The following is a 57671-nucleotide window of genomic DNA, read 5'->3' as shown; positions in this document are numbered from 1 at the left end:
GAAAGCAAACGAAAGTAATGTTTGAAGATTCGCTAGGGTTTTCATCAATAACGAAGATAGATGATTTAAAACGCCTGATTAAATTTCACCCTTATTCGTACTATTATTTAGATGGTTTAAGAAAACAAGTTTCTAGGTTTTCTAATAGCCAGATGATTGCACTTTTAAATCAATTTGACGCTGATGTTAAGAAAAGCACTACATGGCTTACTTTAAGCGAATATGTTGAAAATAGGAATACCAAAAAGTTGGATTTTAATACAGTTATGGAAACAAGAGATGGTAGTGAAGCCAATGTGTTGACCGAAAATGCTTCTTTAAACATGGTGATTCTGTGGGCATCATGGTGTGGCCCTTGCCGAATGGAAATTCCCCAATTGAAAAAAATTAGCAACCAGTTTTCTAATAACCCTCGTTTTAGTATGGTTTCGATATCCCTAGATGAAAACAGACAAAATTGGCTCAAAGCGCTTGGCAAAGAACAGATGCCGTGGAAACAATTATTGATAACAAAAGAGACTAGAACTTACTCCAAAGAGCTGTTTGAATTTGATGGAAGTATTCCAACCACGCTGTTTGTGGATAAGGAAGGAAAGATTGTTAAGAAGTTTGTGGGTTATGATGAAAGTAGTTTACGTGAATTTGAAAAACTAATCAACAATCACTTCAAAACTCAGAAAAATGATTTGTAAAAGTAGGTCAAGCAACTTTTCGCTCGACCTACTTTCTATCTTTTTACAAAGCCAATTTCAGCGTTTCGCGGTCGTAGAGCGCCTCGTCGAGCTTGTTAGAATAGCTGTTGAGGAGAATCGCAATACTGATTTTTTGTTCGGGGAAATAATAAGTGATTCCGTTGAAACAATACACATTCCCACCGTGGCCAATCCCTTTTTTTCCATCAAGGTCAAGTAAGAAAAGCCCCAACCCATAGTCTTTGATGTAAGAGAGGTTTTCAGGAATATCTTTAATCACAATGTTGGTTTTGGACTCCATCAACGCCACCGACGCGGCCGACAGGATTTTACCTGTTTTGAGGGCTTCTACAAACAAGGCCAAGTCGTACGAATTGGAAATCATCCCTCCGTCGAGCATACTTTGTCCACCCACGGCAAAAGTGTCAAATTGGGTCATGTCACGCATCATGCCGTTGTTAAAAGAGTCGTAGTAGCCCCTCGACAAACTTGCGGGAAGGGTAGTAGAAGCATACGTATTTTGGAGATTAAGCGGCCTAATGACCTTCTCGGTGACTACATCGTAGGCATTTTTTTTGGTCACATTTTCAATGATTAGTGCCAACAGCAGGTAGTTGGAGTTGGAATAACTCCAGTTGGTGCCGACTTCAAACAGCGCTTTCTTGTCAAAAATCGTTTTTAGATTCTCCGCTGCTGACTGTTTTTGGGCAGATTCGTTATAGATATTAAGCACCCCTTCAATCTCCAAATAATCACGAATCCCAGACGTGTGTTGAAGCAAGTTTTTAATGGTTGCTTTATCAAGATTTTTGATGTTTTTAGTATATTCTTGGGAAAGGTACTTGCTTGCCAAATCGTTGATGTTGAGTTTGCCTTCCTCCTGAAGTTTCAGGACAGTGACCGCCGTAAAGGTCTTCGAGATACTCCCGATGCGGAGGGTGTGGCAGGGCGTAAGGCTGATTTGGTTAGGAATGTCGGCTTTACCAGCGGCGGCGCTCCACGTTCCTTCGGGCGTACGCACCGTGATGCTCACACCCACGGCGCCCGCCGCCATAAACTTGTCGATGATTTTTTGGTAATTAACAGCTCTAGGATGGGTAGTATTACCGAGTGAGCAGTTGGGGACTAGCTGGGCAGAGCCAATGTCGTTTTGGCAAGCACCAAGCGTTAGTAGCGTGACAACGAGCAGAAATGAGATAGCTTTCATGGATTGTGAGGTGATTATGGTTTTAGATGGATGTTGAGGCCTACGCCCAAAAATGTGTTTGCCGAAAACGGAAGGAGACGGTCACCGAAAGGAGCGACGGCCATGGCTTTGTAGTCGGCGGTGATGGAATAGCGTTTCGACAATGGATATTCCAAGCCTAAGCCCACTTTTAGGTTGGTTTGAGCCTTGCCAAAGTGGGAAGTAGGCTGGTACTCTCCGTCTTTTAAACTGTACTTTTTGCCTACCAGAATGGCGTGTTTGTACCCAAGAGCCGTGTGGAAATTGGCCTGTAATCCGAAGTTGAACCGATACCCGAGCCGATAGGCGACATCGAGCATAAGCGCGTGCTCAAACGAACGTTGGTAATAGTAGTACAGATCAAGCCCCAAGGCTTTTTGCCAGTGTTTGCCCGACCGTACTCGAAAGTCGGTGCCGAGGCTAACGGTAGGGTGAATGGGTAATTTGGTTATTGGCCCCCACGGCACGCCAAAGGCTTCGTTATAGACAGCTACCCGAAGGGTTTTGGGCGAAAATTGGGAGACAGACTCGGTCGCAATGAGCGCTACTGCCAGCAAGAGCGCATAGCGAAGGCGGCGTGTGTTGAAATGAAACATGAGCGAAAAATTTTGATTTCGCAGCAAAAATCCCCCTCAGCGCCGCGCCAAGCGCCCTTGCTTGTAAGGTGAGTCCCTTTTTTGGGGTTATGTTGTAGCCAATTGCCCGTGTCGTTGACGAGCTCTGTTTACTCCATACGCAATCGCTAAGTTGACGAGCCAACTCAACCAAGCCGCGAAGTTGTAAACAAGGTCATACTCGTAGGGTAGGAGTATGGATAAGGGCATGTAGATGCGTAAAGTCACTGCTCCTAGACAAGCCGCATAACTGTACGTCATCATTTCTTGGTGGCGCACAAGTTTTTTTTCACGAATGAGCAGGTAACCTTTTAGGGTAGTGTAAAAGTAAACACAACCTCCGCAGATAAAGCCTGCCATAGCGATGGGGCCGCCGTTGGCATAAAATCCGATGAAAATACCTGCGCCAGAGCAAAACAGCGCCGTAACGATGTAGGTTTTGCCGATGGCGCGATGCCAGCGCGTTTTTCGGACGAGAAGTTTACGGCTGAATTGTAGCCAGCCAATCCCAATGGCAACGGCTCCTGCGGCGATGTGCGTGACAAACCCTATCTGCCACACTATATTCTTTAGGGTTTCGGGGGCTTTCATTTCTAAGTAGCCCTGTTTGGCATCGGTAAGGTACGTAAGTGGAATTAGCCCTACGAGTAGCGCTAATAAAACAATGATACTCCAAGCAAGTTTTTTCATAAAGGCATATTGTTTTGATGACGCTGCGAAATTCTGCGCCTCATTTATGCCTTTCGCCCTTGCTTACAAGCTAGCACCAACAGCTCGATGTTGTTTTACGTAATCAGAAGGAGAGAATCCCGTCATTTTTTTGAAGTAGCGATTAAAGGCTGATTTGGAGTTGAATCCGCAATCGTATGCAATCGCAAGGAGAGTAAATCGTTGGTTATGAGGGAGAACAATTTGGCGTTTAAACTCTTCAACTCGATGGTGATTGATGTAGTCATAAAAATTCACCCCTGCGACTTCGTTGATTACTTGAGACAAATAATTGGGGTGAATCTCTAGGCGATTGGCCAAGTCGGTGAGGGTAAGTTCGGGCTCGGTAAACAGTTTTTCATCGTGCATCAATTCTTCCAAACGCTGATGAAGGTCTTGGGCGCGGTCTTCATTAAGCCCCGATTTGGCGTATTTTTTTCTATGGACTTCTATCTCTTCGGGTTCTTCGGCTGCTAATTGAAATGGTGGGGTAGCGTTGGGGAGGGTAGGAGAGGTATTCGTAAAAATGCCAACCTGCTTGATGCCATAATACCCAATAAGCACCACAAAAACGCTACTGGCTGAAAAAATAAGCGGGTCGTTTTTGAGAAAAATGATAAAAAACCAAATCAGCCCCATGGCGTAAAAAAGAAATCGGAGCCAGTTGAGGTTGATTTTTTCTTGGTAAGAAAATTGATTCAGAATCCGTTTGCGGTGTTTTTGTAGTAAATAGTTTGTTGCTACTACGTAGAAAACCCCCGAAATGGTTAGCAGCGCATTACTCACTAGAAGGGTGAACTCATAACCCGCGCCTTCCCTTTTGAAAACCTCAATTTTTTGCGTTCCCGAAAGCATCCAAAAAGGAGAGTAAAGGGCAATAATGAAAAAAGGTATCGCGCCGTGAAGCAGCCATTTTTTGGAGCGAAATTGTTCGGGGCGGGTGAGGGCAAGGGTGTATAAATAAAGCAGTGGCCCGTGTAAAAAAGGCAATGGAAAATTAATTCCAAGAAAAGCGGGGTAGTGATAAATGAGCTGGGTAAGGTAGCTGTAGTACGAAAAAACGTGCATACTCACTACAATCATCCAAATTCCCAAAATTAGGTCGGCGGTAGTTCTGCCTTTTTTGGTAAGAATAATGACAGCGAGAAAGAGGGCAATAAAGGTTCCGACGAGGTAAATCATAGTCTGTAGCGCGGTTCTTTCCTATGACAACTCAACAAAGTTTTACCCTATACGAAGCGGCGATTGTACTTTATTTTTCTCCATTCCCGTGTCTTCGGTTACTTATAACCGAAGAGTGAGGTTTCTCAAAACCTAATGACCACAAAATAGCGAACGGCGAATAAGCAAACCAAAATGCCGAAAGTTTTGTTGCAATAGGAACAATCATTTCAGGATTGTCTATTTATTTTGATGTATCAAACAACGAGTCATACTTTTTCTATGCAACCCGTATTTATTTATACCGAAGCAAGCCCCAATCCAAACTCGATGAAGTTTGTCTTCAACTTCGAACTTGTTCCCCAAGGATTGTCGTTCGATTATCCTGATGTAGCTTCTACGCAAGCCGAAGGAAAGTCGTCACCGTTGGCAGGAGATTTGTTCCAATTTCCATTTGTTCAACGCATATTTTTGGCGTCCAATTTCGTGACTGTCACCAAAGATGACACAACAGACTGGGGTGAGGTGATTTTGGATACCAAGCAGTTTTTGAAGATTTATTTCGAAGAAAACCACCCTGTTTTTGAGCAAAAAACGGTAGAACGCAATACGACGATTGTGGATACTGATAGCCCCACAATCCGCCAAATCAAAACTGTGTTAGACGATTACGTGCGTCCAGCGGTAGAGTCAGACGGGGGCGCTATTTCGTTTCATTCGTTTGAAGAAGAAACAGGTACCGTAAAAGTACTTTTACAAGGCTCATGCAGCGGTTGCCCATCTTCGACGCTGACCCTCAAGGCAGGTATCCAAAACCTATTGACGCAGATGGTTCCGACCGTCAAAGAGGTGGTTGCGGAAGGAGTATAGACGCTTCCGTGTGCGATTTCCCGTATTTTTGAGTTTCTTTGTGAAAAATATCCTCCAAAACCTTCTAAGTTTGTCAATTAGACAAAAATTTAGAAGGTTTTGGAGCGTTTATTTATGGTCAAGTACCTCTCTTATTATTCACAATAAGCCATAAACTTAAAGAACCACTCATGTTGAACATGTTCAAAATAGGATTACTACTTGGTTGGATCACTTTTTGTAGTTTTACTTTCAAATCAGACTCCGATGGGAGTATTGATGTTATCGTGTTGGATGCGGGGCATGGAGGAAAAGATACGGGAGCTAAAGGAAAAATATCAAAAGAAAAAGACATTGTTTTGGACATAACAATGCGGCTGGCGCGGAAAATAAAGCTTGAAATGCCAGAGGTAAAGATAATTCTGACGCGAGCTTCGGATAAGTTTGTAGAACTAAATGAGCGTTCCAACATTGCCAATCGCCGCAAAGCCGATTTGTTTATTTCGATTCATTGTAACTCTTTGCCCAAAAACAAAAAGAGCCCAGCTGGAACGGAGACCTTTGTGATGGGGCTGCACAAATCGGATGAAAACTTGGAAGTAGCAAAACGCGAAAACTCCAGTATCTTGTTGGAGCAAAACTACGAAGAGCGCTACAAGGGCTTCAACCCCAATTCTCCGTTGGCGTACATTATGCTGGCCAACCGCCAAAATGCTTACATCGCAAGTAGCTTGAGTTTTGCGGGTAAAATCGAGCGCCAATTTCAAAAATATGCCGATCGCAACAGCCGTGGCGTAAAACAGGCGGGGTTTATGGTACTTTGGCAAACAGCCATGCCGAGTGTGTTGGTAGAAGCAGGGTTTATTAGCCACGCCCAAGAAGAAAAATACCTTAATTCAGACGATGGCCAAGACGAAATAGCAGAGGCTATTTTTCGGGCCTTTAAGCAATACAAGCAAGAAGTAGAAGATCGGTAGTCATAAAAACAATCAACGATTCACATTCATGAAAATTTCTAAGGAAGCAAAAGTAGGGTTGATGGCAATCGTTGCGTTGTCGATGCTCTATTTTGGGTTTAATTTTTTAAAAGGAGCAGATTTCTTTTCGAGCAAATACAAGTATTTTGTGGTGTACGACAACGTGGGCTCACTCCAGCCGTCGAATCCCATTAAACTTAATGGGGTACAAGTAGGGCAGGTAAAAAGTACGGAACTACTGACCGATCGTGGAAATAAGGTATTGGTAACGCTGGAAATTCAGAAGAATGTGATGTTGACCCAAGGAAGCAAAGTAATGTTGACGTCAGAGCTATTAGGGGGGAGCGCCTTGATGTTACAGGTGGCAACGGGAGGCAAACAACTTCAGCAAGGCGATACGCTCATGGCTGATTCAGAAAAGGGGATCCAAGCATTGCTCCAAGAACAAGCCTTGCCCGTGGTAAAAAATGCCGATTCGCTCATTATCAATTTGAACCGTATCGTAAAACAGTTTGACCAAACGGGGTACGTATTGAATAAGTTACTTACTACAACCGACCAAACCGCTTCGGGTATCAACGCAACTGTTGCTCAAAATCGTCAAGCCATTGCGGCGACTTTGGCCAATGTCAATGCGCTTTCGGCTTCTTTGATTGAAACAGAAAAGAGTTTTAAGCCGATTTTGGGAAATCTAAAAACCGCTACTGATTCGTTGAAAGCGCTTCGCTTGGGCGAAACATTGGCACAGGCCAATTCGGCAGTAGCAACGCTTCAAAAGTCACTTACAGCCCTCGAACAAGGCCAAGGAACGGCAGGAAAGTTGTTGAAAGACCAAACTTTGTACGATAATATCAACCGTACGATTGTGAGTGTCAACAAACTGATGACTAATTTCCGTCAATATCCTAAACGCTACGTCAACGTGTCGGTCTTTGGCAAAAAAGACAAAGGCCCCGCCGACAGCCCCGCCGATACGACGTTGAAGTATTAGTGGAGCCTTTGGGGGTATAAAAGACGTATTGATAGGCACTAGCGAAGCGCCAATTTGATGAGTTGTTCGACGGTGATTTGGTCGCCTTCGCGTTTTAGAATGGTATCGACACTCTTCTCGGCGGTAGGCTTTGGAATTCCCAACATGACCAACGCCGCCAGCGCTTCGCTGCGCACTTGGCTATTGGCTGCCATAAAGACATTGGGCTGAGGAGCGATTAAGCCCTCTTTCTTGATTTTATCCTTTAAATCAATGATGACGCGCTGGGCGGTTTTTCCACCAATTCCTTTGATGGTTTGAATCAATTTCACGTCTTCGTTGACAATCGCCTGCTTGATTTCGGGCGCCGACAGAGAAGAAAGCATGATAAGCGCCGTAGCCGACCCTACTCCCGAGACACTTACCAAGTCCAAAAATAAAGTTTTTTCGGTCGGTTCTGCAAAGCCGTACAGCGTGTGGGCGTCTTCGCGGATTTGCTGGTAGGTGTAAATTTTGCAGGCATCTCCTACATTGGGCAGCGCCCCGAAGGTTTGTAAAGATACTTTTACTTCATAACCAACGCCGCCTACGTCGATGATTACGTAGGCGGGGTCTTTATGAGCAAGTTTACCGTGTAAGTAAGCTATCATGGTTTATTTTTGAGTCCAATAATCAACCACCAATACTTTGTCGAGGTAAGGCCCTAAGACTTTTCCAAACGCTTTGTGGTCGGGGTGAGGCAAATAGACCGCACGGTTGGCTTCCGACGCAAACGTCAAGAAGAAGCAATGGGTAAAACCTTGGTCGTGGCCTTCAGGGCTATTGTTAGTTCCCCACTCAAACCCTTTGATTTCTTTGATTTGGGTAGGAAGTTTACGAAAAGCATCTTCTACTTTCTTTACTTGTTCGGCAGTGGTGCCATCTTTAAATTTAAACAAAACGACGTGACGAAGTACCTTGTCGGAAGAAGATTGTGCCATAGCGCCAAAGGTAAATAATGCCAAGAAAAGGGCTAAAAATGTTTTTTTCATCTGTAAATGTCTGTTTATAGTAGTGAAGTGACAAAACCGCTAAATCTACCCAGAGCAGTTGATACACTCACCTGTATTGTCGAAGACACTACGTTCAAAATCGCCAAGTTGTTCTTTTAACTCCAAAATCTCGTCTTCAATCTCACAACGGTCAAACAGCGATAATTCGCCCGAAGCAACTTGATTTTCAAGGTTTTTGAGCTTGAGTCTCATTTCTGAAACTTCCATTAGGGTTAATGTTGCCATGGTAATAGTAGGAGTATAAATGGATAATGTGGTTAAATGTCAATCCGAATAAGGCGGAAAAAGTTCGATAACTTTATTGAATTGTGGGGGTGTCATGCCACCATTCGTCGTTTTCCCAGTAATTGTCCCAGCCCAAATGGCGGTATTTTTTATTTATTTCGACGTCACGTTCACCAATAGAAAAATCGGTTAAAATATCATTGGCAAAAATGAACAAGTCTTTTGCCCACACCACGGGTTTTGTTTGGTTTGTTTTATAGTTGCGCCAATTTCCCTCAAATTTAAAGCCACTTCCCTGCGCAGGTGCGTTTTGGGAATAATACCAAAGGTCAATTGTTCCATCTTTGCGTTCGTAAAAATCGAGGAACATTTGCCCAGAAAACACGCCAGAACCCTTAAATACGGCATTTTCTTTGAAGTCAAACGTAGCTTGGGCAGCATACGATTCTTTCACTGCAAACTCATCGTTATCGTAGTGTTCTTGGTTATGATTGGGGTCTTTGAAGGTGGCAAGTTTATCGAATGTGATTGTACCTTCAAAAGGCGTAATGTTCTTTTTATAGCGATTTTTCCCTTTTACATAATAGACCGTTGGATTCAATGAATCGCGTCGAACTTCCGAAAAATAAAACTCAATTCGGTAGTGGTCGGCTCCATAAAAACCATCAAAACGGTTGGCATAGCCACCTTCTGCATCAGCCATAAAAAGCAATGGCGCAATGTCGTGTTGTCCAAAAAAAGCCGATAATTGTTTTTCGGAAAGTGGGGTAACAAGCAAGGCTTTCAAGGGCGCTGTGGTATCTTTCCGCAGCGAATCTACGGCTTCTTTGTGCGTCACGAGTTTAACGGGTACGGCCGTAGGTTTTGAGTTCTCGTTGGTATTGCGAGCACATCCATACCAAGTAAGAGCCGCGAAGCCCAGAAAAAAAGCTTTGTTTAAAAAGAAGCGCATCAACGAATTTTATGGATTAGGTAGTTACCAAGGTTGTTATAAATCAAAACTTCTGCAATTATCAAATTGACGACCCACGATGCCCAAGTGACCGTTAGATAGGTTTCGATGGGCTTAGTACTTAAAAAATATACCATTACGTAGCTTCCCACCCTCAAACTCATCGCGGCCAGCGTCACGGCATAGCTTCGCATCATCCATTCTACGTGCCTTTGCCACTGATTTTTACGAATTTCGTACCAAGCAACGAGGGTAGTTAGCCACCATACAAGGCATTGCAACGAAAATCCTACTTTGGCTGGCAAGCCGCCGTTGGCATACAACGCCAGAACAAAACCCGACGGAGCGGCTAAAAACAGTATCGAAAATACGTAAACTTTTCCAAGGGTTTGATGCGTACGGCGATATTTTTTTACAAAACTTGGAATGAACTGAAACAGGCCAATTCCCATCACCCACCAGCTACTTAGAATATGGACGTAGAACCCCACTTGGAAGTCTTTTTTTGCCAAAACTCGGTCGGTTTTGGTTGTCAAGAAGTCTATTTCTGATTCAAAACTTAGGTAAGGGATTACCTTTGTGAGCATCAGGATGGTGAATGCCGCAACGGAGAGGAAGAAAAGGGTTGGTATGATTAATTTTCTTGACACAATAAACTCATGCTAGTTTCTGTCGGCACATTTCAAAAGCCGTAAAATATTGCTCGTTAGCTTTTTGTTCTTCTTCCCAGCTACTAATTTCAAACTCAATTTTTGGAAAAATTTTGGTCAAATGACTTTTACGGAGCTTCACTACCCACGAAAGGTTAATTCCTAAAATCTCAATCATGTCATTGATTCGCACTTGAATAGACTCTTCTAAGGTAGTATTTGCGATAAACAAGTGCAACTGTGTATCATATTCTAACAAAGTAAACGGGTCATACGAAGGCAAGTCTGGTTTCAAAATATCATCAACGGGCTTGTTTCGTTTGTGTTTATCATTGATGTCTTTGTCTGCTACAAAAAAGTTGTCCCAAAGCCACCCTAACGTTGCTTTTTTAAGTGGATCAAAGTGGTCTAGTGCTCCACTAAATTCAGGTTTTGCTTGCTGATACTTCCCTTCTAACCAGTTTTCTGCCCCATACATCTGTTCATCGCAAAGCAACCTTTCAGTATAAGCACAGACACCCCGTTGACACCATAATAGGTTCATCACAACATCGTAGTAATAGGGAGAATTGGAAGAGTTATAAAGGTGATGATTGGTTCCCATATCCTCTTCCCAACGCTTATACTTCGTAGAAAGGATGGCAGATTTATCAATTTTTTGCATCGTACTCCCAATCTAGCAGCTCGGCTAATTTCTCAAATTGCGCATACAATTTTTGCTTTTCTTCGGTAGAGATTTTGCCGTTTGATTTCTCTAATTTACTCCGCAAACTTGCCAATTCCATTAGCTTTCGCGTACGGGCTTCGTTGCTGTCTTTATCTAAATCAAATAATCTGGTCAGGATAGAATCCCAACGAAGGTAGCGCGGGTCAATGGTATAATTATCTACGTGGTTGCCTCTCTCAGCATCATAATACAACTCACGATAGACTGTGCCATCGGGCTTAAATTTCAATTCCACAATTTCCCAAGGCTCAAAACAAGAAGCAATTAAGGGAGAGTGCGTTGCGAAGAAGAATTGACAGTCAGTAGTAAGGTTAAGGTAAAAATCGACAATTAAAGTTTGAATATCAGGATACAGCGAGCGCTCGGGCTCATCAAATAAAATGATTTTTCCTTGAGGCTTCTGAGCATATAAGGGAAGTGTGGTTAAAATAACTTGTTTTGTTCCTGTACTTAACAAATTATTAGGTACTTCTTTACCCTCAAGTGTTTCAATTTTAATTGTTTCGATGTCTTCTGTCCTCTTAAAATCAAGGCTTTGTCTTACTCGTAAATTAAACTTGTATAAGATTTTATCAAGAAAATTATCTGCCAGATCTTTGAGCGGATTAGGCATATTTTTTTGCCATTCATTAAAGTTAGCCAACTCCTCTTGAAGTCGTTCTTGGTTAGTCGTAATGAGTTCGGCAATCTCTAACTTTTTTTGAATTTCTTGCTCACGAAAAATGATTATATCTTTTGTAATATCATTCCAGTACTCTAAGTTTCTCCCCAAATCTTTACTTCCAGCATTAGCTTCAATCATAATTGGAGACTGATACCAAGATTTCAAAAGCTCCTCTCCATTCTTGTATATTATAAAGCCATCTTCATATAACTTAGCTGAAACACCTAAATTGGTATCTTCAAAAGCTATACAGTCCATTTCCGAATGGGTCTGAAGAAAAGAGGAAATATCAAAATCATGATTACACATGTGGTCTGACTTGGTGATGGGTTCAGAAAAACAGGCTCTTACAGGTTCAGTAGCCAGTTTATTCAACAAACTCGTCTTCCCTGTTCCACTTTGACCAATAATACAAACTTTATCCAGCGGTAACCCTGCTTTCGCATGGCCCGCTGGATAAGTTAGGTCTAATTCAAAATCTTTGAATTGGTTAAAGTCTTTTATGAAAAGGCTTTTGACTTTCATTTTTTATAAATACTTCATATACGTAGCCAAATCTTTGTCGCCACGCCCTGAGAGGTTGATTACTACTGTTTCGTTAGCAGCCGCTTTTAGGTAAGGAAGTACCGCCAGTGCGTGTGAGCTTTCGAGGGCAGGGATGATGCCTTCCAATTTGGCGAGTTCCATCGCTGACACAATTGATTCGTCGTCGGTGATGGCGTAGAACTGCGCCCGCTTGCTATCGTGCAAATGCGCGTGCAACGGCCCAATGCCTGGGTAGTCTAGTCCCGCCGAGATAGAGTGGGGTTCTACTACTTGACCATCTTCGGTTTGCATCAAAATGCTTTTACTGCCGTGCAGCACGCCAATTTTACCCAAAAACGTGGTCGCCGCCGATAATCCCGAATGAATTCCGTGGCCGCCCGCTTCGGCTGCTACCAATTTCACAGGCGCATCATCTAAGAAATGATAAAATGCCCCTGCGGCGTTGGAACCTCCACCTACGCAAGCAATGACGTAATCAGGGAGTTCGCTACCCGTTTTTTCTAGCAACTGTTTTTTAATTTCTTCCGAAATCACTGATTGAAAACGCGCCACCATGTCAGGGTATGGGTGTGGCCCCACGACCGAACCGATGATGTAGTGCGTATCGGTTGGATTGTTGATCCAGTGGCGCATGGCTTCGTTGGTGGCGTCTTTGAGGGTTTTAGATCCACTCGTTGCAGGGCGTACTTCGGCGCCGAGCATTTTCATCCGAGCCACGTTTGGCGCTTGTCGTTGAATGTCAATCTCTCCCATGTAAACAATGCACTCCATGCCCATCAAGGCACAGACGGTAGCCGTAGCCACGCCGTGCTGTCCTGCACCCGTTTCGGCCACAATTTTTTGCTTCCCTAAGCGACGTGCCAGCAGAATTTGTCCGATGGTATTATTGACTTTGTGTGCTCCCGTATGGCACAGGTCTTCGCGTTTAAGGTAAATAGTCGTATTGTATTTTTCAGAAAGGCGCTGTGCCAAATAGAGCGGAGTAGGACGTCCTACGTAGTCGCGGAGAAGTGCCTGAAATTCTTCCTGGAAATCGGGCTGAGCGATGATGTGGAGGTAGTTTTCACGAAGCTCTTCCACGTTAGGGTAAAGCATTTCGGGAATATATGCCCCTCCAAACTGGCCATAATAACCGCGTTCGTTGACTTGGAAGGGTGAATTTACTGACGTTATTGCCATTGTGATGTTATTAAAGTTCGATTTCTTCTTCGGCAGGTCGAACCAAGTCGAAGAGTTGTCTTAGTTTTTCAATGTCTTTAAACGCAGGTTCAGTTTCAAATTTACTGTTGACATCCAATCCAAAAATTTTGATATCCAGTTCTGCGACCTGCTCTATATTTTCTAATGATAAACCACCGCTTAGAAAGAATGGTTTATCGTTTTGATAGCGTTTTAATGTGTTCCAATCAAACGTTACTCCGTTTCCGCCTGGTTGTGAACCTTTTGCGTCAAATAAGAAATACTCGCAATGCGGGGTGTAATTATTAAGGCTGTTGAAGTTAAACGCTTCGTCGATTGAAAAAGCTTTAATGATATTGACACCTCTGCTTTTGAGGGTTCGGCAAGCGTCGGGCGTTTCGTTTCCGTGGAGCTGTACAAATTGTAAATCGTAGCGTTTTACTTGCCTAAGGATAAAGTCAGGGTTGGCGTTGACAAAAACTCCTACCTTTTTACTGGTCTTGGGAATATTTTTGATAAATTCCTCATCGAGGCTTTCCCCTACGAAGCGAGGCGACTTGTCGTAAAAAATAAATCCGATAAAATCAGGTTTCAACTCCAGCAATTCGGCCAAATTAGCCGTGTCACGCATTCCACAAACTTTAATTTTCATCATAAGGCAAAAAGTGCACAGGCACCATTAAAAGGTTAACTATTACGTCGGCTATTAAGCAAATTGTGTTTTTGACGTAATCTCATCGACCAAACCGCGCAAGGCAGCGGCGGGGTCTTCGGTTTTCATAAACGTTTCTCCAATGAGAAAACCCTGATAACCAGCTGCTCGCAATTGCAAAATTGTATCAGCATCTTTGAGACTACTTTCGGATATTTTGACGAAGTTATCGGGAATAAGTTGCACCAATTCCAACGATGTTTCGACTGATGTAACAAATGTTTTAAGATTTCGGTTATTGACCCCGACCATGTCCACGTGCTCGCACAAGCTCTGCTCCAATTCTTCGCGGTCGTGTACTTCCAAAAGTACTTCTAAACCAAGGTCGTGGGCTTTTTGTCCTAAGTAGCTAATTTCGTCGGGAGTTAAACAAGCTGCAATGAGTAAAATCACGTCTGCTCCAATGGCCTTGGCTTCCCACAGCTGATATTCGTCAATCATAAAATCTTTGCGAAGCATGGGCGTCGTTGGATTGGCGGCGCGTGCTTTGCCAAAATCCTCAAACGTACCACCAAAGAAATTGGTATCGGTCAGTACCGACAGGCCATTCGCCCCTGCTGCGACGTATCCTTGCGTCACAATTTCGGGGAGAACGCGGTCGTTGATGATGCCTTTGGAAGGAGATTTACGCTTAAACTCGGAGATAATACCCGAAGCACCGTTGGCGGTGAGGGCGTTTTTGAGCGAGAGAGTGGGGCGACCAAAAAGCGGCGCTTGTTCAAGTTGGGCAAGACTCACCCGACTTTTGGCGTCGGCTACTTCGGTACGTTTGTGGGCTACTATTTTGTCGAGAATATTCATCAGGGTTCAAAAATTTTGGCGACCGATATTTCAAGCTCAGGTAAGATACTTGTCGTAATCACGTCGTCTTCTGTAAAAGGCCGTAAGCCAATGTATTTTCCTTCGTCATTGAGTACATACACAAAGATAGCGTTATCGTTGGGTTCTACCAACCAGTATTCTTTCACGCCATTTTCTTCATAAACTTCGTATTTATCGCGCATTTCTTTTTTGGTATTTCCTGGCGATAAAATTTCTATGATTAAATCAGGAGCACCAATACAGCCTCGGTCGTCGAGTTTATCAACGTCACAAATCACACAAATATCAGGCTGAACCACCGTATAAATTTGATTATCTGCGCGCTTTTTACCCTTCAACGGCGTGAGACGTACATCAAAAGGAGCCGAATATACTTCGCACCTTTTGCCATCGAGGACGTTACTTATGGGAGTAAACAACTGACGAGAAATCTTCTGATGTCGTCGTGCTGGCGCAGGCGACATGTTAAAAATCTTGCCTTTGATAAGCTCCAAACGTTCCTCAAACGTCCATTTTAAATAATCGGCGTAGGAGTAAGTACCATTAAGATCTAATTCTTGAAATGTCATCATACTCATAAGAAATAATATTTTAAAATTGATTTCTTTGGGTTATAAGTAACCCAAGGCACGGTACCAAAACACAATTATTTAGTCTTCAATCAACGTTTTGAACGCCTTCAGCGCTCGCTTACTTTCCAACGACTCTCGGGCCATGGCTACTGCGTCAGTGAGCGATAACGTGGAATCAGCAGCAAAAAGCGCTAAACCTGCGTTGGCCAACACAGCCTCTTTTTGGGCGGTTGTTGCTTCATCATTTAGGACATTGAGAAATATCGCTGCCGAATCTGCTAATGTTTCTCCTCCAAATAGCTCTTCAGGTTTCAACGTCTTTAATCCTAAGTCGGCAGGCACGAGAATCTGCTCATTTTGTGCCGTAATAATCTTAAAGTCACCCGTCAATGATACTTCATCGTAGCCATCCAAGGAATGAACAATGAGGTACTTCATTCCTGATTGCTGATAAAGATACGCATAAAGACGAGCGAGTTCAAGGCTAAAAACCCCCACCATTTGTTTGGGCGTAAAACTCGGATTTATCATCGGCCCGAGCATGTTAAAAAACGTTTTGATGCCCAACTCTTTACGAATCGGGGCTACGTTTTTCATGGCAGGGTGAAAAAGCGGTGCGTGCAAATAGCAGATTCCCGCCGTCTCCATTTTTCGACGGAGATAATCAATGTCGTTGGTAAATTTAATTCCCAAATACTCCAATACCGTCGATGAACCTACTGCCGACGACACGCCATGGTTTCCTTGTTTAGCCACTTTCTGCCCCGTTCCTGCTACGACAAAAGCCGAAAGGGTAGAGACATTGAACGTATCCTTTCCATCCCCTCCCGTCCCGCAAACGTCCATGGCATCAAAGTCCGAAAAATCAACAGGCAGCAACATTTCCAGCATTGCCTTACGAAAGCCCGTTAATTCTTCTACCGTAATACCTCTAAGGGCAAAAACCGTTAAAAAACTAGCAATTTGAGATGAATTATACTCACCACGACCAATCCCCAACAGCGTTTGATAAGCTGTTTGTTCATCCAGCGTTTGATAATTGAGTAAGTAGTTGAGGGTTGCTTTCATATTGGTTCGGTTTAGACTTGCCAAGTTTTTAAAACTTGGCAAGTCTAATACCTCGTTTACTGTTTACAAATTTTGTTTTATTTGGGCTAAAATCTCAGCCGCACCTTCGGCCAATAGTTTTTCCGCCAATTGGCTCCCAATTGCTTCGGGCGCTAAAGTATCTCCAACGACAGTATGTTTTAATAACGTTTGTCCATCAAGGCTCACGACTCCCCCCGTTATGCTCAAGCCTTCAGTTTGATGCGTTGCGAGTCCAAAAACAGGTACGCTACATCCGCCTTGCAAACGTCTCAAAAAGGCACGTTCGGCCAAGAGGCACGCTTCGGTAGTGGGGTGGTTGAGTAGCGTTCGTAGTTTTTCTTTTTTTTCTGGGGCAATGGCAGAGCTGCACTCAATCGCCACGCTTCCTTGACCCACGGCGGGAGTAAACTCATCAAGTTGCAAGTGTTCAGAAATCAACGAGTCGTATTCCATGCGGTGTACGCCTGCATACGCCAACAAAATGGCGTCGCACTGCCCCTCTTCCAATTTACGAAGGCGCGTTTGGAGGTTACCCCGCATATCCACCGTTTTGATGTGGGGATAAAAATGTTTCAACATCGCCACTCGGCGCGTTGAGGAAGTACCGACAACAAAAGATTCGCCACTCGCCAACGACAAAGTTGTGTTGTGGCTTACAAGTACGTCGTTGACGCGTTCGCGCTCAGTAAAAGCGATCAGTTCAAGGTCTTCGTCCAGCTCCGACTGCAAGTCTTTAGCACTATGAACGGCAATGTCAATGCGACCATCGCGAAGCTGGTCTTCAAGTTCTTGGGTAAAAACCCCTTTACTTCCGATTTTGGAAAGCGAACGGTCGAGAATTTGATCACCTTTGGTTTCGATGATGACAATCTCCGTCGAAAGCCCTCCTTCTTGGAGCAGTTTTTCAACGTAATACGCTTGCCAAAGCGCCAAACGGCTTCCGCGTGTTCCGATTTTTATGTGCATGAATGAATTCCGTTCTGAGTAAATAAGTATTTATTACTGAATGTAAAATTTATGCGACAGCATAACCCGAGTAGGAGCGTATAAATTCAGGTTGAAACCCTAACACAATATCATTGCGTTCAACTCCCTGTTCTACTAAGGCATTTGCAATATCATCTTCTGTCCAATTGGCTAAAATCCACACTTTTCCAGTCGGTTTTAATTGAATATGAATTAAAATACCTAGACGAAATGTATCTTTATCAGCCCACCCAGAACGTAATACTTGAAAATGGCCGTGCTCAAAATCGGTAAGGAGGTGTTCCTCAATATTATTTTGTGGTTGACTATGAACGTACTGTTTTAGCAAACCCACGATGGCCTCTCTATACTGCGTTAGTTTTTCCATGATACTATCATTTTTTCGCTTGCATCATAAACAATAAGCCTAATGTGATAGGTTTCTATCGCTTCTACTATCATTCCTAAACTTTCAAAGGCTCGATTCGCATGGGAAGGAATCGCCAAGTACAGGATTCGTTCTGGTTCTTGTTTACGTAGCCCAATCAAATAATTCATATACTGTCCTAGCGCAGTATGAAAATCATAGACCAATGAAGGGTTCAAAAAACTTTTAACTTCAACAGCAATTTTCTGAAGCCCTCGCTCTGCCGCAAACATTTTTTCTGCGCCCAAATCAATATCTTGTTTTGGGCGAAATTCAGGTATATTGATTGTATAAGGATCATGTGTAATGCTCCACCCCTCTTTTTCAAGGGCCACTCTTACAGCCTGATGAAATATATCCTTTGCCATTGTCAACCCCCTCCTTCTATCCTAAACTCTTTTTCGCCTCTGCTTTCAGGATCTCTTTATCAATCGGCACTACCCCAACGTGTTCGCAAACGAGTCCGCCGCCTAGGTTGGAAAGTTCGGCTACAGTCGCTGGTGCAACCCCCAATGCCACCGCACAAGCTGCAATACTAATAACGGTATCTCCTGCCCCCGATACGTCCGCGATTTCGCGTTGATGCGCTGGACTGCGGTGTTGTTTGTCCAAATAATCAATATACACTCCTCGCTCCGAGAGGGTCACAAATGCTCCTTTGGCGTTGAGTTCGTAGCGTAATTTTTTTACAACAGCTTTCAGTTCGTCTTCATTCCTAACGTCAAATTCCACCTTCAATCCTTCTTTCAGCTCCTTAAGGTTAGGTTTAAAAAGGGTTACGTTTTGGTAGGCTAAAAAATTGCGTTTTTTAGGATCAACCACCGTCGGAATTCCCAAAAGATTGGCTGCATCGGTGATTTCTTTGATGACGTTGGGACACAAAACCCCTTTGTCGTAATCTTCAAAAAGCACTACATGGCATTCAGGCAACAACGCTTTGGCCTTCTCAATCAGCTGCGCTTGCTCTTCTAGTGTTATTACTTTATCCGTTTCGGTATCCACCCGAACCACCTGCTGCGACCCCGCAATGATACGTTCTTTAATGGTCGTGATGCGGTCGGGGCTTTGTAAGATTCCGTCGGTACGCAACTGACGCTTTGTCAATTCGCCCAATAAATTTTGTCCTTCCGTATCTTGCCCTACCACCGAGCAAATAATGGGTTCGGCGCCGAGCGCATGTATATTCAGAATTACATTTCCTGCCCCTCCCAAACGGTATTCGCGGCGTTGGGCCACGACTACAGGGACGGGCGCTTCGGGCGAGATTCGGTCCACTTTTCCCCACACGTAGGCATCCAACATCACATCTCCTACAATCAGTACGCGCAGTTGGTTAAAAAAATCGAACAGTTGGTCAATAGTCATACGATTAAATAGCAAGCCAATTTTGTAGCATTTGTTTTCCGTGCTCTGTTAGCACCGACTCAGGGTGGAACTGTACTCCGCGCACGTCGTACGTATTGTGACGAAGCGCCATTACTTGGCCATTTTCATCCACGGCTGTGATGGTCATGGTATCGGGTACGGTTTCGCCCACCACCGTCCATGAGTGATAGCGCCCTACTTGAAACGATGACGGAAGCCCCTTGAACAAAGGCTCGTTGGCATCTGTTACAATGGCTTTATCACTAATGCCGTGCAGTACGTCTGCCATATTGTTTAGGCTTGCCCCAAATACTTCCCCAATGCCTTGGTGGCCTAGGCACACACCCATGATGCTCTTTGTAGGGGCGTAGGTGCGCACCAAATCTTGCAAAATTCCTGCTTCTGACGGAATGCCAGGGCCAGGTGAAAGAAGAATTTTGTCATAGTTGGCGACCTCTTCCAGCGCAATTTTATCGTTGCGGTGCACTTCCACCTCATCGTGCAATTCACGAAGGATATACACCAAGTTATAAGTGAAAGAATCGTAATTATCAAGAACCAAAATTTTCATAGTAATAGCTATTTGTGGCAAAAGTACCCAATTCCGTCCGTACCTCAAACCTTACGTTTAAGATAGGAGTCGTAGTCGGGTAAGATGGTTTCATATTCTTGGTACATAAGCGGAGACGTCAGCAAAAAGTCAGCTGTGATGCGGTCGCAGGCCATTGGAATATTCCAAAGAACCCCCAAGCGCAAAAGCGCCTTAATGTCGGGGTCATGTGGCTGAGCTGACATAGGATCCCAGAAGAAAATTAGTACATCGAGGCGGCCTTCGGCAATCATTGCCCCAATCTGCTGATCGCCACCGAGAGGCCCACTAAGCAGGCGCGTCACGTGGACGTCGAGGGCATCTTCGAGCAAACGTCCTGTGGTGCCTGTACCAAACAATTGATGACGACCCAAGGTAGCTTTGTTATATACCGCCCATTCGATGAGTTCGGCTTTTTTGTTATCGTGTGCCACAAGCGCAATTCGCTTGCGGGCAGGAGTAAGGCGGGTTTGCATATTGTAGTATAAGTATTCGTTACAGAGTTTGCACATAAGAAAACAAACCAAAAAGCCGATTCGCCTGCCTTCTGTGTTTCTATATGTTTAAAATCAATGCGTCTTCATCTAGCATTTATTTTTACACCCCTAAAACCCTATTTTTCCTTTACGACCTTTCGCATTTTTCCCTTCAAAATAGGTTTTTAACTCTTCAAGCTCTTTCTCAAACCCCCCCGATAAAATCGGGAAACGACACCACGCCCGAGGGTCTAAGCTGTAATCATCGAGGTGGAAGCCTGGGGCATAACGCTCTCGCTTCCATTGGTTTCGACTCCACAGTCTAAAGAAACGGTCAACCGAAGCATACAACGTTTCGCGAGAGTATTTTTCAGCAAAACGTACTTCTATACTGCGGAAACAATCAATAGGGGACTTCTTGTCTCGAATCGCTACTTCCTCGATGGCATCCAACACCTCGTAAGGCATCAAATCTTTCTCGTCGGTTTGCATCCGTTCTTTGGGGCGCAATTCGGCCGTGGGTTGCAAGCTGTTTACTTTTTGCAAACCTTCCACTTTAATATGGTGCCCTTTGACGTGACAACCAATGGTTTCGAGCCAGACCAACCACTGCCGCAACCAGTATTTGTCAATTCCCGCAATGGGGCTGATGCTCCCCGCTGTGTCACCGTCCATGGTGCAATACCCTACGGCAACTTCAGAACGGTTGGAGGTAGCGAGCAACAGATGCCCGTATAAGTTAGCCAACAGCCATACGCTCGGGGCACGTACCCTCGCTTGGATATTTTGCAACGGAATATCGTCTTGCTCCCACGTAAGGTCACGGCCAATTTGCTCCTCAATAAGCCCTTTGTAGGTTTCTACAAGTCCATTTATATTAATGTTGTGGAAAGTCGCCCCGATTGAATGAGCTAAACTTGCCGCAGATTCGTACGTATCAGTTGAACTATTTTCTGTCCCTTGATAAATGCTGTGAATGAGCTGTTTGGCAATACCTTCTACGGTCGTCTCTTGCTGAATTTTTTTGATGTGCCCTAGTTTTTGTTTGAATGCTTCGAGGCCAATGCTTTCATCGGCCAAACGAATCATTAAGCCACACAATGCCACACAGGCACACGAATCGGCCCCACCCGAAAGTGAAACCGTAAAGCCATAAGAACGTGATTTGCGCAAATAATCGAACAACGCCAAGCATACCGCCCGCGCAAACTCTTCTTCTTTTAAGTAACCTCCTCGCTCAAATGGTTCTAGTTCTGCTGTTTGGTACGCAGGCGCTACTTCATGCCATTGGAAGGTATCAGTTACTTTCCAATTTCCCCCAGGAACGGGCGATTTGACCTGTGAATGTGAAAGTCGCGTAACCTCGGTGTCAATCACGGCCGAGGTAATATAGTAATCGGCATAGCCAAACCGTGGGCTAGAGGCCAACAATGTACCATCGCTTGCAATCATGGCATCGCCGTCAAAAAGAAGGCGTCCAGCTTCGTTGCCAAGTAGATTGGTATAAACATAACTACACGAAAATGAGCGAGAGCCGTCAATGACGAGTCGCTCACGAGTCATGAATTTCTGGAAAGCAAACGGACTAGCACTGGGGTTGAGGATGATGTCAACGCCTCGGTCAAAGTGCAAGCGGCCTGGGCGCTGAGCCACCCACGCATCTTCACAAATTTCAAACCCTACCCGAACCCCCGATAAATCAAAAATTAAATCGCCAATAGGGTATTGGAAGTCACCGACTTTGACCTCATCGCGTAAGCCCACAGGCCAACGGTGAAACCAACGGTCTTCGTAAAAAAGCCCGTAATTGGGCAAGTGTTGTTTTGCAGCAAAACCAAGAATACGTTTGTTGACAATCAAACAAGCCGTGTTATATAATTTGTTATTAAACCGCAAAGGAAGCCCCACAGCCACGGCGATACCAGCCGTATGCGCAACGATTTCGTGCAAACTTTCGATGGCCTGTGCAAGGGTATTTGCACTGTAAAAAGCATCGTCGCAGCCGTAGCCTGTAATACACAGTTCGGGCAAGCAAAGCAAGCTAATCTCTTGTTGGCGAGCGTCTTCAATCGCACTTACGATGTGTTTACGATTCGATTCCCACGCTAAAGGAGTGGTATTGATAGTACCTGCGGCTACTTTAATGATAGACATAGCAGAAAGAATGGTTTATAAAATCCCTGCAAAGGTGCAAAGTTGTCCCTTTTTATCAGCGTGTCAGGGGCTAAAACTTTCAGCTACTTTTTTTACGGTTAATCAGGCAGCCTACGGCTTCGGTGCGAGGAGGGGTAATGGTTTTTCCTGAAATAAGCGCTTCGAGTGCATTTTGTAGATAAAATTCGGTGGTTTTGGGACGGTACTTCCCAAGTCCAAAAAACTGGTTGTCAACTGCCCCGCGATACACTTCTTGGTCTTGGGCGTTGAGCAGTACAACTTCGGGCGTTGTACGTGCGTCATACCGTTCGACCAGCTTGTGTTTTCGGTCAATGACGTAAGGCAAAGTAAATTGGTATTCTTTGGCAAAAGTCTTTACTTCTGACTTTTTTAGGGACTTGGTTGAAAAAACGACCTTAAACGCAACGTTTTGGCCATATTTATCGTACATTTCTTGTAGTCGTTTGGTTGTTTTTTGGCAAATCGGACACTCGGTATCATAAAAAACGAATAAACGTCCCTGAGAATGAGCCGCTAACCCACAAAGATAGAATGACATGAATAAAAGTAACTTTGACCAAACCATCTTAAAGCCGTCGTTAATTATCCCAAAATTAGATACAGTACTTTACAAAACATTCAGTAGAATCTTTCGTTCTTAAAAGTACAAATAATTTGGATAAGCCTGTTTTTGCCTGACTTTTTTGTCTAACTTTTCGCCAGCAACTAAGCCACGTAGCGAATATGGTGTTTGTTTTTAGATAAACTTTGTTGATTATCAGTTGTTTACTAAAGATGACTTCGTTTGCCTAGTTGTAAAAATGCTGACAATTAGCCCAATTCGTATATTTTTTCTAACCTAATAGCTAATTTTTTCCGAAACGCCTGATTTATAAAATACGTTTACATGAATCAATTGTTACGCAAGTCTTTCTTCATTTTAAGCATGACCTTGGGCTTCTATGGAGCACTCTGGGCCCAAAATCGTACGATAACGGGTAAGGTCACTTCTGCTACCGACGCGCAGCCTTTGCCAGGCGTAAACGTTACCCTCAAAGGTGCTTCCACGGGCGTTTCGACCGACGCAGAAGGAAGCTACCGTATTGCCGTGCCCGACGGGAAAGTAACTTTGGTCTTTTCGTTTGTCGGAATGCTCAGCCAAGAGGTGGTGGTCACTAACCGAACCATCATCAATGTTGAACTTCTCGAAAGCCCTACTCAGCTCAACGAAGTGGTGGTCACGGGTTATACAACGACCCAGCAAAAAGACGTGATTAGTGCCATGACGACGGTGAAAGGAGATCGTCTCAAAAACTTGCCCGTCTCAGGAATCGACCAAGCCTTACAAGGACAAGCGGCGGGGGTTCGCGTATCGGCTGCGTCTGGAACACCTGGAGGTGGGGTCAAAGTTGTCATCCGTGGGAATACCTCAATCAATGCTTCCAACCGCCCGTTGATGATTGTCGATGGCATTCCAGTCTATGACGGAGCCGTATCACAATTTAGCTACGGAGGCCAGCAAGACAACGCGATTTCGGCTTTTAACACCAGTGATGTTGAGTCTATTCAAGTCCTTAAAGACGCCTCAGCTAAGGCAATTTATGGCGCAAGGGGTGCCAATGGCGTAGTACTCATTACGACAAAACGCGGCAAGGCCAACCAAAAAACAAACATCACATTTGATGTACAACGCGGTGTATCGGATGTAGTCAAACGCCTTGATTTATTGAGTTCCAGCGAAATTTTGACCCTTCAGCGTGAGGCCGTAGCCAATTATAATGCTAAACAAACGCGTTTTCAGGACATGGTTGATCCCGATGCCCTCGGCTTGATTCCTGGCGTAACGGATGCGGTCAATACCAATTGGGTCGATGAAATTCTTCGTAAAGGGATTTATCAACAATATCAACTTTCTACTTCGGGAGGAAACGATCGAACGCGCTTTTATTTGAGTGGTAGCTATCGCGACGAAGAAGGGGTGCAGCTCAACAACCGCTTTTCGCGTTACACGGGTTCTTTTAACCTCGACCATAAGGCGTCTCCTAAACTTTCGTTTGGACTGAACCTAAGTATTGGTAGTACCAAAAACCGCCGTGTATTTAGCGACAATGCCGTGGACGGTGTGTATGGTTCGGCACTTCGGAGCTTGCCTTACTACGCACCTTTTAACGAACAATCAAAACTTTACACCCCCAACGACCCCAACTACCAAGGCTTTCCCAACGGTAATCCCGTGGCGGAGGCATTGTTGCCGCGTCAGTTGACCTACGGGATTAAGTTTTTGGGCGGTTTGAATGCTGAATATGCTTTCATGTCAAATCTCCGCCTTCGTACCAAGTTTAGCATGGATTACAACGGTTCGCAAGAAGATACCTATAATCCTACAGGAACATTTTATGGAAGCTTACCTTCTGTAGGTGGACAAGGATATGGGGCGTATGGAACGTCTTCGCTGGCAACCTTCTTAAATTCGACCATCTTAACTTACAATACCAGCATTTCGGAAGATCATCACATCAGTGCGTTGGTGGGAGGTGAGCTTCTACATTCTCAGGGCCTTACTTCGGGAGTGCAGGGACGTATTTTCCCACGCGACGAATTTACGTACATTTCGTCCGCAGGGGTGGTAGATGCAGGTAGCTCGTTTTTTGCCCAAAATGGTTTAGTATCTGGTTTTGGAGAAATAAAATACGATTTTAGAGACAAATACCTTTTTAGCGCCACTGCGCGCTACGATGGTTCTTCGCGCTTTGGCCAAGACCGTAAATTTGGTTTCTTCCCATCGGCTTCGGTCGGCTGGCGTTTGAAAGAAGAAAATTTCTTGAAAGATGTAGGCTTTATCGAAGACCTTAAACTTCGGGCGAGTTATGGATTTACAGGAAACGAACGCATCGGAAACTTCCAGTTTTTAGGAACATGGGGCGCCACTACCTACAATGGTTCCTCAGGAGTAGGGCCTAACAGCCTTAGCAACCCGAACTTGCAGTGGGAACGGACACGAGAAGCCAACATTGGTTTGGACGTGGCGTTTTGGAAAGGTCGCTTGAGTTTCACTGCCGAAGTGTATGACAACCTTACCGATGCGCTTTTGTTTGCCGAACCACTACCCGCAACTACGGGCTTTGGCTCGCTTCAAGGGAACATCGGTAGCATCTCAAACCGAGGATTTGAGTTTACCTTACGTTCGGTGAATTTTGACGGCGCGTTCCGTTGGACGACTGATGTGAACGTTTCTCGAAATGATAACAAGGTGGTAGCGTTGGCTTCAGAGCAACCCTTGTTCCGTGGTTTTTCAGCGGCGGGGGTAGGAGCTACCAACGTCATCAAAGTGGGTGAGCCCCTTGGTACGTTTTGGGGGCTTAAATACCTAGGCGTGGATGTGGCAACTGGTGATGCCCTGTACGAAGATTTTAATGGCGATGGCCGAATTACAACTGACGACGCTCAGGTGATTGGAAACGCCCAGCCCAAATTGATAGGTGGCTTGACAAACACATTCTCTTGGAATGGCTTTGATGTTAGTGCTTTCCTTCAATTTTCGTACGGAAATAGTGTCATGAACTACGGAAATTCGTTTTTGCTTAACCCAGGTACTGACCTACGGGTGAACCAAACGCGGGCGGCGTTGCGGCGTTGGCAAAAAGCAGGTGATATTACGGATGTGCCTCGTTACGAGTATAATAATACTTACAATACTTATTCAAGCAGCCGCCTTGTTGAAGATGGTTCGTATTTGCGTCTTAAAAACGTGGCCATTGGTTATACGGTTCCAGCCAAGTGGACAAGCAAAATAAAGCTTGGCACGGTACGCTTGTACGCTACAGGCACGAACCTCTGGACATTGACGCGCTACACTGGCGCCGATCCAGAAGTAAGTACGCTCGACGGCTCGACGGCCGCCCAAGGCATCGACTTCTTTACGTTACCGCAGGTGAAAACGATTGTGGGTGGGGTAACCGTAAATTTCTAACCAGCTTTAATCTCCCGAATTTTATGAAACGTTTATCATACGCATTCCTTCTAACAGCTTTGATGTCGGCTTGTAATACGGTGGTTCTTGACCCACCTGCCGTTGATTTGCTAATTGACGACATTGTATTTACCACCGCCAGCGATTTGCCTTCGGTACGAATTGGGTTGTATTCGGCGGCTCGCAGCATTGGAAGCCCGACTGTCCAAGCGGGCGATTTCACGGCCGATAACATTATCCACCTAGGTACTTTTACGGATTACCGAGAACTGGGTACCAAACAAATTACCCCTTCCAACGGGGTTGTTGGGGCTCTGTGGGGGAGTGTGTTTCGCTCGATTTATTTGGCCAATTTTGTGCTTGAGCGCCTTCCAACCATTGCGAGTGTGCGAGCGGCTGATGCGAAGGTGCTGACGGCGGAAGCAAAATTTTTACGAGGATATGCCAATTTTATTGGTGCCCATACTTTTGGAGGTATTCCCAAAGTCACTTCAACAACATTAGCTACCAACCGTACCATTCCACGTGCTTCTAAAGAGGAAATTTTGACTTGGGCGCTGGAAGATTTCCAAGCCGCGCTGACTGATTTGCCCGATGGTGACCCGCAAGACCGTAACGTATTTGCAGGCTATGCTACTAAAAATGCTGCTCGTGCTGCCTTGGCGCGTTTTTATCTTTACCAAAAAAACTGGGCGCAGGCCGAAGCGTATGCGACCCTTCTCATCAATTCGACCAACTATTCGTTGGCTTCTTACAACGACGTCGTCACAAAAGATTTTACCCAAGAATCTATCTTTGAATTCGGATATACGCTCAATGATTATTCAGGCGACATCAATAACTATTTTGTGGGTCGTCGGGAAGTGGTTCCTTCCAATCAAGTGGTGGTGTCGTTGTTGTCAAGGGAATCGGGAAATCGCAGTCAGACTCTTGAGTTTGATTTTACCAAACAAAAAGGAAATGACAATGGTTGGACACTGCGTAAGTATGGAACAGCCGACGAAAGTAATCGCAATTTTGTCGTTTTTCGCTTAGGAGAAATGTACTTGATTCGGGCTGAAGCACGTGCCCAACAAGGAAAAATTACGGGTACAACGGGGGCTATCGTGGACATCAACAGACTCCGTACCCGTGCAGGTGATGGTTTGGAAACAAGCGAACAACCTCCATTGGTTACCACAGCGACCCAAACTGAAATGCTGAGTATTATCGAACGTGAACGGGTTTATGAGTTGGCATTTGAAGGACACCGTTGGTACGACTTGGTGCGTACAGGGCGGGCGCAGGCAGTGATGTCGGCTTTTTCAACCAATTGGAACGTTAAATACGAGTTATGGCCAATTCCACAAACCGAAATTCAACGAAACCCCTCTCTAGTAGGGCAGCAGAATCCTGGTTATTAGGTTATACCTTTTTGGTTTGGAGTTTTCGGTTTATGGTTTTGGAGTTTAGTGTTTCAGGTTTAATAAACTAACAGGAAACCAAAAACCCGAAACTGAAAACAGGAAACCAAAAACCCAAAACCAAAAACTGAAAACAGGAAACCCGAAACCGAAAACTCAAAACAGTAAACTCAAAAACCTGAAAATGAAATCAAACTATTCAATCATAAAATCAGTCACTTTTGTTTTTCTGATGTTGTCAGCGGGTCTATGGCTGGCGGGTTGCGAAGAAGAACGAATTATTTATCAAGGGGGTAGTTTTATAGTTTTTAATGACACAGCTCTCAGTTTCAAAGAAAGTTATTCCAAAGCCATCAAAATCAAAGTACATAACGGTGGAGCGGTGCTCAATGAGTCTATCAACATCAGTTATACCATAGGTGGAACTGCCCGCGAAGGTAAAGATTACCGCATCGAAGGAACAAAAGGAACAGTAATTATTCCTGTAGGACAGAGTTTTGGAGAAATTACCCTGTATCTGCTCAACAACGCCAATAACATTCTCGAATCAAGTACCATTGAATTTTCCTTGACGGCCGTTAAGCCAGCAGATAAGGTACAAGTAGGTTTTGGAAAAGGGGGCATGGGAAACAAAATGGTGTTTACCATTCGGGATGCTTGTTTGATGGATGGGCTTTATACGGGGCAGTTGCCAGTAAATGCGACCCAGTCGTATCAATTGGCCGATATTGAAATTTCAAGTACGGATTGTAAACGCTATACCATTTCCAACATCAACGTGGGCCTGATAGGTTTTCAACAGTTTTTTAACTGGGAGGCACCTGTAGGCTTTCAAGCTGAAAAACCAACCCTCGATTTTATTGACAATGGAAATAATACCTTGACCATTCCACAACAGGTTATTCCTCAGTTTGCTGAAGGGTATGATACCTTGTCTGGGACAGGTGTTTGGAATCCTGTGAATAAGCGTATTTCGCTGAATATTAGGATGAAAGTATATAGTTATGCTACTCGGAAAGATACAAATGTCATTGTTCCCTTAAACTACGTCCCACAATAACCACCTTACAGAGATGAAAAAAAGTATGCTTATTACCTTAGTCGGTATAATCATAGGTGCGCTAAGTGGGTGTACCGAAAAATTAGACCCAAAACCATTGACTTATTCGCAGTTGCTTACGGGGACTGAAAAGAAGACGTGGGTATTGAGTGGAGTTACGATTGTTGACGAAAAAGACCCGTTCGATTTGGCGGGAAGTGAAGTGCTTGACCCGTGTCAACTCGACGACCAGTTTGTCTTCTATGCCAATGCAGAAAAGAAAATGGAATATACCAACGGAGCTAGTAAATGTAATACCAACGAACCAGAGATTCTCATTACTGATGTATGGCAATTGACGAGTGCCAATGCGACGCTTGAAATGGGGATTCCTCGGTTGTTTGGAGGTTTTAAGCTGCCGTTTATTGTCAAGACATTGACCGAAAATTCCATGGTTCTTGAATACTATTTCGGAGATGTTGATGCAAGCTACCGTTTTAAATTTACATCCACAGGCAAATAATTGAGTGCCCCGTCTCACTTTTGTACAATTACTATGCGCCAGTTACTATACATTTTTGCCCTTTCTATTTTAACAAATTTCGCGGCACAGGCACAGCGCCGCCCCGAGCCTTGTGCCACCATGGAAATGGACAGCCTACGCCGACTTCGGTTTCCTAGTGAAGGTAGCCTCGATGATTTTGAGCGTGATTTACAGCGAAAAATGGTCGAGTTGAAGTCTAAAATGGCATCTAGCCGAGGCGCAGCAGATGTTATCACGATTCCGATTGTTGTTCACGTAATTCACAACGGAGAAGCGGTAGGAGTTGGCCGAAACATTAGCCAAGCCCAAATACAGTCGCAGATAGAGACGCTTAATGAAGATTTTCGACGTAGAATTAATACCAACGGTTTTAATAATGACGCCCGCGGAGCCGACATTGAAGTAGAGTTTTGTTTGGCACAATTTAATCCCAACGGTCAGCGAATGACTGAGCCAGGCATTGATCGGGTCAATGGAAATCGTACAAGCTGGGCCCGTACCGACATTGAAGGTTCGCTCAAACCGACTACTTCTTGGGATCCTAATAAATATTATAATATCTGGGTACTTGATTTTGCTGCTCAAGATGACAACCTGCTAGGATATGCGCAGTTTCCTAGTAGTTCAGGGCTTTCAGGAATCCCGTCGGGTGGGGGAGCTGCAAGTACTGATGGCGTAGTTATCAATTATGCCAACTTTGGAAACTCTCAAAAAGGAAGTTTTCCTCTATTGAGGGCTCCTTACAACCTGGGCCGAACACTCACCCACGAGACAGGCCACTGGTTAGGTTTGCGCCATATTTGGGGAGATGCCGCTTGTGGGGATGACTTTTGTACTGATACACCAACGCAAGCTTCAGAAAGCCGTGGTTGTCAAAAAGGACGTATCAGTTGTGGCGGGGCAAACATGGTCGAAAACTACATGGATTATTCGGACGATGCGTGTTTTAATATTTTTACGAGAGATCAAAAAACACGAATGCGGACGGTTATGGAAATCAGCCCTCGTCGGGCAAGCTTGCTTACTTCTAATGTGTGCGGCCAACTCATTTCGGGCAATCCAATTCCTAATTTCGTGGCTGAAAACCGTACAGTATTGCTAGGTGGACAAGTGCGCTTCACAGATCTTTCAACCAATTTCCCAACCGCATGGAAATGGGAGTTTGAAGGAGGTGACCCTGCTACTTCGACGAGCCAAAACCCGACTGTAACCTACACGACTGCGGGTAAGTTTAAGGTGACGCTCACTGTGTCAAACACGGCAGGAACGTCGGCGCCACTGGTAAGAACGGAGTACATAGAAGTAATAAATGCAGGCTTATGCGCCACCGCTACCAATTTTTCTGGAACAGGAACTGTCTTACGCCAAACGGGCGGTACAGGGTATATTGCAGGACAAAATAGCCGCCGAACCCAGGCCATTGCGGAGTTGTTTTCAAACCCGCTTGGATACACCAATTTACGAGGCGCGACCCTGAAATTTGGCGTGGCCAAGGCGGCAAACAGTACTGGAACTGAAAGCGTGGTACGCGTTAAAGTATGGAACGCCCGCGGTTTTCAAGGGGGGCCAGGTTCGGAGTTGACAGTCAAAGAAATTCCGCTTCGTAAAATTTTGGATGACGTCAGAAATAACCGAGAAACCAAGGTAGTTTTTGACCAAAATATTAACCTTCTAAGTCAAAATAACCTCGCTTTCTTGATTGGAGTAGAGTTTGATTACGTGGCGGGAGATACCGTAGCCCTTGTCACTACCCGCGACGGGGAATCACTGAATGCTACGTCTTGGGAACGAAATTCGAGTGGCAGTTGGGATCGGTATATTGTACGTACAGGTTTGAATATTGCCCATTCTATCACTGCCGATGTAGGGATGAAACCTTCGGTGCAGATACAAGCATCGGCACAATTTATTAACCCTGGGGAAGCCGTTATTTTACAAGCACGGGGAGCAGGGGTGATTAATTGGTCGCCGTCGGAAGGACTCAGCTCAACGCTGGGGCCTCAAGTAACCGCTCGCCCAACCCGTACACTGACGTATTTAGTGAAAGGCTCAGGTTCGGATGTGTGTCGCGACTCGGCAAGTGCTACGATTTACGTTCGTAACGTTCAAATTTTGGGTAGTGAAACCTTGCCAGATAAAGAACTAACGCTGAGTCCTAACCCAACCGATGGTATGGTAGAAGTGAAATTCACCAATTCATTGCGCGGAAAAGTGATGCTGCGCTTGCGAAGCATCACGGGCGCGGAAGTGTGGCGCGCTGAGTTTGAAAAGAACACCGATGCTTTTGTGCAGCCAATCAACGTTCGGACCTACCCTGCGGGCGATTATTTCATAGATTTGCAATTGGGAGATTATGCCGACCGAAAACGCCTCGTGAAGTTTTGATAATAACCTTTGGTTATTGCCTATTCGTTGTTTTTGGGCTTATTATTAGGAAATTAACACGGCAAGCCCGTACTTTGTATCATCAATAGGGGGAAACCTCATTTTAAAGGGAGTACAATCCCTTTAAAAATTTATAAATTAAAATATTAACTCGATAGAGTTTGAGAATTAATAGATATGTCAAACATCCAATTCACATCAAACATAAGCGAAGCCGCGCGCCGCGATATTCTTGAGTTAGAAAGCAAAATCAGCGTTTTTAGCGACGGAAACGTGCCCGAAGAAGCTTTTCGTAAATTCCGTCTAGCAAGAGGAGTTTATGGTCAACGCCAAGCTGGAGTCCAGATGATTCGCATCAAACTTCCTTATGGTCGTATTACTGCCGATCAGCTGGTGCGAATTGCCGATTGCTCTGACAAATATGCCACGGGAAATCTCCACGCAACCACGCGTCAAGATATTCAGTTGCACTTCGTAAAGTTGGCCGATTCGCCTGCTTTGTGGGCCGATTTGGAAGATGCCCAAATCACGCTTCGCGAAGCGTGTGGAAACACCGTTCGTAACGTAACGGCTTCTGCCCGCGCAGGGGTTGACCCACTAGAGCCTTTTGATGTCACAACTATTACCCATGGTATTTTTGAATACTTCTTGCGCAATCCAATCTGCCAAGATATGGGCCGTAAGTTTAAGATTGCAGTGTCGTCGTCTGAAAAAGACTCAGCCTATGGTTTTATGCACGATGTGGGGTTGATTCCTCAAGTACGTACCAATGAGCAGGGTCAGCAGGTACGTGGCTTTAAGGTATTGATTGGTGGAGGGCTAGGAGCACAACCTCTATTGGCCAAACCAGCGCATGAATTTTTAGAAGAGCAATACGTGATACCATTCATTGAGGCTGTTATTCGCGTATTCGACCGTTACGGAGAGCGGGTGCGCCGTCACAAAGCGCGTATGAAATTTCTCTTAGCCGATATTGGGTTAGAAGAATTCTTGAAGCGTGTAAATGAAGAGTGGACATCCATCAAAAACAAAGAATATACGCCTAGAACCCTCGATTTTGCGACAGCTGATTTGTACGCATCCACCCGTGAAGGAGGTATTACTAAAGAAGAACTAATCGCGGCTTCGACCGACGATACCTATACAAAATGGCTGCAAACCAACGTTTTTGAACAAAAACAAAAAGGCTGGTACGCCGTGCAGCTCCGCGTGTTGTTGGGGGATATGCACTCATCAACGGCGCGAAAACTGGCCGACGTTGTGCGTCAATATGCGGCTGACGATATTCGCGTTACCGTAAATCAAGGCTATTTGCTTCGTTTTGTAAAAGCAGAAGATTTGGCCACGGTTTATCAACAATTGAATGAGTTGGGATTGGCTGAGCCAGGTTTTGATACAACTGCCGACATCACTACTTGCCCAGGAACAGATACTTGTAACTTGGCGATTTCGAGTAGCTACGGCATCACTCGTGCGCTTGAGATTATGATGAAAGAAGAATTTCCTGACATCATTTACAACAACGACATCAAAATTAAAATCAGCGGTTGTATGAACGGCTGCGGTCAGCACAGCGCTGCCAACATCGGTTTCCACGGAAGTTCCATTAAAAATGGGAAACTCGTATTGCCAGCTTTGCAAGTGTTGTTGGGCGGTGGATTCAACGGAGCAGGTGAAGGAATGATTGGCGATAAAGTGGTGAAAGTGCCTACCAAGCGTGGCCCTGCGGCATTGCGTTTGTTGTTGCAAGATTACGAAGCCAACTCGTTTGAAGGTGAATACTATAACGATTACTACCTCCGCCAAGGAAACAAATATTTTTACGCGATGTTGAAGCCGTTGGCCGATTTGACAACCGCTACGCCAAGCGACTACATCGACTGGGACCACGAAGCGCCTTTCCAAACGGAAGTAGGAGTAGGAGAATGTGCCAGCGTATTGGTGGACTTGGTAGGGACGACGCTCATCGAAGCCCAAGAAAAATTGGGTTGGGCTTACGAGAACCTTGAAAAAGCCGTTTGGGCCGATGCAATTTATCATTCATACAACGTGTTTGTAACGGGTGCCAAGGCCATGCTTGTGAGCAAAGGTGTACCTACCAATACACAGTACGGCATCATTCGCGATTTTGACGAAAATTTTGGAGCCGAGTTTGGCCATTTAACTGAAGGTGGTTTCAAAGAATTGGTTTTTAGTATCAACAAAAACGAGCCCAGCGAAATCTTTGCGCGCCAGTTTGTGGAAGCTGCTAGTCAGTTTTTGAGCAAAGTGAATGAGATACGTCAAGCACAATTGGAAGAAGCAGAAGAGCCAGCGTTGTCGTTGGTAGAATTTGGAAAAGACAGTTAACCCTATGAAAGTCACCCTCATTGGAGCGGGGCCAGGTGATCCAGAGTTAATCACCTTGAAAGGCATAAAAGCCCTTAAAAGTGCTGATGTAGTATTGCACGACGCCTTGTCCAGTACCGAATTGCTGGAGTATTGTAAACCTAACTGCGTCATAGTGAATGTTGGTAAACGTTTTGCGCAACACAGCTGTAACCAAGACGTTATCAATCACTTGATTGTTGAATATGCCCAACAATACGGCCATGTAGTGCGTCTCAAAGGCGGTGATCCGTTTATTTTTGGTCGTGGCTACGAAGAACTTGAATATGCTGAGCGTCATGGCATTACTGTGGAGGTAGTGCCAGGGATTTCGAGTAGCTATGCAGTGCCTGCTTTGGCGGGGATTCCGCTTACGACCCGAGGCATGAGCGAGAGTTTTTGGGTGATTACAGGTACGACTAAAGACCACAGCTTATCCAACGACTTGTCGTTGGCGGCGCGTTCGTCGGCGACTGTGGTGGTATTGATGGGAATGCACAAACTTCCCGAAATCGTTGAGACGTTTGCGCAGTTAGGAAAGATAAATTTGCCCGTAGCCATCATCCAAAATGGCAGCCGTCCTGATGAAAAAATTGTCACGGGGAAAGTTGGGAATATACTCCAACTAGCCCAGGCCGAGGGAATTGGCTCACCCGCTATCATTGTGATTGGCAAAGTAGCGCAACTCGCTGACAAAGTAAAAGAAATTTCTCAATTAGCTGATTATTAGCCCACCCTTCATTTGTTTGACAAGTCCCCCATCACTCATGGGGGCTTTTTTTTAGTACCCGAAGCAACTTTACCCGCCAAAATTGGGTTGAGTTTTTGAGTACGTTTTTTAATCAATCCCAAATTTACGTTGAAAACTATCTCCACCGATCCCTACGCAGCGCTGCGTTATCCAGAGTTTGTCAACCTGATAACCACCAATAGTCTCATTACGGCGGCGCTTTTGATTCAAGAAGTGGTGATTGGGTATGAATTGTACAAAATTACCCACGATCCACTCTCACTAGGTTTTATTGGGCTGGCCGAAGCCATTCCTTACATTTCGTTGGCCTTGTTTGGAGGGCATTATGCCGACCGAAAAGACAAGCGCACCATCATGCAAATCAGCCAATCGGTGATTTTGGTTTGTTCTTTAGGACTCATTTCTTTGATGAACCCCGAAAATCGCAGCCATCTTTCGCAGACGTCGTTGTTGTTAATGGTGTATGGTGTGCTTGCTGTTATCGGTTTTGCCAAAGGATTTTATTCACCTGCGGTATCTTCAATGAAAGCCTTCTTAACCCCGCGTGAGGTGTATTCCAACGCTGCCACTTGGAGTGGTACTTTTTGGCAAGTAGGAGCCATTGCAGGCCCAGGCGTAGCTGGGTTTTTATACGCTTATTTGGGTTTGATAAATACTTTGTGGGTAGTGGTAGGAATCTTAGCCATCACCCAAGGGATGTTACTTTTGATTTCTAAAAAGCCTATTCCACAAGCTGCGGAAGAAGAAACGGTCAGTTTATGGCAAAGTATCAAAGAAGGAATTCAATTTGTATATGAGCAAAAAATCCTTCTCTACTCCATTTCGCTTGATTTGGCGGCGGTACTTTTTGGGGGAGTAATTGCGATACTACCCGTGTTTGCCGAAGACATTTTAAAAGTAGGCGCCGAAGGGCTCGGAATCTTACGTGCCGCGCCATCAGTCGGGGCTGTTTTGACGATTTTTATGACGGCTTACTTTCCGCCCGCTCGGCACGCATGGCGCAATATGCTTATTTCAGTGGCGGGATTTGGGGTGGCTACGCTTGTTTTTGCGGTTTCAACTCACTTTTGGTTGTCGGTAGTGATGCTGTTTTTTACAGGTGCGTTTGATGCCATTAGCGTGGTGGTTCGCCAAACAATTTTGCAGGTTGTTCCTCCTGATCACATGCGAGGACGTGTTATTTCGGTCAACAGCGTCTTTGTGAGTTCATCCAACGAAATTGGTGCGTTTGAGTCAGGGGTGCTTGCCAAGCTAATGGGAACAGTGCCGTCGGTACTTTTGGGAGGAAGCCTAACGATGGTAATTGTCATTTGGGTTTGGATTAAATCGAAGGAATTGTTTAAAGTTCAGTTGATATAGAAAAAACATTTTTGAGCACAATTGGTTACATACCTACTGTCCAAAAATCTATCAAAGTGAGTGAACCTTCCTCTTCCCATAAACCAACAGTTTCTTCTACCCGTCACGGACTAGAAAAAGAAGACTATTATATTGATGAAAACGGTTTTGTTGTATTTACAGCGGCCTATCATCTCAAGCGAGGTTACTGCTGTAAAAACGCCTGTCGCCATTGCCCTTATGGGTTTAAACGTGAGAAATAGACGTAGGTTTTTCTAAAAAAGTGCGAGAAAATTCTTTATCTCACGGAGTTTTTCTGAATCCAATTGCCACGCTCCTTTTGTGGCAGTGTGCTTGAAACTCACATTATTAGCTCCGTTACGCATATTCAAGGGTTTCCAAATCATGCTTTACGCCTATGATTTGTTGACTTTTGGGACTTCTGCCTAACTCAAAATACCCGCCCATTCCAATAAACTCTTCTTCTGCACACACTGACTGAAACGCTTTTATCATTTCTAAGCTGTGCGTTGTTGCGAAAAGTTGAATATTATAATGCTTACACAACTTCATCAACATCCGCCACACTTCGGCTTGAGCCGTGTAGTGAATGCCGTTCTCAATTTCGTCAAGGAGGAGTACGTTTAAAAAATCTTTATTAGGGTAGTTATTCAAAATATTAATAACATACCTAACTATTTTTTGTACAGCATCTCCCAGATAATAAATCGGCTGGTATTCAGAGCTACCCTGTTTTTGAAGGTATAAGACATCTGGAAACGTGGCAAACGTGCGAATGTCCATAAGAGAGCTATCAATAATTTTAAGCGCTTCAAGCACTCGAAATTTTTCACCTTTTTTATCCAAATAGTCAAGTAAAGAAGTAAGGCTTCCACTTACAGGTAATTGATTGTACTTATCAAAAACAAAGGTATGAGCCATACTAATATGAAAACCATTGTTATGGTATTGTTTTTGACCATTTTCAAAAGTATTTATCTCATTAAAAAAGTATCGATTTGGGCTAGTACTTGAAAGTTCAAAGTGGATTCCTGATTCTGTCCCGACGAATGAAATGATTTGAATTGGTTTATTGGTAACTTGATTGTAAAAAAGATTTTTCTCCTTTTCAACATCTTTTTCCGATTGGCGAGTTACGCTAGTTAACCCCTTATAATCAGAACTTAACAAGAGATATATCGCCTCCAGCAACGCTGTTTTACCCGAGTTGTTTTTTCCCGTAATTAGGTTGATTTGTTCAAACCCGCTGAAGCTAGTTTTATCAAAACAACGAAAATTTTCTATTTCGATACTTTGTAGCATAATTTGATGCTTTTTGTCAAAGATAAAAAATATTTGCTACTCCACTAACCGCCGCAACTCATTGAGTTTGAGCAAGGCTTCGATGGGAGAGAGGGTGTTGATGTCGAGTGTTTTTAGCTTTGATTTTAGCTCTTCTATTTTGGGGTCTTGTGGTTCAAAAAGCGTCATTTGGTAGTTCACTTTTGGCATTTCTTTCACCGCTTTGGTGGTTTCTTGCTTGCGGTGGCTCTTTTCGAGGCTGTGCAAAATGTCGTTGGCGCGCAGTACCACTTCTTGGGGCATTCCCGCCATTTGAGCTACGTGAATCCCGAAACTGTGCTCGCTACCGCCTTCTTTGAGCTTGCGTAAGAAAATGACTTTATTGCCCATTTCCTTGACGGCTACGTTGAAGTTTTTGACCCTTGGGAAATCTTCCGCCAATTGGTTGAGTTCGTGGTAGTGCGTCGCAAAAAGCGTTTTGGCACGGTGGCGCGGGTGATTGTGCAGAAACTCCGCAATGCTCCACGCAATACTTACCCCGTCGTAGGTGCTCGTTCCGCGCCCGATTTCGTCCATAAGTACCAAACTGCGCTCGCTCAAGTTGTTGAGGATACTTGCTGTTTCGGTCATCTCGACCATAAAGGTACTTTCGCCGCGACTGAGGTTGTCGGAAGCACCTACACGCGTAAATATCTTATCGACTAGCCCAATTTCGGCTTCCAATGCAGGGACAAAACTGCCCATTTGTGCCATCAACACAATCAGGGCCGTCTGACGCAGCAAGGCGGATTTTCCCGCCATATTCGGCCCCGTAATGATGATAATTTGCTGCGTACTGTCGTCCAAATACAAATCATTGGGTACGTAGCTCTCGCCCAACGGCAACTGTTGCTCAATGACAGGGTGGCGTCCTTCTTTGATTTTGAGCGCTTTATCGTCGGTGATGACAGGCTTGTAGTAGTTGTTTTTCTTGGCAATCACCGCAAACGACGACAGCGCATCCAACACCGAAATAATCCGAGCGTTTTGCTGAACGGCCGTTACGTAATCGTTGGCCGTCATGACCAAATCGTTGAAGATGCGCTGCTCTATGACAAACAGTTTTTCTTCGGCGCTCAAAATTTTATCCTCGTATTCTTTGAGTTCGGGCGTGATGTAGCGCTCGGCGTTGACGAGGGTTTGTTTGCGAATCCAGTCGGACGGAACGCGATTTTTATGGGAGTTGGTCACTTCGAGGTAATACCCAAAGACCTTGTTGTACGCAATTTTTAGCGACGTAATTCCCGTACGTTCAATCTCGCGGTTTTGAACTTGAATCAAATAATCTTTACCAGAAAAGGCCAGTTCTTGCAAACGGTCTAACTCGGCATCAATACCCGCTTTAATCATGCCCCCTTGGTTGGTAACGGTCGGAGGGTCGTCGCGGAGTTCGGTTTCAATTCTTTCGAGCAAAAACTCGCAAGTGTTCAATTGGTCGGCGTATTTGCGAAGTGGCCCTAATACGGAAGGAGCGTTTTCGGTGTCGTTCCAAGCCGCTTGTAACAACTCTTTGACGGGAGCAATGTGGCTCAATGATTTTTTGAGCTGCACCATCTCTCTTGGATTGATGCGCCGAACGGCTACTTTAGAAATAAGTCGCTCTAAATCACCAATTTGTTTGAGGTGTTGCGTGAGCGTTTCTAGCATTTCTTCGTGCTTGAGAAAATGCTCCACCGTCTGGAGACGTTCTTCAATAGGTGCTTTGTCTTTGAGAGGCAACACCAGCCATTTACGGAGCAAACGCGCCCCCATGGGGGTCACGGTTTGGTCAAGAATTTGAATGAGTGGTACACCGCCTTCTTGCTGTGGATAAACCAACTCAAGGTTGCGAATGGTGAAGCGGTCGAGCCACACGTATTTTTCTTCATCGAGGCGGGTAAGACGCGTAATGTGCTGAATTTCTCGGTGTTCAGTGTCGGCTAAGTATCTCAAAATCACCCCAGCAGCTACGATTCCTTCGGTCAGGGCTTCTACCCCGAATCCTTTCAACGAGGCAGTATTAAAGTGCTTGGTGAGGAGCTCGTAGGCAAAATCATGGGTGTAAGCCCAGTCTTCAAACGAAAAGGTATGAAACTTATCGCCAAAAAACTCGGTAAACTCTTGGCGGTGTTTTTTGCAGTACAAAACCTCCGACGGTGCAAAACTTTGGAGGAGTTTTTCGATGTAATCTTTGGTGCCTTGGGTAGTCAAAAATTCACCCGTAGAGACGTCCAAAAAGGCGATGCCAAAGACGTTATTTCTACCAAAATGAACCGAAGCAAGGTAATTGTTGCGCCGAACGTCCAACACGTTGTCGTTGAACGAAACTCCTGGTGTCACCAATTCTGTTACACCTCTTCGGACGATTCCTTTGGCAACGGCGGGATCTTCAAGTTGGTCACAGATGGCTACCCGTTCCCCCGCGCGGACGAGTTTGGGGAGGTAGTTGTCCAACGAGTGGTGAGGGAAACCCGCAAGTTCTTCTTGCGAACCGCCGTTGTTGCGGCGCGTCAAGACAATCCCCAAAATGCGACTAGCGCGCACAGCATCTTCCCCAAACGTCTCGTAAAAGTCGCCTACTCGAAAGAGGAGCATGGCACCTGGGTATTTCGACTTGATTTGGTTGTACTGACGGTTGAGGGGTGTTTCTTTGACTTTAACGGGTTCGGTTGCGTTTTTTGCAGTGCGGGCCATGCCTAGTTCGTAATTTGTAAGGATTGGCCGCAAAAATAGTCAAAATATCAAGAGGAAAGACGCTTCCTTTTTATTGTTTGACGACCGTAGGCTCCACACTTACGCCCATGCTCATAATGCCAGGCAGGGGGTCTTGGCGCATGTATTGACGAATTTTGAAGGTATATTTTCCTGCTTTTGGGAAACGGTAGTTTTTGAGTGCCACGATTTTATGGTCAAACAAGTCGCCGAGTCCGTCACCCATGGGTTTGCCCGTACGTTCGTCCATCAAAATCAATTCGTTGAGGGCTTCGTTAACGATTTTGTTTTTGTCATTTACCAAAAAACGTTTTACGAATAAGTTATAATATGGGTAAGAGATACTGTTGCGTACCAAATAATACACGTTATAAGTCTGCGAAATGTCGGTGATTTCAAAGGTAAACGAAGGCTCGTTTTTGATGAACCACATGCCGTCGTCGATGTCTTCATGGTCTTTGAAAACAGCGTTTGAGTCGCAAGAAAGTAAGCTAGTAATGGCTAAAAGAAGAACAAATTGAGTGATTTTCCTTGCGTAAGCGGTAAAAAACATGGCAGAATTGGTTTAGCTCAAAAACGGTATTTTTCGACGGATTTTCAAAGGTATTGATTCTCGTTCAACGAGCAAAATCCCCAGACCGTACAGCAGACATAACGCTAAGTGGTACGGAACCGATACCCAGAAGCTGGAGATTTTTACAAAGGTTGAAAAATAGATCAACAGCCCCGCGCTAAAAATATACCCCAGTGCCGACCCTACATTGTAGGGAACGGAATAGTATTTCTCCCCCAACAAATAACATACTACGCACATAGCAATGCTTGATACCAAAAAGGCGTAAGCACAACCTAGGTAGCCCATTTGGGGAATGAGCCATACGTTAAGCCCGACGGTTAAAGCAGCGCCAATAAACGTAATAAGCGTGCCAAAGTGGGTTTTATCGGTCAATTTAAACCAAAACGCTAAGTTATAATAGACGCCAAGGAAAAGGTTGGCTAATAATAAAATGGGAACAACCTCCAGTCCCACGCGGTAGGCTTTGGAAAGCATAAAATGCCCTAAAATATCAATGTTTAAACTAACCCCGACCCAAAGTACGACGCACACAATTACAAACCATTTCATGACAAGTGCCAACAGCTCAGGAGCGTTTTTGTCTTCGGCTTTGGAGAAAAAGAAGGGGTCGGCGGCGTACTTGAACGATTGAATCGCCAACGACATAAATACGGATAGTTTATAACAACTGCCGTAAATGCCGAGGGCGTCTTCGGAGGTGAGTTTGGAATAGAAACCTTCGGGGAGCAGGTGGCGTAAAAACCAGCGGTCGGCCATTTGGTTGACGGTTCCTGCCAAACCCAAAATCAAAATAGGGTAGGCATACACCCACATTTCGCTGAAAACAGGCCCTTTCCACGTAAATTGAAACCCTTTAAATGCATCACGAAGTAAAAGCAAAAAGCACGCATTGGCAATCAGGTTGGCAATGAAAATATAACCTGGGCCGATTTCGGGGCGGTACAAGTATGCACCAATAGGTTGTAATGAGGTGAGGTATTTACCCAAAGAAATGTCACGGCAAAGTACCAAGAAAAAGACGTTGAGAATGACGTTGATGGCAATGTTGATGATTTTGACCGCCACAAACTTCTTGGCTTTTTTCTCCAACCGAAGGCGCGCAAAGGGAATGGCTACGATGGCATCAATGGCCACAATGAGCGCAAGAAAAACGATATTGGACGACTCTCCAGGGTAATTGAGCAACCGACTGAGCGTAGGAGCCATTACGATGAGTAAACCCGAAAAAACTAAGCTTACCACCGTTATGGCGGTTTGCGCTTGATTAAAATATTCTTGGCGGCGTTCGGGGTTGCGGTTGGCAAAACGGAAAAAGGCCGTTTCCATCCCAAACGTAAAAATGACATTGAACAGAGCTACCCAGCTGTATAATTCGGTGTTGGAAGAAAGCTCGCCAGGCCGAAGAAAAACGTGCGTGTGTAGAGGAACTAAAAACCAGTAAATTACCCTGCCTAAAATGCTACTCACTCCGTAGAGGGCGGTTTCACCAGCTAATTTTTTGAGAACACTCATGTAGTAATTTCTTTTTGGTGTTGTTTTTTGGTTTGTCTAGCGATTTCATTGGGTCGTATTCGCTTATTTTTTAGCCTGCTTCATTCTTACTTATAGAAATGTAACGTTGTCAGGTACCAGGTCGAGGGTGTTGACTGGAGGCATAATCAGTTGATTGAAAGGAGTTTGTTCAGTTTTGGTGTGCAATACACCTCTGAGTGTACCCACGGTGGTTATGGCCAAATGAATGGCAAAATTTCGGGGCAGTTGTATTTGGTCGTTATTTTCTACTTTGAGGTCATTCCAGCTATTGTCTTCAATCCTGAAATAACACACCACCGTAATGAGCATAAAGGGGGGGCGGTCAGGGTGTAAATACCGCGCAGTCTTACGTACTAAAACGATTTGATGGGTTTTATCTATACCAAATGCAAGTTCGTGATTTATCTCGAACGGGGCGTGTTCTTGATAAGATTCGGGAATGATGGCAAACTGTTCGGTCTGAATCCGAACGATATTAAAACGAACGGTTTTTTCTTGATTTTCCATTAGGCAGCTATTGCATAAGCGTAGTTGGAGTCGGAGGGGGCAGTATCGGTTGTGCTTTTTGTAGGCGCTATTTGCACCTGCACGTCCATCGTTTTAAAGTCAAAGCTTTGTACAGGCATTTGGGGAGGAGTAACATACGAAACGGTGGAGCTACCCAAATAATCAATAGTTGTTTCAAGGTTTTTATCATCAAGCAGCGGAGATTGCAAGATAGCCTCCAAGCGAGTGATGGTTTCGAGGGTGAGGTTTTCGTTCCCTTTCACAATTTTATTAATGTATTGGGGCGAGGCTCCCATTAAATCGGCCAACTCTTTTTGATTAGCGGGGGTTTTGCCCGTTTTTTTATTATTACGCAATTGGCTCAGTATTCTAATTGCAATTTTGGCTGAGCGGTCGAGCCACTCTTTATTTTCTTGGCGCCATTGGGCTTTTTGAAGCCAACCCGAGGGTTCTGTACTGACCATTTGGTCTAAAATATCGGTTACGGTTTGGTTTGTCATAAAAGGTTTGGTTGTGGTTATATGTCAATGTATCCAGTGTCAAAATCAGTATTTTCGCTAAAATGATTTCGCTTTAAGATACTTGCCACATTCAATAATTTGTCCAATTCGTATTGAGTATGGGGGCGTTCTTCCATTGTTGGTGTCAGTTTAATGGCCCCGCCTGTTATGATGAAAACGTCGGCTATACGCACTGCATAGACCCTAAGCCAACTTGCTTTTGCAAGCCCGTAGGCTTTTGTGGTACTATTGAGCAGGGGTTTGCGCGTAGAGTTTTGTTTGAGTAGCGGTACAAAAAGGGAGCTTAGATTGGTGTCATCGGGAGCAGTGGTTGAGTTGGCAAGGTCAATTATCTTTTTTTCAAAAGCATCTGTCTGCCGCCTTGTTCTTTCGATAGCCTCTTCGGTAGAAATACTTTCCCCAAAAAGTGATATCCAAAACTCACTTTGAAGGTCTGTTTGATGCTCTTCAAAAAAATCAAAAAGGTATTCTATGTCATTCCAATTGTTAAAAATCTCTTCAAAAGCGTGACCGTCAGCATTTTCAAATACTACACTGTACAGGTTATGAGCAATTTTTTGAAGTGCAAAGTTAGCGCCAACTTTCATAAAATCAACTTATAAGTTTACTTATTTGTTCTTTGAGTTGGTTTTCAATGTATCTAATGTTGTTGGCAATAATGACATTCGGGATAATCGTACGTATCTTTCAGGGCATTTACGGCAGAAATCTAGTGGTTTTGAACGAAACCAAAATCAAAGATAAATTACTTTTACGGTGGAGAAAAATGGTAGTTGTATTTTTACGAGGAAAAGGGAACCGATAACTCATAGATTCTGCTTAGTTTTAAAACATTAACCAATATTGATGTCATGCCCAGTCTTTTAGATTTTGTAGGAAATACTCCGTTGGTGGAGTTGAAAATGATAAATCCAAACCGAAAAGTAACCCTTTTGGCCAAACTCGAAGGTCATAACCCAGGAGGAAGTGTCAAAGACCGCGCCGCGTATAGTATGATAAAAGGAGCGGTTGAGCGTGGTGAAATCAAACCTGGCATGAAACTCATCGAGGCTACAAGCGGGAATACGGGCATCGCGTTGGCGATGATCGCCCGTTTGTACGACATTGAGATTGAGTTAACCATGCCCAAAAATTCTACCCGTGAGCGCGTACTTACGATGGAGGCATTTGGGGCAAAAGTGATATTGACAGACACCATCGAGTCGGCTAGAGACTATGCCGATGCCAAAGTGGCCGAAGGTGGGTATTTGATGTTGAATCAATTTGCCAATCCCGATAATTATCTCGCGCATTATCGGAGCACGGGCCCTGAGATTTGGAGAGATACCGAAGGAAAAGTGACACATTTTGTGTCGTCGATGGGAACTACGGGCACCATCATGGGAACGTCTCGCTACTTGAAAGAACAAAACCCCAATGTGCAAATCGTAGGTTGCCAACCTACGGATGGGTCGAGTATTCCAGGGATTCGTAAATGGCCTCAAGAATACCTACCAAAGATTTTTGAACCAGCGCGGGTGGATAGAGTAATTGAAGTTTCGCAAAATGACGCGACGCTACGTGCGCGCGATTTGGCAAAAATAGAAGGCGTTTTTTCGGGAATGAGCAGCGGAGGAGCGGCTCATGCAGCGATTCAGTTGGCCAATGAACTCGAAGAAGGCGTGATTGTCTTCATCGTTTGCGACCGTGGCGACCGCTATTTGTCAAGTGATTTGTTTGGGTAAAAATAAAAACCTCCCGAAAGTTTAGATAAAAACCTCCCGAAAGTTTAGAACTTTCGGGAGGTTGTAAAGCCTAGTAGCCTGGGTTTTGTTTCAACGTAGGTTGACCTCCTTTTTGGCTGTTCAAGATTTCGTCTTGCGGAAGTGGGAAGTACAAGTTTTTAGAAGCAAAAACTTTTCCTGCCATGTACGAACGCTTGTTGAACTTACGTCCTGAAGGCTCAGTTCCTTGTACTGATTCTTCGGCAGCGTATTTGTTCAACACTTTTTCGGCGATGCCCCAGCGTACCAAATCAAAGAAACGGTGACCTTCCATCGCAAACTCAAGACGTTGTTCCATCCGAACGGCATTGCGGGCATAATCAGCGCCTTTGCCCGCAAAAGTACCTGTTGGATACGGTTCAACTTGGTAAGTGACTGTTGGGTCTTGTACCGAACCTGTTTTTGCCCGTACACGAATTTGGTTTACGTAACCTTCTGCTGCGGCTAAGTTGCCAAGTTCAACTTCGCATTCTGCCAACCACAACAATACGTGCGAAAGTTTGATGAGGCGATAGTTGTTGTTTACGTTTCGGCGGCTTGTCGAGTGAGTAGTGCTGTTTTCTTCGGCAAGGTAATACATCCATTTTTTACCAGTGAACGGCCCTGCGTAAGCTTGGTCACGAATCCAAGTAGAACCAGGCATTGGCCCCCAGTCGAGGAAGTTTACGCCACGGCGACCTACTGTCCAGTCCAGACGAGGGTCAACAGGGATTGTTTTGTCAAGGGTAAAAGCAGTGGCAGCGACGATACCTTGGTCGCTTGGCAAATCTACTTTGTTGTACGTATCGAGCGTGCCGTCAGCAGCAGTTCCAATCATTGGCAAACCGTTTTCTGTTTTGAACGCGTTTACGAGGTTGTGCGAAGGTTGGTAAAAGCCGCAGCAACCACGACCTGGAGCAGTTGCCGAATAAGGCCAGTTAAGGTTGTCGCCAGCGTTACCGTTGTTACCCGTTGTACCGTCGTTTACTGAGAACTGCACTTCAAAGATAGACTCAGAATTGTTGTTAGTAACTGTGCGGTAGTTGTCGTGGTAGTTTGCAACGAGTTTTTTGCCAGAGTTTTTCACAACATCTTCCAACAAAGTTTTAGCCGCTGCCCATTTTTTCTGAAAAAGGTAAGCTTTTGCAAGGTAAGACTTAGCCGCCCACTGCGTGGCTCTTCCTTTTTGGGCTTGAATGGCAGGAAGGTTTTTGGCGGCAAAGTCAAAGTCAGCTTCGATGTTTGGCCAAATGTCTTTGTCGTTAGGAATCTTTGTTGAGGTCGGATCATCGCGGTTATAGACTTTTTCGTCGATGAACGGCACGTTGTTCCACATTTTTTTTGCTTCGAAGTGGTAGTGACCTCTCAAGAAACGAGCTTCTGCAATGGCCTGCGTTTTTTCGGCATCGGTCATGTCTTTTACATTCGCCACAATTTGAATTACTTCGTTACAACGAGCAACGCCGTCGTATGAATGCCACCATTTTCCTAAGAAGTAGGTATTGTCCGACAACCAGTTGTATTGCTCAATAAACGACTGCTCGGGCTGGTCACCCGCGTCAGTACCTTTTACGGCGTCATCGCTGCTGATACCACCGAAAACGTAGTTCGAAATCGTTGATTGACGACCTGTATTACCCGCACCAACTCCGTCGAGCAACGAATAGGCACCAATCAAAAGGGCATTGATACCGTTTTTAGTAGATAATTGGTCCAAAGACGCGCGTCCTTGGGGTTTGAGGTCAAAGAAGCTCTCAGAACAAGAGAAGCTTAGGCCGACCAAAAGCGTTAGTATGATTACTTTTTTCATTGTTGTTTCGAAAATGTTTTGCTTGTTGTTGACTAAGATTAGAAACCAAAGCGTAAACCTACAAGATACGACTTCGCCACAGGGTATGCCCCTTCGTCGATACCCATGTGGATGTCTTGGTTGTCGTTACCTGATCTTCTCAAGTTGATGTCTGGGTCAAGACCAGTGTATTTTGTAAGTGTAAATACATTTTGGCCTTGGACGTACACTTGCGCAGAACTCATTCCTAGTTTTTTCAACAAAGTGCTAGGTAAGGTATAAGTCAACTGGATGTTTTTCAAACGTAGGTAAGAGCCATCTTCCAAGAAGTAAGAAGAAACTTGCTGGCTAGTCGCATCGCCAGAGTTCAAGCGAGGAAGTTTTGCATCGTCACCTGGTTTTCTCCAAGAATTGTACAACATGTCTTTTGAACGGTTGCCTTGGAATACGTTGAAGTCTGTCCAATAACGAACGTAGTTAAACAATTGGTTGCCCTGAACACCTTGACCAAACATGGTCAAATCCCAGTTTTTGTAACCTAAATTAATGTTGAGACCATAGGTAAACTTAGGGTGCGGGTTGCCCATGATGGTACGGTCAGCGGCAGTGATTACGCCGTCGCCGTTGATGTCACGGAATTTGAATACCCCAGCTCTGGTGTATGTTCCAAACTTAGGTGCTGCTGCTGCTTCGGCATCGTCTTTGATGATACCATCGACAATATAACCGTAGTAACTAGCAATGGGTATGCCAGCCTTGGTAGCCGAGATGGCAGGAAGGCGCGTTGTAAAACCAAATACCGTAGCGTTCGGGTCGTCGTTCAATTTCTTTACTTCGTTTTTGTAGTGACCAACGTTCAACCCCACTTGGTAACGGAAGTCTCCTTTTTTATCGCGGAAGTTGATACCAAGGTCAATACCACGGTTTTGTACTGAACCGATGTTTGTATATGGAATTGTACCTGTTCCTGCCGTACGTGGAATCGCAATCTGGGTAAGCATGTTGCTTGTCAGACGATTGTACCAGTCCACAACCAATTCCACTTTGTTGTTCAACAACACCGCATCAATACCAATGTTGGTAGAGGTGTTGGTTTCCCATTTACCTTGTGGGTTACCAAACTGCACGAGGTCAAAACCTCCAACGATGGAAGTTCCAGTACCGTTGATGTCGTAGGCGTTGTTGGATGGGTCTGCTGCGTAAAGCGTGTAAGCGTTGTAAACGTTAGGAATCAACTGGTTTCCTGTTTTACCCCAACCCGCACGTACTTTCAAGTCGTTGATAAACTTCACTTCTTTCATAAAACCAAGCTCGGTCATACGCATACCCACCGAGAATGCAGGGAAGATAGCGTAGCGGTTGGCTGCGGAGAAACGCGAAGAACCGTCGCGGCGAAGGGTGAAGTCTGCAAGGATGAAATCTTTGTATGAGTAGTTGATTTTTCCAAACTGTGAGAACAATGAACTAAGCGTTGCTCCACCGCCTGCGTTGCTCAAACCTGATGCCGAACCTGCATCAAGGTAGCGATAATCCAAATCATCGAAAGCAAAAGCACTACGACTGGCTTGGAAACCAAACGCGTATGTTTTCACGGCTTCTGTCCCTACGAGTACGTTGAAATTGTGAACCCCTATGGTTTTGCTGTAATTCAAGGTGTTAAACCAAGTCAACGAACGGTCAAACTGATTAATTACGTTCAAGCTGTTGGCGTTACGTGCTTCGGCCGCTTCAATGTCACGGTGGAAGTACTCAGAGCGGTTGTATTGGTTATATTCCAAACCAAGGCTTGTCCGTGCTTTTAATCCAGGAAGGATGTCTAACTCAGCAAAAACGTTACCGAATACGTGTGAACCTTTGGTAATGTTGTCTTTTTCGCGGTACAAACGCGCCAATGGGTTAGGTGCATTTCCTAGGTTACTACCTCTACTTCCCGCAAAACCATTGTAAGGAGAAGTGTTTGTTCCACCTAACTCGGCAGGGCCGCCAGTGATGTCAAACACAGGGATGATCGGGTGAACACGAATGGCAAACATGATAGGGTTTGATTCGTCGTTGTTCGTAATCCCTTGTCTTTCGTCGTAAGAGAACGTAAAGTTTTCTCCGATGGTCAATTTGCCTTTGGTAAACTCAGTGTTGGCACGGACAGAGTATCTATCGTACTTGGTATAGCGTAAGATACCATCTTGTTTGAAGTAGTTGGCCGAAATCGCGTACTTGCCCGATTTTGTACCACCTGTAGCTCCTATCTGGAAGTTGGCGATAGGTGCTGGGTCAAAAATCACATCTTGCCAGTCAGTACCTTCTTTGTTGGCTTTGGTAATGTTGAAAGCTGTTTTACCCAAGTTTGGATCAGCGATGTCGTTGGTATAGGTATAGTTAGAAGGAAGCGCTCCAAATACGTTAGGGTAAATGTAGTCAGCAATAGTTTGCTCGCCATTAGGGCCAAACTTATACTGTGCCGAAGGCGACGTCGCCGAAGGGTTTTTTCCTGCACCCAACTCAGACTCATACAAATACTGACCAAGCTCTTGGGTGTTCAATAAACTAAGCATTTTGCCTGGGCGCTGGGTGCCACTGTAGAAGTCGAATGTAATGCTTGGTTCGCCTGTTTTGCCTTTTTTTGTCGTGATAATCACTACCCCGTTGGCAGCACGGGCGCCGTAAATAGAGGCAGCCGAGGCATCTTTCAAGACCTGCATCGACTCGATGTCGTTGGGGTTTAATTGGTTCAATGTACCTTGCGTCGGTACACCGTCAATCACGTAAAGTGGGCTGTTGTTGTTGATTGAACCAAACCCACGAATCCGCACCATGGTACCACCCCCAGGTGAGTTATCGTTTCCGACAACCACCCCTGAGGCACGTCCTTGGAGCATTTGGGTAACGCTGGCCGCAGGAGTTGCCGTAAGCTCTTTGGCACTAACCACAGTGACAGCCCCAGTGATGTCTTTCTTACGCTGTGAGGCATAGCCCGTTACAACGACTTCAGAAAGTGACTTGACATCGACGGCCAAAGAGACATCAATGGTCGTGCGGTTTCCAATCGCAATTTCTTGTGTAGTGTAGCCAATGTAGGATACTACAAGTGTTGCGCCAGCAGAGGGAGGGGTGAGAGTAAAGCGGCCTTCGCCGTCGGTGGTAACACCTGTGTTGGTTCCTTTGATGAGCACACTAACGCCTGGTAGTGGATTCCCATCATTTGAGTCAGTGACGCGGCCAGTGAGGCGGCTTTGTGCCCATGTTGTTAGTACAACAAGCCACAATAACGCAGCTAGGTAGAGCTGTTTTCTCATGTGTTAAAAAAAGTTAGATAGATAGAATGAGCAATAACAAAGAACAGTAAACCATTCTTACCGTAAAACTAGGAAAAATGTCATTTTTACTTTAAAAATTTAAAAAAAATATTTTTGAGAAAAATATGGTTTGGTCGAAATTAGTGACCTGTATGTCGATAAATAAAGTGGAGTTGACAGGTTTTGGTATAAATAATAGTGGAAGGGCATAAACGACAAGCGAGCCTATCCATTCTCAGGATAGGCTCGCTTGCTTGGGCTATGATTGAATGCTGTTATTTGATCAGGAACTGCACCCGACGATTACGCTGGCGATTCTCTTCCGAATCATTGGGAGCAATGGGTTTGCTTTGTCCTTCGCCACGGTGGGTAATATTGGCTTCGGCCGCTCCTTGGTTAACAAGGTAGTTTGCGATTACTTTGGCGCGTTGCTCCGAAAGGGTTTGATTGAGCCTAGGGTCGCCTATATTATCAGTATGGCCTACGATTTCGATTTTAATGTCAGCGTTTTTTGCCATAATCACCGCTAGGCGGTTTAGTTGGCCATAAGCTTCTGGCCGTAAGATATAGCTACTTTGGTCAAAATATACATTATCTTCAATCGTCAGTGTTTGGCCTGCTTTGATATTGTCAAAGATTTTTTCGTTTACAACAGGCTTGGCTTTGGCGGCGGCTTTTTTGTGAGAAATCAACGAAATATTGGTCAGGTATTCGCCTCTTTTCGCCCAATCACCCGCGTCGATGCGCATTGAGTACATTTCGTAGCCGTTGGCCTCGGCTTCCACCAAATAGGCTTGGTCGAGGGAAAGTTGGGTGGTCACATCGGCATACCTCACCTTGGTAGGAATCGCTTTCTGAGTGGCAATACTGGTGACGCGAAAACGGAGATTGGGGACACTCCTTCGCGATTGGGCATCTAACACTTTAAACGTGAATACATGTGAAGGCGAGGCGGCAGGTTTGGCCGCGTTGGGGGTAAGTTTGGCTTCATACGAAAACACCTGTCCCACCTTCATTTCTTCGGCATCAAGGTCGTGGGTAACCGATTTATAACCATTGGCAACGACTTCAATTTTATAAATATCAGGTTCTTTTATTTTGTGCTTGGCAATGGTTGAAGCCGTTCCTCTCACTTCCGTTGTTTGTTCGGTGAGGGAGGCCGTAATTTTAAAAATGGCTGGGATACGTTGTCCTGTGTTGGCGTCGGTTGCGGTGAGGCTGAGGTACGTGTCGCCGATTTTAGTCAGTTTGACGGTCAAGTCGCTTGTTTCAGTCAGGAGTGGTAGTACTTTATCCAGCGGTTGTTGGTACGACATAAAACCCTTGGCTTCGGCTTCAATCATGTATTGATGACCAGGGCTAATGGGAGTGATAGCTTGCCCTTCTGGGGTTCCTTTAATGTTCAGAATGGCACGCTTATCAGCTTGGTCAATCACCCGTAAATTGGCGACGATTGGCTGTCCAGATTGTTCTTCAATGATTCTAATTTTTAGGATAACATCTACTTTTGAGAGCTTAATTACTTGTGGTGTGGCGGGCGTGGAGGAGGTGGCTGTAATCAAAAGTTTTGATTCGTAACGGCGGTAACCACTGGCCGTCACTGACAAGTTATAAGGTTGTTTTTGAACGACGACGGTGGGGTTGAACAAGTCTCCATCTGCTTTGGTGGTACCTGTGTAGCTTTCTTTTATTTCGTCCGAAAGCTTAAATTGTGCCGCTACGGGTTTGTTGGTGAGGGCGTCAATGGCAACAAACTTTAGCTCTTGCTTCGGTATTCGATTAAGAACTACTTCCGTGGCTTCCCCTGCTTTGATTTTTAGCGAGCTCTTGTAAGTTTCATACTCAGGAGCGCTGACTTCGAGGGTATATTGCTCAGCATCCTTTAACTCAGCCAGCCAGCTACCTCCAACGTTGGGATTCTTTTTGGCAGTAATAAATTGCCCACTTCGTTCGTCTTTGATAGTAACAACCGCCTTGGTAACAACCGAACGCTGTGCTTTGTCAACCACTAAAATGGTATGCCCAGCATTGGTATTGGTGGCTACCGCAAATGTTTTGGGTGGATTGAGAGGTTCGAGGTCAATCACAAAAGGAAAATAGCCTGTGGAGGAAGGCGACCCCGCCTCAAACGTGTGCGTTTGGCGGTAGGTTTTGTACTCTTGAAAAGCGACAAATACTTGATATTGAGTACTTGGGTTCACTTTGACAACGTAGGCATCATTGACCATTTGGCCTGGTAATTCGGATTCGGTATTCACGGCCAAAACCGAGACAATCGGAACAAGCGGACGCTTGGTGTATTTGTCTCGAACTTCGACGCCAAGACGGAATTCGGTTTGTCCCCAGAGGGAGGAGGAATACAAACTTGCCAAAAAAACTAAAAAACTGACTGTAAGACGCATAGGTTAGGGGAAATAGGAGAATAGGCAAATTTAAGTACTTTCCCTTAAAAAATGATAAAGCCGTCGTAAAACCCTATGTTTTTAATGGAGAATACCCTTGTAATAAAAAAATGGAATGCTCTTTTGAAGAACATTCCATTGGACGGAAACCTTTAAAATAAAGTACCTATACGACGTAAACTTACTCTTGCTTAGTGTCTTTTGCGTCTTTTTTCTTTTCAACCTTTTTGCCTACCAGCGTTCCTTCTTTAAGGCGTTTCGAGACTTCGATAAACGGCCCAGAAATTATTTCTTCTCCTTCTTTAAGTCCTGAGATAACTTCAATGTTTTCAAAATCACTGATGCCAGTTACGACCTCACGCGTGGCCGCTTTACCTTTGTCGTTAATGAAAACTAGCTCTTTCAACTTCTCTTCTTTCTTAGCTTTTGATTCGTTGTTGTTTGAAGAAGCAGGAGTTTCTTCGCCTTCTTTTTTCTCTCCGCTTTCGTCATCTTTTCCACGGGTTGTGACGGCCGAAATTGGCACTGATAAAACGCCCAACTTACGTTCAGTAATAATTTCAACGGCGGCAGTCATTCCTGGTTTGAAAGGGTATGATTTTTTGGCGCGTTTGGCCATCAAATCACGATACGATGAATTAAGAATCTTAATTTTTACTTCAAATTCAGTTACGGCATCCGCAGAGTTAGAAACGGCTGTTGCCGTTCCAACGCCGTTGGCTGTGTTGGCAATTTCAGTGACCATCCCCTTAAACTTACGGTCAGCGTAAGAGTCAACCTCAATTTCAACGGTATCGCCCAAATTGACCCGCACGATGTCGTTTTCGTTAACATCCACGCGCACTTCCATGTTGTTGAGGTTGGCAATACGCATCATTTCGGTACCTGCCATTTGGGAAGTTCCTACGACACGGTCTCCTAGTTCAACGTTTAGTTTTGAAACAGTTCCGCTTTGGGGGGCGTAAATGGTGGTTTTGCGCAAGTTCTCAGCCGCATCACGGAGGGCTGCTTCGGCGCTTTGCACGTTAAACTTTGAGGCTTCCACGGCAGCTTTGGCCGCTTCTACGTTTTGTTGTGCCACGCGATAGTCGGCTTCGCTACGTTGAAAATCAGCTTCCGCTACCACTTTGTCGGCTAGTAGTTTCTGATTACGCTCATATTCAGTTTTTGCCCGAATCAACTGGGCATTCGACTGAGCAAGCGAGGCTTTAGAACGTTCTACTTCGGCCTTACTTGAGTTGACCGATGCCTGCGAACGTGCCAAGAGCGCTTCGTAGTTGTCGGGGCGAATTTTGGCCAACAATTGGCCTTTTACTACTGAATCGCCTTCTTCGACGTACAAGCCAATGATTTCTCCAGGAACGTCAGGGCTGATTTTTACTTCTATCTCTGGCTGAACTTTTCCCGACGCACTTACGCGTTCAATGATGTCAGAGCGTTTTACTTTGGTAAATTCTACTTCGGTGGGCTTCACTTTGCCAATCCATCCAGCTTGTTTGGCAATAAACAGTCCTGCACCGAGGGCAACGACAACGCCTCCGAGTATCCACCATATTTTTGAAGAAGATTTTTGTGCCATGGCCTACGATAAAGTTTTGATTTTAGTCAGTTCGGTTTCGGTTGATGCGGTTAGGAAAAGAGGAGGTTTACTACTCAAGTGATAATGGTTTGTTTTGGTAGAAATCCAAAATCTTAGAACGGAAAATGTACTCGTATTTGGCCTGAATAAGGCTTGCCCGTGAGCGGTCGAGGTTGTTTTTTGAAATGTTGTATTCAACGGCGTTAATCGCACCCGCATTGAGGCGGGCCTCTGCGGCTTTGAACGACAACTCCAACGATTCGATTTGCTTGGCCGTAGCCTCGTAGCGTTTGGCAGCATTGAGCATGGTATAATAGGCTTGCTCGACCGTTTGACGTACTTGATTACGCACGATTTGGGATTGATACTCGGCATTTTTCTGCTGAATTTGGGCATTCGCAATGCGGTATCTTACTTGATAAGCGTTGAAAATAGGCACACGAAGCGACAGCGACAACGAAGCATTGCGGTTGAAACTCAACTGGTCGAGGTACCCAAAGTTTTGGATTGACCCGCTGGGAATGGTCGTTTTTTCAATCACAGGAACGCTAAGTCCAGCGTAAGAAACGTATCTAGTGGTTGAAGGAACGTCCACGACCCTAGAAGCTCCTCCGTCGCCTACAAAGCGTTGCTTCGGAGCGGCACTTGAAAACGATGAACTTAGCCCTCCACCGAGAGACAACGAGGGCAGTTTGGCGCCGCGTGCAATCTCAATGCCTGTTTTGGCACTTTCAATCCGAAGCGTGGCTGCTTCCATATCGGGTAGGTATTTGATGGCAGCATTATAGACTTGCTCCAACGTCGCATCATAAGGCGCTGACGTTGAGGGAAGCGGTATGTTAATAGGAATGAGGTCGAAGTTTTCGCTGGCAGGTAAATTGAGGTATTGCTTCAAAGTTAACTTTGCGATTTCGATGCTGTTTTGCGCATTTACAATCGACAGCTCATCATTGGCCAATTGCGAACGAATATCGTAAAGGTTGATTTCGGGTAGTGACCCTGCTTTTACCAATTTCTCAGTACGCTCCAACTGAAGCCGCGTTGTTTCGGCTTGGCGGCGGGCAAACTCCAACTGCTCTTGGTTGTTGAGAACGTTGAGGTACGAAGTAGCCACGTTCAGAATAAGGGCATTACGGTTGCTTTCAACGTCTTTTTGCAGTGCCTGAAGGTTCTGTTGGTTTTGCTTAATGGTGTTTTTGAGTTGGTACCCATTAAACAAATTGATTCCAGTATTTAACTGAAAACTTGAAAAATTGACCGTTTGCTCCACAAATTGGTTGGTAAAAGGGTCGATGTTACGTCCCGATTGCAAACCTTGGTTGGCGCTTAAATTGAGGGTAGGGAATTTCTGCCACTTCGATTGGTCGAGGGTATTTTGGCCAGATTGCACCTGAAGTCCCTGTTGTTTCAGTTGCAAGTTGTTTTCCAACGCTATACCAACGCACTGTTGGAGGGTATATTTTTGTTGAGCCTGGGTATATGCACTAAAACCCAGCGCAAAGGCGAGTAACCATTTTTTCATCGCTGTATCGGGATTTTCAGTTCAAGGTTACAAAACAATGTTTGCTCACTCTACGAAAATTGGATAAACGGTGAAATAAATGGATTAGTAGGAGGATATAAAGGATGCAGTCAGTGAGCTACTTAGCAGGGGGAGATACTTTTTTAAACTCAATATCACCCGCGTTGGCTATCCCAACAACCACGCGGTCGATGGTTCCTTGTGGGTCGATTTTAAACTCAAACTTGCTTTGGTCAAAAGTGCCCGTTCCTTCAAAAACATCGTAATGATAATGTTGCAAACGGAACGATAATCCGTGAAATGCCCCTACGTAGTCGCTTTCTCCGCGTGCTTCGAGCGTGATGCTGCCGTAGGCAGGGTGCGTATAAACGCCACTATATGCTTCTGCAGGATGAGAAGGATGGGTGTCGGTTTTGCGTTTGGCGGCGTTGTCGGCTTTGGCTTTATCGGTTTTTGCCTTGGCTTCGGCTTGAGCTATTTTTAAACGTGCTGACCAATCGATAATCGAAAGACCCAGCCATTGGTCAGAAACGTAGTTACTAATGGTATTGACAAAATGATAGTCCGCAAATCCTGTGTTGGTCAAGACCACTACACCGAGGTTGTTATTGGGGAAAAAGGCCATTTGTGAGCGGTAACCTTCGATAGAGCCGTTGTGGGCCAATCGCAAATGACCACGATAGGTGTTGATACTCCAGCCCATGCCGTAGCTTGCATATCCAAGTTCGCTAAACGTAACTTCGGCGGGTGCAACAACGGTTTGTGGGGTATGATTTTCTTTGAGATTGGCGGCGGATACGATTTGTTTTTGCCCAAAATTCCCCTTGTTTAATTGCATCAAAAGCCAATTGGCCATCTCTGTAGCACTCGACTTGATAGAACCTGCTGGGCCAATCGCATCGACGTTACTGCCAAACCCTTGTTCAACCCATTGGCCGTTGTTATCGCGGTACGACAATGAGTAGTCTTTGCTCGTAAAAAGCTCAGGATAAGTCAATACCGTTTGATTCATTTCTAAGGGCTTCAGGATTTTTTCACGGACAAAATCTTCCCAGCTTTTTCCCGAAAGGCGTTCTACCAAAATACCCGCTGTCATATACATGAGGTTGTTGTATTGGTATTGGGCAAAAACGGGTTTTGATAATGGTAAAAACTTGAGACGTTGGTACAATGCTTGGCGGTCGAGGTTGGCGTACAACCACGTCCAATCGTGGCGAGGCAATCCCGTACGGTGCGATACCAATTCCCGTGCGGTGATGGTTCGGGTGGCGTATTCGTCGGCCAGTTGGAAATCGGGTAAATAATCTTTAATGGGTTTGTTCCAGTCAAGTTTTCCCTCATCTGCCAGAATCGCCAGTGCTGCCGAAGTAAATGATTTGCTACATGAGGCAATGGGAAAGAGCGTATTTTCAGTAACTGGTAAGTTGTTTTTAATGTCTTTGAGGCCGTATCCTTTGGCATACAGCACTTTCCCGTCTTTCACAATCGCCACCGAAGCCCCTGGTACTCTCCATTCGGTCAGCATCCGATTCACAAACCCATCGAAACTTTCAAACGGAGTAGGCGCGGGGACTTTCGACGTTTTCTTTTGAGCAAAAAGAACGTTGGTGCAGACCAAGAAGAGTAAAAAGAGCGAACGAAATTTCATAGTTGGCGGGAGGGTGAAAGACAAGTTGATGAATGACGATTTAGGAATGTCAAATATAATAATTTACCCCTCAATTAGCATTAAACGCCCTAAAAATGCCTCAGCGAGGCATAACGTTTGTAGTTATACCAAGGTTTGTACGCACCAAATGCCTCAGCGAGGCATAACGTTTGTAGTTATAAAAAGGTTTGTACGCACCAAATGCCTCAGCGAGGCACAACGTTTGTAGTTATAAAAAGGTTTGTACGCACCAAATGCCTCAGCGAGGCATAACGTTTGTAGTTATACCAAGGTTTGTACGCACCAAATGCCTCAGCGAGGCATAACGTTTGTAGTTATAAAAAGGTTTGTACGCACCAAATGCCT

The 57671-nt window shown here is 44.9% G+C and carries 51 protein-coding genes (1 of these 51 cut by a window edge); 14 read left to right on the top strand and 37 right to left on the bottom strand.

What is annotated here, in order from left to right; all coding sequences use genetic code 11:
• Nucleotides 1-692: the 3' portion of a thioredoxin-like domain-containing protein gene (locus AC23P2_RS00575; RefSeq protein WP_487771396.1), read on the top strand. Its footprint begins 427 nt before the window's first position; only the last 692 of its 1119 coding nucleotides appear in the window; the start codon falls outside the window, past its left edge; it ends in the stop codon at nt 690-692.
• Between the two features lie 43 nt (nt 693-735).
• Here AC23P2_RS00575 and AC23P2_RS00570 read toward each other — a convergent pair whose 3' ends face one another.
• The 4 genes from AC23P2_RS00570 to AC23P2_RS00555 form a co-directional block, all read right to left on the bottom strand.
• Complete coding sequence (locus tag AC23P2_RS00570; protein WP_487771395.1) at nt 736-1899, bottom strand: serine hydrolase domain-containing protein; 1164 nt, start codon at nt 1897-1899, stop codon at nt 736-738.
• A 14-nt stretch (nt 1900-1913) separates the two neighbouring features.
• A complete protein-coding gene (locus tag AC23P2_RS00565) occupies nt 1914-2513 on the bottom strand; it encodes an outer membrane beta-barrel protein (RefSeq protein ID WP_487771394.1) in 600 nt (199 codons plus the stop codon).
• 87 nt (nt 2514-2600) lie between these two features.
• Entirely contained in the window at nt 2601-3221 is a 621-nt protein-coding gene (locus AC23P2_RS00560; RefSeq protein ID WP_487771393.1) for a DUF2306 domain-containing protein, read from the bottom strand.
• A gap of 63 nt (nt 3222-3284) precedes the next feature.
• Nucleotides 3285-4421 (bottom strand): helix-turn-helix domain-containing protein, encoded by a 1137-nt coding sequence (locus AC23P2_RS00555; protein WP_487771392.1) that lies wholly within the window; start codon nt 4419-4421, stop codon nt 3285-3287.
• 261 nt (nt 4422-4682) lie between these two features.
• Here AC23P2_RS00555 and AC23P2_RS00550 point away from each other — a divergent pair, with 261 nt between their 5' ends.
• The 3 genes from AC23P2_RS00550 to AC23P2_RS00540 all read left to right on the top strand — a co-directional run bounded on the left by AC23P2_RS00550 (nt 4683) and on the right by AC23P2_RS00540 (nt 7217).
• Nucleotides 4683-5270, top strand: coding sequence for a NifU family protein (locus AC23P2_RS00550; protein ID WP_487771391.1), 588 nt, complete (start codon nt 4683-4685; stop codon nt 5268-5270).
• A 170-nt stretch (nt 5271-5440) separates the two neighbouring features.
• Entirely contained in the window at nt 5441-6226 is a 786-nt protein-coding gene (locus AC23P2_RS00545) for an N-acetylmuramoyl-L-alanine amidase family protein (protein ID WP_487771390.1), read from the top strand.
• Nucleotides 6227-6254: 28 nt separating this feature from the next.
• Nucleotides 6255-7217 carry an MlaD family protein gene (locus AC23P2_RS00540; RefSeq protein WP_487771389.1) on the top strand — a complete coding sequence of 321 codons (963 nt, stop codon included), beginning with the start codon at nt 6255-6257 and terminating at the stop codon, nt 7215-7217.
• A 38-nt stretch (nt 7218-7255) separates the two neighbouring features.
• On the opposite strand, the gene ruvA is transcribed toward AC23P2_RS00540, so the two are convergent.
• The 20 genes from ruvA to AC23P2_RS00440 form a co-directional block, all read right to left on the bottom strand.
• The gene (gene ruvA / locus AC23P2_RS00535; RefSeq protein ID WP_028524264.1) at nt 7256-7846 is read right to left on the bottom strand and encodes a Holliday junction branch migration protein RuvA; all 591 of its coding nucleotides are present in this window, start codon (nt 7844-7846) and stop codon (nt 7256-7258) included.
• Nucleotides 7847-7849: 3 nt separating this feature from the next.
• Nucleotides 7850-8227, bottom strand: a complete 378-nt coding sequence (locus AC23P2_RS00530) for a Dabb family protein (protein ID WP_487771388.1) — start codon at nt 8225-8227, stop codon at nt 7850-7852.
• A 45-nt stretch (nt 8228-8272) separates the two neighbouring features.
• Complete coding sequence (locus AC23P2_RS00525) at nt 8273-8473, bottom strand: hypothetical protein (protein ID WP_028524266.1); 201 nt, start codon at nt 8471-8473, stop codon at nt 8273-8275.
• Nucleotides 8474-8546: 73 nt separating this feature from the next.
• Nucleotides 8547-9425: a hypothetical protein gene (locus AC23P2_RS00520; RefSeq protein ID WP_487771387.1), complete on the bottom strand. Its 879-nt coding sequence runs from the start codon at nt 9423-9425 to the stop codon at nt 8547-8549.
• Nucleotides 9425-10012 carry a DUF2306 domain-containing protein gene (locus tag AC23P2_RS00515; protein ID WP_487771386.1) on the bottom strand — a complete coding sequence of 196 codons (588 nt, stop codon included), beginning with the start codon at nt 10010-10012 and terminating at the stop codon, nt 9425-9427. Before AC23P2_RS00515 ends, AC23P2_RS00520 begins: the two co-directional genes overlap by 1 nt.
• 70 nt (nt 10013-10082) lie before the next feature.
• Nucleotides 10083-10739: a hypothetical protein gene (locus AC23P2_RS00510; RefSeq protein ID WP_487771385.1), complete on the bottom strand. Its 657-nt coding sequence runs from the start codon at nt 10737-10739 to the stop codon at nt 10083-10085.
• A complete protein-coding gene (locus AC23P2_RS00505; RefSeq protein ID WP_487771384.1) occupies nt 10726-11991 on the bottom strand; it encodes an ATP-binding protein in 1266 nt (421 codons plus the stop codon). The genes AC23P2_RS00510 and AC23P2_RS00505 overlap by 14 nt, the downstream gene beginning before the upstream one ends.
• 3 nt (nt 11992-11994) lie before the next feature.
• The gene (gene trpB, locus AC23P2_RS00500; RefSeq protein ID WP_487771383.1) at nt 11995-13191 is read right to left on the bottom strand and encodes a tryptophan synthase subunit beta; all 1197 of its coding nucleotides are present in this window, start codon (nt 13189-13191) and stop codon (nt 11995-11997) included.
• A gap of 10 nt (nt 13192-13201) precedes the next feature.
• Nucleotides 13202-13843 (bottom strand): phosphoribosylanthranilate isomerase, encoded by a 642-nt coding sequence (locus AC23P2_RS00495; RefSeq protein WP_487771783.1) that lies wholly within the window; start codon nt 13841-13843, stop codon nt 13202-13204.
• Between the two features lie 54 nt (nt 13844-13897).
• Entirely contained in the window at nt 13898-14704 is an 807-nt protein-coding gene (gene trpC / locus AC23P2_RS00490; protein ID WP_487771382.1) for an indole-3-glycerol phosphate synthase TrpC, read from the bottom strand.
• Nucleotides 14704-15297 carry a Uma2 family endonuclease gene (locus AC23P2_RS00485; protein WP_487771381.1) on the bottom strand — a complete coding sequence of 198 codons (594 nt, stop codon included), beginning with the start codon at nt 15295-15297 and terminating at the stop codon, nt 14704-14706. Before AC23P2_RS00485 ends, trpC begins: the two co-directional genes overlap by 1 nt.
• A 78-nt stretch (nt 15298-15375) precedes the next feature.
• Nucleotides 15376-16365 (bottom strand): anthranilate phosphoribosyltransferase, encoded by a 990-nt coding sequence (gene trpD, locus AC23P2_RS00480; RefSeq protein WP_487771380.1) that lies wholly within the window; start codon nt 16363-16365, stop codon nt 15376-15378.
• A gap of 63 nt (nt 16366-16428) precedes the next feature.
• Nucleotides 16429-17352 carry a hydroxymethylbilane synthase gene (gene hemC / locus AC23P2_RS00475; RefSeq protein ID WP_487771379.1) on the bottom strand — a complete coding sequence of 308 codons (924 nt, stop codon included), beginning with the start codon at nt 17350-17352 and terminating at the stop codon, nt 16429-16431.
• A 49-nt stretch (nt 17353-17401) separates the two neighbouring features.
• The gene (locus tag AC23P2_RS00470; RefSeq protein ID WP_028524274.1) at nt 17402-17740 is read right to left on the bottom strand and encodes a XisI protein; all 339 of its coding nucleotides are present in this window, start codon (nt 17738-17740) and stop codon (nt 17402-17404) included.
• Entirely contained in the window at nt 17728-18147 is a 420-nt protein-coding gene (locus tag AC23P2_RS00465) for an element excision factor XisH family protein (protein ID WP_487771378.1), read from the bottom strand. Before AC23P2_RS00465 ends, AC23P2_RS00470 begins: the two co-directional genes overlap by 13 nt.
• Before the next feature lie 16 nt (nt 18148-18163).
• Nucleotides 18164-19144, bottom strand: a complete 981-nt coding sequence (locus tag AC23P2_RS00460) for a bifunctional heptose 7-phosphate kinase/heptose 1-phosphate adenyltransferase (RefSeq protein ID WP_487771377.1) — start codon at nt 19142-19144, stop codon at nt 18164-18166.
• Nucleotides 19145-19148: 4 nt separating this feature from the next.
• A complete protein-coding gene (locus AC23P2_RS00455; RefSeq protein ID WP_487771376.1) occupies nt 19149-19715 on the bottom strand; it encodes an anthranilate synthase component II in 567 nt (188 codons plus the stop codon).
• A 44-nt stretch (nt 19716-19759) separates the two neighbouring features.
• On the bottom strand, nt 19760-20209 hold the full coding sequence (locus AC23P2_RS00450) for a methylglyoxal synthase (RefSeq protein ID WP_487771375.1): 450 nt from the start codon (nt 20207-20209) through the stop codon (nt 19760-19762).
• A gap of 129 nt (nt 20210-20338) precedes the next feature.
• Nucleotides 20339-22363, bottom strand: coding sequence for an NAD(+) synthase (nadE, locus tag AC23P2_RS00445; protein ID WP_487771374.1), 2025 nt, complete (start codon nt 22361-22363; stop codon nt 20339-20341).
• A 79-nt stretch (nt 22364-22442) separates the two neighbouring features.
• Nucleotides 22443-22922, bottom strand: a complete 480-nt coding sequence (locus AC23P2_RS00440) for a redoxin domain-containing protein (RefSeq protein ID WP_487771373.1) — start codon at nt 22920-22922, stop codon at nt 22443-22445.
• 348 nt (nt 22923-23270) lie between these two features.
• On the opposite strand from AC23P2_RS00440, the gene AC23P2_RS00435 reads away from it, so the two are divergent.
• The 9 genes from AC23P2_RS00435 to AC23P2_RS00395 all read left to right on the top strand — a co-directional run bounded on the left by AC23P2_RS00435 (nt 23271) and on the right by AC23P2_RS00395 (nt 36423).
• The gene (locus AC23P2_RS00435; protein WP_487771372.1) at nt 23271-26333 is read left to right on the top strand and encodes a SusC/RagA family TonB-linked outer membrane protein; all 3063 of its coding nucleotides are present in this window, start codon (nt 23271-23273) and stop codon (nt 26331-26333) included.
• 23 nt (nt 26334-26356) lie between these two features.
• Nucleotides 26357-27736: a RagB/SusD family nutrient uptake outer membrane protein gene (locus AC23P2_RS00430; protein WP_487771371.1), complete on the top strand. Its 1380-nt coding sequence runs from the start codon at nt 26357-26359 to the stop codon at nt 27734-27736.
• Between the two features lie 184 nt (nt 27737-27920).
• Nucleotides 27921-28796: a hypothetical protein gene (locus AC23P2_RS00425; protein WP_487771370.1), complete on the top strand. Its 876-nt coding sequence runs from the start codon at nt 27921-27923 to the stop codon at nt 28794-28796.
• Nucleotides 28797-28809: 13 nt separating this feature from the next.
• The gene (locus AC23P2_RS00420) at nt 28810-29298 is read left to right on the top strand and encodes a hypothetical protein (protein WP_487771369.1); all 489 of its coding nucleotides are present in this window, start codon (nt 28810-28812) and stop codon (nt 29296-29298) included.
• A 33-nt stretch (nt 29299-29331) separates the two neighbouring features.
• Nucleotides 29332-31704 carry a M43 family zinc metalloprotease gene (locus tag AC23P2_RS00415; protein WP_487771368.1) on the top strand — a complete coding sequence of 791 codons (2373 nt, stop codon included), beginning with the start codon at nt 29332-29334 and terminating at the stop codon, nt 31702-31704.
• Nucleotides 31705-31881: 177 nt separating this feature from the next.
• Nucleotides 31882-34053, top strand: coding sequence for a nitrite reductase (locus AC23P2_RS00410; protein ID WP_487771367.1), 2172 nt, complete (start codon nt 31882-31884; stop codon nt 34051-34053).
• 4 nt (nt 34054-34057) lie between these two features.
• Nucleotides 34058-34801 carry a uroporphyrinogen-III C-methyltransferase gene (gene cobA / locus AC23P2_RS00405; RefSeq protein ID WP_487771366.1) on the top strand — a complete coding sequence of 248 codons (744 nt, stop codon included), beginning with the start codon at nt 34058-34060 and terminating at the stop codon, nt 34799-34801.
• A 129-nt stretch (nt 34802-34930) separates the two neighbouring features.
• Complete coding sequence (locus AC23P2_RS00400) at nt 34931-36181, top strand: MFS transporter (RefSeq protein WP_487771365.1); 1251 nt, start codon at nt 34931-34933, stop codon at nt 36179-36181.
• Nucleotides 36182-36237: 56 nt separating this feature from the next.
• Entirely contained in the window at nt 36238-36423 is a 186-nt protein-coding gene (locus AC23P2_RS00395; protein ID WP_487771782.1) for a C1orf53 family protein, read from the top strand.
• A gap of 115 nt (nt 36424-36538) precedes the next feature.
• Here the strand turns inward: AC23P2_RS00395 and AC23P2_RS00390 are convergent, their stop codons facing one another.
• The 7 genes from AC23P2_RS00390 to AC23P2_RS00360 form a co-directional block, all read right to left on the bottom strand.
• Nucleotides 36539-37483 carry an AAA family ATPase gene (locus tag AC23P2_RS00390; RefSeq protein ID WP_487771364.1) on the bottom strand — a complete coding sequence of 315 codons (945 nt, stop codon included), beginning with the start codon at nt 37481-37483 and terminating at the stop codon, nt 36539-36541.
• A 36-nt stretch (nt 37484-37519) separates the two neighbouring features.
• On the bottom strand, nt 37520-40174 hold the full coding sequence (gene mutS / locus AC23P2_RS00385; protein ID WP_487771363.1) for a DNA mismatch repair protein MutS: 2655 nt from the start codon (nt 40172-40174) through the stop codon (nt 37520-37522).
• Between the two features lie 70 nt (nt 40175-40244).
• Complete coding sequence (locus AC23P2_RS00380) at nt 40245-40745, bottom strand: gliding motility lipoprotein GldH (RefSeq protein ID WP_487771362.1); 501 nt, start codon at nt 40743-40745, stop codon at nt 40245-40247.
• Nucleotides 40746-40757: 12 nt separating this feature from the next.
• On the bottom strand, nt 40758-42281 hold the full coding sequence (locus AC23P2_RS00375; protein ID WP_487771361.1) for a lipopolysaccharide biosynthesis protein: 1524 nt from the start codon (nt 42279-42281) through the stop codon (nt 40758-40760).
• Between the two features lie 90 nt (nt 42282-42371).
• Entirely contained in the window at nt 42372-42809 is a 438-nt protein-coding gene (locus tag AC23P2_RS00370) for a hypothetical protein (RefSeq protein WP_487771360.1), read from the bottom strand.
• The gene (locus AC23P2_RS00365; RefSeq protein ID WP_487771359.1) at nt 42809-43309 is read right to left on the bottom strand and encodes a helix-turn-helix transcriptional regulator; all 501 of its coding nucleotides are present in this window, start codon (nt 43307-43309) and stop codon (nt 42809-42811) included. Before AC23P2_RS00365 ends, AC23P2_RS00370 begins: the two co-directional genes overlap by 1 nt.
• A 17-nt stretch (nt 43310-43326) precedes the next feature.
• Nucleotides 43327-43917 carry a hypothetical protein gene (locus tag AC23P2_RS00360; protein WP_487771358.1) on the bottom strand — a complete coding sequence of 197 codons (591 nt, stop codon included), beginning with the start codon at nt 43915-43917 and terminating at the stop codon, nt 43327-43329.
• A gap of 264 nt (nt 43918-44181) precedes the next feature.
• On the opposite strand from AC23P2_RS00360, the gene cysM reads away from it, so the two are divergent.
• Nucleotides 44182-45054, top strand: coding sequence for a cysteine synthase CysM (gene cysM, locus AC23P2_RS00355; protein ID WP_487771357.1), 873 nt, complete (start codon nt 44182-44184; stop codon nt 45052-45054).
• Nucleotides 45055-45124: 70 nt separating this feature from the next.
• Here the strand turns inward: cysM and AC23P2_RS00350 are convergent, their stop codons facing one another.
• From AC23P2_RS00350 to AC23P2_RS00325, 6 genes are all read right to left on the bottom strand, one after another.
• Nucleotides 45125-46882, bottom strand: a complete 1758-nt coding sequence (locus tag AC23P2_RS00350; RefSeq protein ID WP_487771356.1) for a RagB/SusD family nutrient uptake outer membrane protein — start codon at nt 46880-46882, stop codon at nt 45125-45127.
• A 38-nt stretch (nt 46883-46920) separates the two neighbouring features.
• Nucleotides 46921-50154, bottom strand: a complete 3234-nt coding sequence (locus AC23P2_RS00345; protein WP_487771355.1) for a SusC/RagA family TonB-linked outer membrane protein — start codon at nt 50152-50154, stop codon at nt 46921-46923.
• Between the two features lie 275 nt (nt 50155-50429).
• Complete coding sequence (locus tag AC23P2_RS00340) at nt 50430-52556, bottom strand: OmpA family protein (protein ID WP_487771354.1); 2127 nt, start codon at nt 52554-52556, stop codon at nt 50430-50432.
• A gap of 181 nt (nt 52557-52737) precedes the next feature.
• Complete coding sequence (locus AC23P2_RS00335) at nt 52738-54135, bottom strand: efflux RND transporter periplasmic adaptor subunit (RefSeq protein ID WP_487771353.1); 1398 nt, start codon at nt 54133-54135, stop codon at nt 52738-52740.
• Nucleotides 54136-54205: 70 nt separating this feature from the next.
• A complete protein-coding gene (locus AC23P2_RS00330; RefSeq protein WP_487771352.1) occupies nt 54206-55657 on the bottom strand; it encodes a TolC family protein in 1452 nt (483 codons plus the stop codon).
• 118 nt (nt 55658-55775) lie between these two features.
• Entirely contained in the window at nt 55776-57305 is a 1530-nt protein-coding gene (locus AC23P2_RS00325) for a serine hydrolase (protein WP_487771351.1), read from the bottom strand.
• Between the last annotated feature and the right edge of the window lie 366 nt (nt 57306-57671).

This window comes from Runella sp. R0.1_18 (assembly GCF_057652155.1).
The sequence above is the reverse complement of the archived record's forward strand: the minus strand, read 5'-3'. Positions and strand labels throughout refer to the sequence as shown.

Excerpts from the sequence above, each read along its gene's own strand:
- AC23P2_RS00565 (WP_487771394.1), bottom strand. The coding sequence starts at position 2,513 with ATGTTTCATTTCAACACACGCCGCCTTCGCTATGCGCTCTTGCTGGCA.
- AC23P2_RS00495 (WP_487771783.1), bottom strand. The coding sequence starts at position 13,843 with ATGAAAATTAAAGTTTGTGGAATGCGTGACACGGCTAATTTGGCCGAA.
- AC23P2_RS00470 (WP_028524274.1), bottom strand. The coding sequence starts at position 17,740 with ATGGAAAAACTAACGCAGTATAGAGAGGCCATCGTGGGTTTGCTAAAA.
- AC23P2_RS00570 (WP_487771395.1), bottom strand. The coding sequence starts at position 1,899 with ATGAAAGCTATCTCATTTCTGCTCGTTGTCACGCTACTAACGCTTGGT.
- AC23P2_RS00505 (WP_487771384.1), bottom strand. The coding sequence starts at position 11,991 with ATGAAAGTCAAAAGCCTTTTCATAAAAGACTTTAACCAATTCAAAGAT.
- AC23P2_RS00425 (WP_487771370.1), top strand. The coding sequence starts at position 27,921 with ATGAAATCAAACTATTCAATCATAAAATCAGTCACTTTTGTTTTTCTG.
- AC23P2_RS00360 (WP_487771358.1), bottom strand. The coding sequence starts at position 43,917 with ATGAAAGTTGGCGCTAACTTTGCACTTCAAAAAATTGCTCATAACCTG.
- AC23P2_RS00340 (WP_487771354.1), bottom strand. The coding sequence starts at position 52,556 with ATGCGTCTTACAGTCAGTTTTTTAGTTTTTTTGGCAAGTTTGTATTCC.
- AC23P2_RS00375 (WP_487771361.1), bottom strand. The coding sequence starts at position 42,281 with ATGAGTGTTCTCAAAAAATTAGCTGGTGAAACCGCCCTCTACGGAGTG.
- AC23P2_RS00410 (WP_487771367.1), top strand. The coding sequence starts at position 31,882 with ATGTCAAACATCCAATTCACATCAAACATAAGCGAAGCCGCGCGCCGC.
- cobA (WP_487771366.1), top strand. The coding sequence starts at position 34,058 with ATGAAAGTCACCCTCATTGGAGCGGGGCCAGGTGATCCAGAGTTAATC.
- trpD (WP_487771380.1), bottom strand. The coding sequence starts at position 16,365 with ATGAAAGCAACCCTCAACTACTTACTCAATTATCAAACGCTGGATGAA.
- AC23P2_RS00350 (WP_487771356.1), bottom strand. The coding sequence starts at position 46,882 with ATGAAAAAAGTAATCATACTAACGCTTTTGGTCGGCCTAAGCTTCTCT.
- AC23P2_RS00345 (WP_487771355.1), bottom strand. The coding sequence starts at position 50,154 with ATGAGAAAACAGCTCTACCTAGCTGCGTTATTGTGGCTTGTTGTACTA.
- AC23P2_RS00450 (WP_487771375.1), bottom strand. The coding sequence starts at position 20,209 with ATGCAAACCCGCCTTACTCCTGCCCGCAAGCGAATTGCGCTTGTGGCA.
- AC23P2_RS00465 (WP_487771378.1), bottom strand. The coding sequence starts at position 18,147 with ATGGCAAAGGATATATTTCATCAGGCTGTAAGAGTGGCCCTTGAAAAA.
- AC23P2_RS00365 (WP_487771359.1), bottom strand. The coding sequence starts at position 43,309 with ATGACAAACCAAACCGTAACCGATATTTTAGACCAAATGGTCAGTACA.
- AC23P2_RS00545 (WP_487771390.1), top strand. The coding sequence starts at position 5,441 with ATGTTGAACATGTTCAAAATAGGATTACTACTTGGTTGGATCACTTTT.
- AC23P2_RS00525 (WP_028524266.1), bottom strand. The coding sequence starts at position 8,473 with ATGGCAACATTAACCCTAATGGAAGTTTCAGAAATGAGACTCAAGCTC.
- AC23P2_RS00435 (WP_487771372.1), top strand. The coding sequence starts at position 23,271 with ATGAATCAATTGTTACGCAAGTCTTTCTTCATTTTAAGCATGACCTTG.
- AC23P2_RS00330 (WP_487771352.1), bottom strand. The coding sequence starts at position 55,657 with ATGAAAAAATGGTTACTCGCCTTTGCGCTGGGTTTTAGTGCATATACC.
- hemC (WP_487771379.1), bottom strand. The coding sequence starts at position 17,352 with ATGCACATAAAAATCGGAACACGCGGAAGCCGTTTGGCGCTTTGGCAA.
- AC23P2_RS00380 (WP_487771362.1), bottom strand. The coding sequence starts at position 40,745 with ATGTTTTTTACCGCTTACGCAAGGAAAATCACTCAATTTGTTCTTCTT.
- AC23P2_RS00335 (WP_487771353.1), bottom strand. The coding sequence starts at position 54,135 with ATGGCACAAAAATCTTCTTCAAAAATATGGTGGATACTCGGAGGCGTT.
- AC23P2_RS00560 (WP_487771393.1), bottom strand. The coding sequence starts at position 3,221 with ATGAAAAAACTTGCTTGGAGTATCATTGTTTTATTAGCGCTACTCGTA.
- AC23P2_RS00510 (WP_487771385.1), bottom strand. The coding sequence starts at position 10,739 with ATGCAAAAAATTGATAAATCTGCCATCCTTTCTACGAAGTATAAGCGT.
- AC23P2_RS00555 (WP_487771392.1), bottom strand. The coding sequence starts at position 4,421 with ATGATTTACCTCGTCGGAACCTTTATTGCCCTCTTTCTCGCTGTCATT.
- mutS (WP_487771363.1), bottom strand. The coding sequence starts at position 40,174 with ATGGCCCGCACTGCAAAAAACGCAACCGAACCCGTTAAAGTCAAAGAA.
- AC23P2_RS00515 (WP_487771386.1), bottom strand. The coding sequence starts at position 10,012 with ATGCTCACAAAGGTAATCCCTTACCTAAGTTTTGAATCAGAAATAGAC.
- AC23P2_RS00325 (WP_487771351.1), bottom strand. The coding sequence starts at position 57,305 with ATGAAATTTCGTTCGCTCTTTTTACTCTTCTTGGTCTGCACCAACGTT.
- AC23P2_RS00550 (WP_487771391.1), top strand. The coding sequence starts at position 4,683 with ATGCAACCCGTATTTATTTATACCGAAGCAAGCCCCAATCCAAACTCG.
- AC23P2_RS00455 (WP_487771376.1), bottom strand. The coding sequence starts at position 19,715 with ATGAAAATTTTGGTTCTTGATAATTACGATTCTTTCACTTATAACTTG.
- ruvA (WP_028524264.1), bottom strand. The coding sequence starts at position 7,846 with ATGATAGCTTACTTACACGGTAAACTTGCTCATAAAGACCCCGCCTAC.
- AC23P2_RS00370 (WP_487771360.1), bottom strand. The coding sequence starts at position 42,809 with ATGGAAAATCAAGAAAAAACCGTTCGTTTTAATATCGTTCGGATTCAG.
- AC23P2_RS00460 (WP_487771377.1), bottom strand. The coding sequence starts at position 19,144 with ATGACTATTGACCAACTGTTCGATTTTTTTAACCAACTGCGCGTACTG.
- AC23P2_RS00530 (WP_487771388.1), bottom strand. The coding sequence starts at position 8,227 with ATGAAAAAAACATTTTTAGCCCTTTTCTTGGCATTATTTACCTTTGGC.
- AC23P2_RS00540 (WP_487771389.1), top strand. The coding sequence starts at position 6,255 with ATGAAAATTTCTAAGGAAGCAAAAGTAGGGTTGATGGCAATCGTTGCG.
- AC23P2_RS00485 (WP_487771381.1), bottom strand. The coding sequence starts at position 15,297 with ATGATGACATTTCAAGAATTAGATCTTAATGGTACTTACTCCTACGCC.
- trpC (WP_487771382.1), bottom strand. The coding sequence starts at position 14,704 with ATGAATATTCTCGACAAAATAGTAGCCCACAAACGTACCGAAGTAGCC.
- AC23P2_RS00415 (WP_487771368.1), top strand. The coding sequence starts at position 29,332 with ATGCGCCAGTTACTATACATTTTTGCCCTTTCTATTTTAACAAATTTC.
- nadE (WP_487771374.1), bottom strand. The coding sequence starts at position 22,363 with ATGTCTATCATTAAAGTAGCCGCAGGTACTATCAATACCACTCCTTTA.
- AC23P2_RS00440 (WP_487771373.1), bottom strand. The coding sequence starts at position 22,922 with ATGTCATTCTATCTTTGTGGGTTAGCGGCTCATTCTCAGGGACGTTTA.
- AC23P2_RS00390 (WP_487771364.1), bottom strand. The coding sequence starts at position 37,483 with ATGCTACAAAGTATCGAAATAGAAAATTTTCGTTGTTTTGATAAAACT.
- AC23P2_RS00520 (WP_487771387.1), bottom strand. The coding sequence starts at position 9,425 with ATGCGCTTCTTTTTAAACAAAGCTTTTTTTCTGGGCTTCGCGGCTCTT.
- AC23P2_RS00430 (WP_487771371.1), top strand. The coding sequence starts at position 26,357 with ATGAAACGTTTATCATACGCATTCCTTCTAACAGCTTTGATGTCGGCT.
- cysM (WP_487771357.1), top strand. The coding sequence starts at position 44,182 with ATGCCCAGTCTTTTAGATTTTGTAGGAAATACTCCGTTGGTGGAGTTG.
- trpB (WP_487771383.1), bottom strand. The coding sequence starts at position 13,191 with ATGGCAATAACGTCAGTAAATTCACCCTTCCAAGTCAACGAACGCGGT.
- AC23P2_RS00420 (WP_487771369.1), top strand. The coding sequence starts at position 28,810 with ATGAAAAAAAGTATGCTTATTACCTTAGTCGGTATAATCATAGGTGCG.